Source organism: Synechococcus sp. W55.2, from assembly GCF_047461635.1.
Classification (GTDB): Bacteria; Cyanobacteriota; Cyanobacteriia; order Thermostichales; family Thermostichaceae; genus Thermostichus.
Map to the genome: position 1 here is coordinate 1 of NZ_JANSHM010000006.1, position 54254 is coordinate 54254.

Annotated in this window: 59 protein-coding genes, 1 tRNA gene and 3 pseudogenes (1 of these 63 running past the window's edge); 27 read left to right on the forward strand and 36 right to left on the reverse strand. The window is 58.6% G+C overall.

Going from position 1 to position 54254, the window contains the following annotated elements; genetic code table 11:
• Positions 1-88: pseudogene (locus NW828_RS02380) on the reverse strand (IS5/IS1182 family transposase); the annotation flags it as partial.
• 181 nt (positions 89-269) lie between these two features.
• Here NW828_RS02380 and NW828_RS02385 point away from each other — a divergent pair.
• Positions 270-1151 carry a putative CRISPR-associated protein gene (locus NW828_RS02385; RefSeq protein ID WP_414381165.1) on the forward strand — a complete coding sequence of 294 codons (882 nt, stop codon included), beginning with the start codon at positions 270-272 and terminating at the stop codon, positions 1149-1151.
• Positions 1152-1251: 100 nt separating this feature from the next.
• Here NW828_RS02385 and NW828_RS02390 read toward each other — a convergent pair whose 3' ends face one another.
• On the reverse strand, positions 1252-2646 hold the full coding sequence (locus NW828_RS02390; protein ID WP_414332124.1) for a malic enzyme-like NAD(P)-binding protein: 1395 nt from the start codon (positions 2644-2646) through the stop codon (positions 1252-1254).
• Positions 2647-2654: 8 nt separating this feature from the next.
• Between NW828_RS02390 and NW828_RS02395 the strand changes: the two genes are divergently transcribed.
• Complete coding sequence (locus NW828_RS02395) at positions 2655-3242, forward strand: chromophore lyase CpcT/CpeT (RefSeq protein WP_414381167.1); 588 nt, start codon at positions 2655-2657, stop codon at positions 3240-3242.
• Between the two features lie 4 nt (positions 3243-3246).
• Here the strand turns inward: NW828_RS02395 and NW828_RS02400 are convergent, their stop codons facing one another.
• The 8 genes from NW828_RS02400 to NW828_RS02435 all read right to left on the reverse strand — a co-directional run bounded on the left by NW828_RS02400 (position 3247) and on the right by NW828_RS02435 (position 9669).
• On the reverse strand, positions 3247-3561 hold the full coding sequence (locus tag NW828_RS02400; RefSeq protein ID WP_414381169.1) for a hypothetical protein: 315 nt from the start codon (positions 3559-3561) through the stop codon (positions 3247-3249).
• 185 nt (positions 3562-3746) lie between these two features.
• Entirely contained in the window at positions 3747-4358 is a 612-nt protein-coding gene (locus tag NW828_RS02405; RefSeq protein ID WP_414381170.1) for an ATP-dependent Clp protease proteolytic subunit, read from the reverse strand.
• Positions 4306-4683, reverse strand: coding sequence for a Uma2 family endonuclease (locus tag NW828_RS02410; RefSeq protein ID WP_414381172.1), 378 nt, complete (start codon positions 4681-4683; stop codon positions 4306-4308). The genes NW828_RS02405 and NW828_RS02410 overlap by 53 nt, the downstream gene beginning before the upstream one ends.
• A complete protein-coding gene (locus NW828_RS02415; RefSeq protein WP_414349572.1) occupies positions 4680-4949 on the reverse strand; it encodes a hypothetical protein in 270 nt (89 codons plus the stop codon). The genes NW828_RS02410 and NW828_RS02415 overlap by 4 nt, the downstream gene beginning before the upstream one ends.
• A gap of 17 nt (positions 4950-4966) precedes the next feature.
• Positions 4967-5602, reverse strand: a complete 636-nt coding sequence (locus tag NW828_RS02420; RefSeq protein ID WP_414381174.1) for an ATP-dependent Clp protease proteolytic subunit — start codon at positions 5600-5602, stop codon at positions 4967-4969.
• 127 nt (positions 5603-5729) lie between these two features.
• The gene (locus tag NW828_RS02425; protein ID WP_414381176.1) at positions 5730-8204 is read right to left on the reverse strand and encodes an ATP-dependent Clp protease ATP-binding subunit; all 2475 of its coding nucleotides are present in this window, start codon (positions 8202-8204) and stop codon (positions 5730-5732) included.
• Between the two features lie 118 nt (positions 8205-8322).
• Positions 8323-8396, reverse strand: a tRNA-Arg gene (locus tag NW828_RS02430).
• A 175-nt stretch (positions 8397-8571) separates the two neighbouring features.
• The gene (locus tag NW828_RS02435; protein WP_414381178.1) at positions 8572-9669 is read right to left on the reverse strand and encodes a tocopherol cyclase family protein; all 1098 of its coding nucleotides are present in this window, start codon (positions 9667-9669) and stop codon (positions 8572-8574) included.
• Positions 9670-9936: 267 nt separating this feature from the next.
• On the opposite strand from NW828_RS02435, the gene NW828_RS02440 reads away from it, so the two are divergent.
• The 4 genes and pseudogenes from NW828_RS02440 to NW828_RS02455 all read left to right on the forward strand — a co-directional run bounded on the left by NW828_RS02440 (position 9937) and on the right by NW828_RS02455 (position 13553).
• Entirely contained in the window at positions 9937-10491 is a 555-nt protein-coding gene (locus tag NW828_RS02440) for an ABC transporter substrate-binding protein (protein ID WP_414381180.1), read from the forward strand.
• A pseudogene (locus tag NW828_RS02445) lies at positions 10412-10722 on the forward strand (ABC transporter substrate-binding protein); the annotation flags it as partial. The gene NW828_RS02440 and the pseudogene NW828_RS02445, both read left to right, overlap by 80 nt.
• Before the next feature lie 87 nt (positions 10723-10809).
• Positions 10810-12594 (forward strand): annotated as a pseudogene (locus tag NW828_RS02450) (nitrate ABC transporter ATP-binding protein); the annotation flags it as partial.
• 71 nt (positions 12595-12665) lie between these two features.
• Entirely contained in the window at positions 12666-13553 is an 888-nt protein-coding gene (locus tag NW828_RS02455; RefSeq protein ID WP_414381182.1) for a nitrate ABC transporter ATP-binding protein, read from the forward strand.
• Positions 13554-13754: 201 nt separating this feature from the next.
• On the opposite strand, the gene crn3 is transcribed toward NW828_RS02455, so the two are convergent.
• A complete protein-coding gene (gene crn3 / locus NW828_RS02460; RefSeq protein ID WP_414381184.1) occupies positions 13755-14747 on the reverse strand; it encodes a CRISPR-associated ring nuclease Crn3/Csx3 in 993 nt (330 codons plus the stop codon).
• Positions 14748-14912: 165 nt separating this feature from the next.
• On the opposite strand from crn3, the gene NW828_RS02465 reads away from it, so the two are divergent.
• Positions 14913-16331 carry a TIGR03985 family CRISPR-associated protein gene (locus tag NW828_RS02465; protein ID WP_414381187.1) on the forward strand — a complete coding sequence of 473 codons (1419 nt, stop codon included), beginning with the start codon at positions 14913-14915 and terminating at the stop codon, positions 16329-16331.
• Between the two features lie 410 nt (positions 16332-16741).
• On the opposite strand, the gene NW828_RS02470 is transcribed toward NW828_RS02465, so the two are convergent.
• The 7 genes from NW828_RS02470 to NW828_RS02500 all read right to left on the reverse strand — a co-directional run bounded on the left by NW828_RS02470 (position 16742) and on the right by NW828_RS02500 (position 23241).
• Positions 16742-17428, reverse strand: a complete 687-nt coding sequence (locus tag NW828_RS02470) for a VanW family protein (protein WP_414381190.1) — start codon at positions 17426-17428, stop codon at positions 16742-16744.
• A gap of 1 nt (position 17429) precedes the next feature.
• Entirely contained in the window at positions 17430-18260 is an 831-nt protein-coding gene (locus tag NW828_RS02475) for an anti-sigma factor domain-containing protein (protein ID WP_414381193.1), read from the reverse strand.
• A gap of 66 nt (positions 18261-18326) precedes the next feature.
• Positions 18327-18992: a sigma-70 family RNA polymerase sigma factor gene (locus NW828_RS02480; RefSeq protein ID WP_414381195.1), complete on the reverse strand. Its 666-nt coding sequence runs from the start codon at positions 18990-18992 to the stop codon at positions 18327-18329.
• 83 nt (positions 18993-19075) lie between these two features.
• Positions 19076-19693, reverse strand: a complete 618-nt coding sequence (locus NW828_RS02485) for an ABC transporter permease (protein ID WP_414344038.1) — start codon at positions 19691-19693, stop codon at positions 19076-19078.
• Positions 19690-20658: an ABC transporter ATP-binding protein gene (locus tag NW828_RS02490; protein WP_414381198.1), complete on the reverse strand. Its 969-nt coding sequence runs from the start codon at positions 20656-20658 to the stop codon at positions 19690-19692. The genes NW828_RS02485 and NW828_RS02490 overlap by 4 nt, the downstream gene beginning before the upstream one ends.
• Before the next feature lie 25 nt (positions 20659-20683).
• Positions 20684-21583: a glycine betaine ABC transporter substrate-binding protein gene (locus tag NW828_RS02495; protein WP_414381281.1), complete on the reverse strand. Its 900-nt coding sequence runs from the start codon at positions 21581-21583 to the stop codon at positions 20684-20686.
• Between the two features lie 413 nt (positions 21584-21996).
• Complete coding sequence (locus NW828_RS02500; RefSeq protein WP_414381201.1) at positions 21997-23241, reverse strand: HhoA/HhoB/HtrA family serine endopeptidase; 1245 nt, start codon at positions 23239-23241, stop codon at positions 21997-21999.
• Between the two features lie 284 nt (positions 23242-23525).
• Between NW828_RS02500 and NW828_RS02505 the strand changes: the two genes are divergently transcribed.
• Positions 23526-24233 carry a hypothetical protein gene (locus NW828_RS02505; protein ID WP_011432227.1) on the forward strand — a complete coding sequence of 236 codons (708 nt, stop codon included), beginning with the start codon at positions 23526-23528 and terminating at the stop codon, positions 24231-24233.
• A gap of 37 nt (positions 24234-24270) precedes the next feature.
• Here NW828_RS02505 and NW828_RS02510 read toward each other — a convergent pair whose 3' ends face one another.
• The 6 genes from NW828_RS02510 to NW828_RS02535 all read right to left on the reverse strand — a co-directional run bounded on the left by NW828_RS02510 (position 24271) and on the right by NW828_RS02535 (position 27950).
• Positions 24271-24960, reverse strand: a complete 690-nt coding sequence (locus NW828_RS02510) for a V4R domain-containing protein (protein WP_414381204.1) — start codon at positions 24958-24960, stop codon at positions 24271-24273.
• Between the two features lie 118 nt (positions 24961-25078).
• Positions 25079-25549 (reverse strand): phycobilisome protein, encoded by a 471-nt coding sequence (locus NW828_RS02515; protein WP_414344046.1) that lies wholly within the window; start codon positions 25547-25549, stop codon positions 25079-25081.
• Between the two features lie 24 nt (positions 25550-25573).
• Entirely contained in the window at positions 25574-26167 is a 594-nt protein-coding gene (locus NW828_RS02520; RefSeq protein WP_414381207.1) for a hypothetical protein, read from the reverse strand.
• A 61-nt stretch (positions 26168-26228) separates the two neighbouring features.
• Entirely contained in the window at positions 26229-26504 is a 276-nt protein-coding gene (locus NW828_RS02525) for a hypothetical protein (protein ID WP_414381210.1), read from the reverse strand.
• A gap of 47 nt (positions 26505-26551) precedes the next feature.
• Entirely contained in the window at positions 26552-27232 is a 681-nt protein-coding gene (locus tag NW828_RS02530) for a V4R domain-containing protein (protein ID WP_414344053.1), read from the reverse strand.
• 232 nt (positions 27233-27464) lie between these two features.
• Positions 27465-27950 carry a 2Fe-2S iron-sulfur cluster-binding protein gene (locus NW828_RS02535; RefSeq protein WP_414381213.1) on the reverse strand — a complete coding sequence of 162 codons (486 nt, stop codon included), beginning with the start codon at positions 27948-27950 and terminating at the stop codon, positions 27465-27467.
• A gap of 571 nt (positions 27951-28521) precedes the next feature.
• Here NW828_RS02535 and NW828_RS02540 point away from each other — a divergent pair.
• The gene (locus tag NW828_RS02540) at positions 28522-29055 is read left to right on the forward strand and encodes a phycobilisome rod-core linker polypeptide (RefSeq protein WP_414381216.1); all 534 of its coding nucleotides are present in this window, start codon (positions 28522-28524) and stop codon (positions 29053-29055) included.
• On the opposite strand, the gene NW828_RS02545 is transcribed toward NW828_RS02540, so the two are convergent.
• Positions 29052-30062, reverse strand: a complete 1011-nt coding sequence (locus NW828_RS02545) for an ABC transporter substrate-binding protein (RefSeq protein WP_414381219.1) — start codon at positions 30060-30062, stop codon at positions 29052-29054. The two genes, NW828_RS02540 and NW828_RS02545, sit on opposite strands and share 4 nt — an antisense overlap.
• Positions 30063-30237: 175 nt before the next feature.
• On the opposite strand from NW828_RS02545, the gene cobA reads away from it, so the two are divergent.
• Together cobA and menB are read left to right on the forward strand one after the other, a co-directional pair.
• Positions 30238-31740, forward strand: coding sequence for a uroporphyrinogen-III C-methyltransferase (gene cobA / locus NW828_RS02550; protein WP_414381222.1), 1503 nt, complete (start codon positions 30238-30240; stop codon positions 31738-31740).
• Positions 31741-31857: 117 nt separating this feature from the next.
• Positions 31858-32682 carry a 1,4-dihydroxy-2-naphthoyl-CoA synthase gene (gene menB / locus NW828_RS02555; RefSeq protein ID WP_011432215.1) on the forward strand — a complete coding sequence of 275 codons (825 nt, stop codon included), beginning with the start codon at positions 31858-31860 and terminating at the stop codon, positions 32680-32682.
• Between the two features lie 14 nt (positions 32683-32696).
• Here the strand turns inward: menB and NW828_RS02560 are convergent, their stop codons facing one another.
• The gene (locus NW828_RS02560) at positions 32697-32963 is read right to left on the reverse strand and encodes a hypothetical protein (RefSeq protein ID WP_414331890.1); all 267 of its coding nucleotides are present in this window, start codon (positions 32961-32963) and stop codon (positions 32697-32699) included.
• Between the two features lie 65 nt (positions 32964-33028).
• Between NW828_RS02560 and NW828_RS02565 the strand changes: the two genes are divergently transcribed.
• Positions 33029-34231, forward strand: a complete 1203-nt coding sequence (locus tag NW828_RS02565) for an IS256 family transposase (RefSeq protein ID WP_414381224.1) — start codon at positions 33029-33031, stop codon at positions 34229-34231.
• 60 nt (positions 34232-34291) lie between these two features.
• Here the strand turns inward: NW828_RS02565 and NW828_RS02570 are convergent, their stop codons facing one another.
• The gene (locus tag NW828_RS02570) at positions 34292-34540 is read right to left on the reverse strand and encodes a CRISPR-associated endonuclease Cas1 (RefSeq protein ID WP_414381283.1); all 249 of its coding nucleotides are present in this window, start codon (positions 34538-34540) and stop codon (positions 34292-34294) included.
• Between NW828_RS02570 and NW828_RS02575 the strand changes: the two genes are divergently transcribed.
• Positions 34421-34708: a hypothetical protein gene (locus NW828_RS02575; RefSeq protein ID WP_041436213.1), complete on the forward strand. Its 288-nt coding sequence runs from the start codon at positions 34421-34423 to the stop codon at positions 34706-34708. The two genes, NW828_RS02570 and NW828_RS02575, sit on opposite strands and share 120 nt — an antisense overlap.
• A 223-nt stretch (positions 34709-34931) precedes the next feature.
• Here NW828_RS02575 and NW828_RS02580 read toward each other — a convergent pair whose 3' ends face one another.
• Together NW828_RS02580 and NW828_RS02585 are read right to left on the reverse strand one after the other, a co-directional pair.
• Positions 34932-35822, reverse strand: coding sequence for a SpoIID/LytB domain-containing protein (locus NW828_RS02580; RefSeq protein ID WP_414381226.1), 891 nt, complete (start codon positions 35820-35822; stop codon positions 34932-34934).
• Between the two features lie 93 nt (positions 35823-35915).
• Positions 35916-37232 (reverse strand): MFS transporter, encoded by a 1317-nt coding sequence (locus NW828_RS02585; protein WP_414381229.1) that lies wholly within the window; start codon positions 37230-37232, stop codon positions 35916-35918.
• Between the two features lie 231 nt (positions 37233-37463).
• Between NW828_RS02585 and yidD the strand changes: the two genes are divergently transcribed.
• Positions 37464-37733, forward strand: a complete 270-nt coding sequence (yidD, locus tag NW828_RS02590) for a membrane protein insertion efficiency factor YidD (RefSeq protein ID WP_414344078.1) — start codon at positions 37464-37466, stop codon at positions 37731-37733.
• A gap of 17 nt (positions 37734-37750) precedes the next feature.
• Here the strand turns inward: yidD and NW828_RS02595 are convergent, their stop codons facing one another.
• Positions 37751-38134 (reverse strand): RidA family protein, encoded by a 384-nt coding sequence (locus NW828_RS02595; protein WP_011432209.1) that lies wholly within the window; start codon positions 38132-38134, stop codon positions 37751-37753.
• 183 nt (positions 38135-38317) lie between these two features.
• Here NW828_RS02595 and NW828_RS02600 point away from each other — a divergent pair, with 183 nt between their 5' ends.
• A complete protein-coding gene (locus NW828_RS02600) occupies positions 38318-38668 on the forward strand; it encodes a phenylpyruvate tautomerase MIF-related protein (RefSeq protein ID WP_011432208.1) in 351 nt (116 codons plus the stop codon).
• Between the two features lie 80 nt (positions 38669-38748).
• A complete protein-coding gene (locus tag NW828_RS02605; RefSeq protein WP_414381232.1) occupies positions 38749-39495 on the forward strand; it encodes a TVP38/TMEM64 family protein in 747 nt (248 codons plus the stop codon).
• A 212-nt stretch (positions 39496-39707) separates the two neighbouring features.
• Here NW828_RS02605 and gshA read toward each other — a convergent pair whose 3' ends face one another.
• On the reverse strand, positions 39708-40844 hold the full coding sequence (gene gshA / locus NW828_RS02610; RefSeq protein ID WP_414381235.1) for a glutamate--cysteine ligase: 1137 nt from the start codon (positions 40842-40844) through the stop codon (positions 39708-39710).
• A 148-nt stretch (positions 40845-40992) separates the two neighbouring features.
• Here gshA and NW828_RS02615 point away from each other — a divergent pair, with 148 nt between their 5' ends.
• The 7 genes from NW828_RS02615 (at position 40993) to NW828_RS02645 (ending at position 48139) form a co-directional block, all read left to right on the forward strand.
• Entirely contained in the window at positions 40993-42432 is a 1440-nt protein-coding gene (locus NW828_RS02615; protein ID WP_414381238.1) for an NAD(P)/FAD-dependent oxidoreductase, read from the forward strand.
• Entirely contained in the window at positions 42429-43718 is a 1290-nt protein-coding gene (locus NW828_RS02620) for a mannosyltransferase family protein (RefSeq protein WP_414381240.1), read from the forward strand. Before NW828_RS02615 ends, NW828_RS02620 begins: the two co-directional genes overlap by 4 nt.
• A gap of 252 nt (positions 43719-43970) precedes the next feature.
• Positions 43971-45047 carry a hypothetical protein gene (locus tag NW828_RS02625; RefSeq protein WP_414381243.1) on the forward strand — a complete coding sequence of 359 codons (1077 nt, stop codon included), beginning with the start codon at positions 43971-43973 and terminating at the stop codon, positions 45045-45047.
• A gap of 57 nt (positions 45048-45104) precedes the next feature.
• A complete protein-coding gene (locus NW828_RS02630; RefSeq protein WP_414381246.1) occupies positions 45105-45557 on the forward strand; it encodes a hypothetical protein in 453 nt (150 codons plus the stop codon).
• A gap of 137 nt (positions 45558-45694) precedes the next feature.
• The gene (locus tag NW828_RS02635; protein ID WP_414381248.1) at positions 45695-46996 is read left to right on the forward strand and encodes a gamma-glutamyl phosphate reductase; all 1302 of its coding nucleotides are present in this window, start codon (positions 45695-45697) and stop codon (positions 46994-46996) included.
• A gap of 135 nt (positions 46997-47131) precedes the next feature.
• Positions 47132-47773: a hypothetical protein gene (locus NW828_RS02640; RefSeq protein ID WP_011432202.1), complete on the forward strand. Its 642-nt coding sequence runs from the start codon at positions 47132-47134 to the stop codon at positions 47771-47773.
• Positions 47774-47776: 3 nt separating this feature from the next.
• Positions 47777-48139 carry a DUF3493 domain-containing protein gene (locus NW828_RS02645; protein ID WP_414381250.1) on the forward strand — a complete coding sequence of 121 codons (363 nt, stop codon included), beginning with the start codon at positions 47777-47779 and terminating at the stop codon, positions 48137-48139.
• Between the two features lie 26 nt (positions 48140-48165).
• Here NW828_RS02645 and NW828_RS02650 read toward each other — a convergent pair whose 3' ends face one another.
• Entirely contained in the window at positions 48166-48558 is a 393-nt protein-coding gene (locus NW828_RS02650) for a hypothetical protein (protein ID WP_414381253.1), read from the reverse strand.
• Between the two features lie 200 nt (positions 48559-48758).
• On the opposite strand from NW828_RS02650, the gene psaC reads away from it, so the two are divergent.
• On the forward strand, positions 48759-49007 hold the full coding sequence (gene psaC / locus NW828_RS02655) for a photosystem I iron-sulfur center protein PsaC (protein ID WP_011432199.1): 249 nt from the start codon (positions 48759-48761) through the stop codon (positions 49005-49007).
• Positions 49008-49193: 186 nt separating this feature from the next.
• On the opposite strand, the gene nadD is transcribed toward psaC, so the two are convergent.
• Positions 49194-49802 (reverse strand): nicotinate-nucleotide adenylyltransferase, encoded by a 609-nt coding sequence (gene nadD, locus NW828_RS02660; protein WP_011432197.1) that lies wholly within the window; start codon positions 49800-49802, stop codon positions 49194-49196.
• The gene (gene ruvA / locus NW828_RS02665; RefSeq protein WP_414381256.1) at positions 49799-50413 is read right to left on the reverse strand and encodes a Holliday junction branch migration protein RuvA; all 615 of its coding nucleotides are present in this window, start codon (positions 50411-50413) and stop codon (positions 49799-49801) included. Before ruvA ends, nadD begins: the two co-directional genes overlap by 4 nt.
• Positions 50414-50579: 166 nt before the next feature.
• Between ruvA and NW828_RS02670 the strand changes: the two genes are divergently transcribed.
• The 3 genes from NW828_RS02670 to lspA all read left to right on the forward strand — a co-directional run bounded on the left by NW828_RS02670 (position 50580) and on the right by lspA (position 52549).
• On the forward strand, positions 50580-51383 hold the full coding sequence (locus NW828_RS02670) for an ABC transporter permease (protein WP_414332041.1): 804 nt from the start codon (positions 50580-50582) through the stop codon (positions 51381-51383).
• A 156-nt stretch (positions 51384-51539) separates the two neighbouring features.
• The gene (locus tag NW828_RS02675; protein ID WP_148202686.1) at positions 51540-51764 is read left to right on the forward strand and encodes a hypothetical protein; all 225 of its coding nucleotides are present in this window, start codon (positions 51540-51542) and stop codon (positions 51762-51764) included.
• A 260-nt stretch (positions 51765-52024) separates the two neighbouring features.
• The gene (lspA, locus tag NW828_RS02680; RefSeq protein ID WP_414332043.1) at positions 52025-52549 is read left to right on the forward strand and encodes a signal peptidase II; all 525 of its coding nucleotides are present in this window, start codon (positions 52025-52027) and stop codon (positions 52547-52549) included.
• A gap of 89 nt (positions 52550-52638) precedes the next feature.
• On the opposite strand, the gene NW828_RS02685 is transcribed toward lspA, so the two are convergent.
• Together NW828_RS02685 and cruF are read right to left on the reverse strand one after the other, a co-directional pair.
• Positions 52639-53679, reverse strand: coding sequence for a threonine aldolase family protein (locus tag NW828_RS02685; protein ID WP_414381259.1), 1041 nt, complete (start codon positions 53677-53679; stop codon positions 52639-52641).
• A 47-nt stretch (positions 53680-53726) separates the two neighbouring features.
• Positions 53727-54254: the end of a gamma-carotene 1'-hydroxylase CruF gene (gene cruF, locus NW828_RS02690; protein WP_414381261.1), read on the reverse strand. 543 nt of this gene lie beyond the right edge of the window; 528 of the gene's 1071 nt are visible here — the last part of the coding sequence; the start codon falls outside the window, past its right edge; the stop codon is at positions 53727-53729.

Here is a 54254-nt window from a genome sequence, read left to right on the forward strand (position 1 = left end):
CTTCTTTCCCAATGTTAACTCTCTCTTCTGTCTGTAAAAAAGCCAATATCTTCTGCCATTTGTTTTCATCTAAAAAAACCAACTTCATCCTCTTTCCTCTATAAATTATTCTCTCTATACTAACATAAGATCAACACGACCTGGGACTCCGTCCCGCTGGCGCGATCAGAGAAGATAGCAGAATCGGCAAAGTCCAGCTGCTCTGGGCGCAAAGCAAGACAGAGCTCTCGAAAAATTTGAGTTAACCGCCTATCATGCAGACCATCATCATGACTGTGGGCACCTCCTTGCTCACCAACCTTGACAAAGACCTGCAGCCGCAGCGCCCCTGGGTGGGACAAAAAACCATCGGGGATCCGGAGCAAGCGCTGGCCTGGATGAAAAGAACCGATCTGGAGCTGATCAGCGCCGAAACCAACACCTACTACCGCCTGGATCCCACCCCCGGCGATGCTTTGGTTCTGCTGCACTCCGCAACCCCCCATGGGCTGGAGTGTGCCCGGATTTTGAAGCTCTTCTTTGAAAGAGAACTGGGCCAACAACAGGTTTCTCTGGTGCCCCTTCCCGGCATCGACTACGAGCTAGAGGGATCCTCTCTGGAGCGGATGGCCGAGCTGTTGAAACAGTTGGCAGAGAGCGCCAAGGGGATCGTCACCTTTGCCGCCACCGGTGGGTTCAAAGCCCAAGCCATGATCATGGCTGTGGTGGGCAGCCAATTGGGGATCCCAGTTTGCTACATCCATGAGCAATACAAGTCTTTGGTCTACCTGCCCTACCTACAGCCGGAAGTTCAGCCCCGGATCCCTCGGGCAGGTCTTCCCGATTCAGGCCGACCTCGCTCCGAAGTCATCCAGCTGCAGGTCGACAGCAGCCACCACCGTCCTCGCAGCTGGGTCAAGGTGGAAAAACTCCTGCGAGACATTCCCTGGGTGGATCTGGTCCGCTACGACCCGCACGCTTACTCTGCCCCCAAAAACAGCGTCAAAGCTGCAAACCGCAAAACAGAGGACGGCCGCCACATCTTGTGGATCCATCTCCACCAGAGCCAGGACACCCACCTTGCTGTCAGGGTAGAGACCACCGGTTACACCCCTGAGCACCTGGAGCAGGCCGCCGCTGAGTTGCGGGAGCGCTTGGGTCGTCTGGTGTGAGTTCCCCCCAGGGAAGGAACAGGCCAAGATCCACCCCCGGCCTTTCGCGAGGTGAGCGCGGGGCATTTTGTGGCTTGTCACCTGGTGCCCTAGGTAGCCCTCAAGGGATCCCGGCCACGCCGGTTTGGCGGGCAGCCTGGATTACCGCAGCGGCCACCTGAGGAACCACCCGCCCGTCGAAGACCGAGGGGATGATCCACTGGGGATCCAACTCTTCGGCAGGGATCAAGGCAGCAATGGCTTGAGCGGCAGCCAGGCACATCTCGGTGTTGATCTGCTTGGCGCGGCAGTCGAGGGCGCCGCGAAACACGCCCGGAAAGGCCAGCACGTTGTTGATTTGGTTGGGGTAGTCGCTGCGGCCCGTGGCCATCACTGCCACCCGATTGCCCACCAGCTCCGGCTGGATCTCGGGCACCGGGTTGGCCAGGGCAAAGACGATGGGATCCGGTGCCATTTTTTCTACCATCTCCACTGTCAGGGCATTGGCCACGCTCACCCCAATAAACACATCCGCTCCCACCAAGGCTTCCGCCAGGGATCCCTTCTCCTCGACGGCAATGGCCGCCTTCTCGGGGGTGAGATCGGAACGGGAGCGGCTGAGGATCCCTTGGCGGTCGCAGACCAGGATGTGGGCTGCCCCGGCCCGCCGCAGCAGTTGCGTCACGGCAATGCCGGCTGCCCCGGCCCCGTTGAGGACAATGCGCACCTCGTCTAGGCTCTTTTTCACCACTTTCAGGGCATTCAGCAGCGCCGCCAGCACCACAATGGCGGTGCCGTGCTGATCGTCGTGAAACACCGGCAGGTTGAGGCGGGCCTTGAGCTGAGACTCAATGGCAAAGCAGCGAGGGGCGCTGATGTCTTCCAGGTTAAAGCCGCCAAATCCCGGCGCCAGGCGCACCACCGTCTCTACAATTTCCCCCACCTCCTGAGTGGCCAGGCACAGAGGGAAAGCATCGATATCGGCAAAGCGCTTGAACAGCGCCGCCTTCCCCTCCATCACCGGCAAAGCTGCCTCCGGGCCGACATTCCCCAAGCCCAGCACCGCACTGCCATCGGTTACAATGCCTACACTGTTGCCCTTGATGGTGTACTCATAGACCGCGGCGGGGTTGGCAGCAATTTCTAGGGAAACCCGCCCCACCCCCGGCGTGTAGGCCATGGCCAGATCGGCGGCGCTCTCCAGGGGGCTTTTGGCCACCACTTGCAGTTTTCCCCCTCGATGCAGCTCAAAGGTGCGATCTACCACCCGCTCCACTTTCACATTGGGTAGGGCAGCCACGGCGGCGCGAATTTGCTGGGCATGCTCGCTGCTGACGGCATCCACCGCGATCTCCCGTACCGTCTCCGCAGGGGATTGGTGGATGAGGTCGATCTGGCTGAGGCTGCCTCCCACTTCCGCAATGGCCTGGGTGACGCGGGCTAGGGCTCCCGGCTGGTTGAGCAGGCGAATGCGCAGGGCAATGCTATAGCTAGAGCTGGGGGTAAGTTTTGTCATAGCTCCCTATGGTAGACGAAAAATCCAATTCCGACTTGTACACCTTGGCCGATTGGCTGGAGGGTTACTACAGCAACCGCGCCCAGGCGATGGCGGAGCCGGTGTGGTTTGTGCCGGTCAGCCTTTGGTACGTGCGCCTTCCCCACCTGTTCTCGGAGGGGATCGGCTTTTTTACCGAGCAATTTAACCAGCACACGCCGGGCCAGTTTTATCGCAGCCGGGTGCTCCAGGTATTGGGGGATCCCTTGCGGATCGAGAACTACAAATTGCGGGATCAAGCAGCTTGGGCAGGTGCCTCTCAGGATCCGCAGCGCTTGGCGCAGCTCTCCTTGGCCGACCTGGAGCATTTGCCCGGTTGTCGCATTTTGGTGGAAAAGCGCCCAGACTGCTACCACGGCGAAATGCTGCCAGGTGGAGAATGTCGTCTGAACCCCGGGGATAGCACCTATATCCACATCGAGTTCGACCTCACCCCCAGCGAATTCATCACCTGGGATCGGGGCTTTGACGCCGCCACTGGCCAACAAACCTGGGGATCCCGCGCCGGACCCTACCGTTACCAAAAAGGGATCCCACCGGCTCCTCTTCAGGTCTGAACCTTCAAAACAGGAAGGGAAACAGATCTCGAAACCCTTTGCGCAGCCTGAGCAAAAAGATCAGCCGCTCCACCTCTGGAGAGACAGATCCGGTTTCGGGCCGAGCTGCCAAGGCTTCCTGGAGTTCTAGAGCTTCGTCGGCGGTGAGGGGCTGATGATCGACCGGAGAGCGAGCCCGCAAATCTGGCTGCGCCCGCAGCACCTCCTCAGGGATCTCAGAAGCGGGGGGCAGAGCCAAAGCCTGATCTGGGGGATACAGCAGGAACACCAGCAGACTGGCCCATCCACCGCTCCTTCTGGCCCAATGCTGTCGGTTCACCTGGTCGGATCTCCCGGCTAACTCCACCCTAATCCTAGCCACCCCAAAGACCTCAGCCCGTCTCTCGGCACCGCAGAACCGGCACGGTGAGATCATGAAAGGATCCCAGGTGTATTCCTCGCGGGTTCAATTCTTCAACATCCGACTCAGGAGCTTGCCCAGGCTATTTTTTGGATCCAGCCATCCTAGCTGGCGATTGCTTCTGAGCGCTCCTGGATCACCCGGTCTACTATGCCGTAAGCCTGAGCTTCCGTGGCCGAGAGGTAAAAGTCTCGCTCCACATCCCGCTCGATTTTCTCCAGCGGTTGGCCGGTGGTTTGCGCCAAGATCTCGTTCATGCGCCGTTTGACCCGCAGCGTTTCGCGGGCGCGAATTTCAATGTCGCTGGCTTGGCCTTGGATCGTGCCCAGCGAAGGCTGGTGCAGCATGATGCGGGAGTGGGGCAGGGCAAACCGCTTGCCCTTGGTGCCAGCAGCCAACAAAAAGGCTCCCATTGAAGCTGCTTGGCCCACGCAAACCGTAACGATATCTGGCTTGATGTGGTTCATGGTGTCGTAGATGGCCATGCCCGCCGTCACAGAGCCCCCGGGAGAATTGATGTACATCACAATGTCCTTTTGCGGATCCTGCGAGTTGAGGTAGAGCATCACCCCCACGATGGTATTGGCCAAGCTATCGTCAATGGGCTCGCCGATAAACAAAATCCGCTCTTGGTACAGGCGATCGTCAAGGCTAATCCACTGGCTATAGGGCTCGCCGGGCAAACGGTAGGGAACCCGAGGCACTCCAATCGGCATAAGTTTCTCCTGGCAAAGTATGAAACACAGAACGACGCGCTTGTAAGATATCTTCCGCGCTCAAATCCAGCTGGGGCAAAACCGAGGAAACAATGCGTCCAGATCCAGTTTTGACCTCGCCTTCGTATTCTCCGCCAACCCAGCGCACCGCGGAAACGGACTGCTTGGCTGGATCCACTGGGATCCCACGGGCAGCGTAATCTTTGCGCTTGTCTTGATCATCGCGTTTTTCATGGTCCACTCCGGGGCAAACCACCTCCTCCACCAGCAGCGGCGGGGGCATGGGCAGCCGAATGGTTCCGCGACCGTTTCCCAGCAAGCTCACATAGCGGGATGCAAAGCCATCACCTCTGGATTGCGCAACCGAGCCTTGGCTGCGGGCACTTCGACCTCAACTTGGCCCAAGCTCAGGCGTTGGATGGGCAAAAACTTGGGCAATTCCGCAACCAGAAACAGCTCAATGAGGGTGTTCATACGCTCCTCGGCTTCCCGAATGGACCCGTCTTCAGGTTCAACCCGTCCTTCATAAAGCCCGTCCGTGAGGCGTAGGTACTCCCCCACCGTCAAAGGCTGTACGGGAACTTGAACCATCGACGGATCCCTCTGCTTCAGTTTTTGGCTGCTGCCAACCTCGGCAAGACTTTGGAACTGGTCAGCACCTGATCGATGAGGCCGTAGGCTTTGGCTTCCTCTGGTGTCATGAAAAATAGCCGCTCCGTGTCCTTCTTGATGCGCTCCATAGGCTGGCCCGTGCTGCGGGACAGTTGCTCCAGCATCATGTTGCGCAAAGTCAGAATCTCGCGGGTGCGAATTTCAATGTCGCTGGCCTGTCCGCGGGTGCCACCGTAGGGTTGATGGAGCACGATGGTGGCATTGGGCAAACTGGCCCGAAATCCCTTGGCCCCTGCTGCCAATAACATGGCCGCCATCCCAATCGCATTGCCGATGCAGATAGTATGCACAGGCGGCTTGATGTAGTTCATGGTGTCCAGAATGGCAAAGGCCGCTGTGTCGTAGTTATAGGTGCCCGTCGAGTTGATGTACATCTTGATCGGCTTTTCCCGATCCTCGTACTGCAGATACAGCAGTTGCTCGATGATCAGCTTGGTGACGTTGGCATTCGACTCCTCTGCAAGGGGCAAGCCCAGGTAGACAATGCGCTCCTGCAGCAGCAGCGAAGCCAAATCTGGGGGTGGGGTACGAACCGGAGCGCCGCCATAGTAGTAGTAGGTCGATTGCACCATGCCAGAGATCTCCTACGCCTGGGTCTGTTCAACTGAAAAACACCAGAAAAACAACACTTGAGGACCACAAGGGATCCGCAGCATCCCAACGGATCCCTTGCAGTCTGAGGACCTCTCAAAGCCAGCTTTACTCCGCCCCTTGAGGCAAGAGAACCCGCTCCGGCTCCGTGACCAACACCTTGGGCTTGCGCTCCTCATCCACATCGATGAGCACCTCCGATCCCTCTCGGACGTGCCCGGTCAGGATCTCTTCCGCCAGGATGTCTTCCAGCAGGCGTTGGATGGCGCGGCGCAGCGGGCGTGCCCCATAGCTGGGGTTATACCCCTCCTCCACCACCAAGTCTTTGAAGCGGTCGCTGACCGTAAGGCGGATTTTCTTCTCCGTCATGCGGTCAAACACTTCCTTGAGCAGGATGTCGGCAATCTGCTTCACCTCATCCTTGGTCAGTTGCCGGAAGACGATGATCTCGTCCACGCGGTTGAGGAACTCCGGACGGAAGTACTGCTTCAGCTCCTCGTTCACCAGGTTGCGGATGCGGTTGTAGTTGGCATCCTCGTCGTTGGTGTTGAACTCGAAGCCGAGGCTGCCGCCGCCCTTCTCGATGACCTTCGAGCCGATGTTAGAGGTCATCACGATCAGGGTGTTCTTGAAGTCCACCGTGCGGCCTTTGGCATCGGTCAGGCGGCCATCCTCCAGGATTTGCAGCAATAGGTTAAACACATCCGGGTGCGCCTTCTCGATCTCATCGAAAAGCACCACCGTGTAGGGGCGACGCCGCACCGCTTCTGTGAGCTGACCCCCCTCGTTGTAGCCCACATAGCCCGGCGGGGATCCGATCAGCTTGCTGACCGTGTGCCGCTCCATGTATTCCGACATGTCGAGGCGGATCATGGCCGACTCGGAGCCGAAGAAGTAGGCTGCCAAAGCCTTGGTCAGCTCGGTTTTGCCCACCCCTGTTGGGCCGGAGAAGATGAAGCTGGCGATGGGGCGGTTGGGATTTTTCAGCCCCACCCGAGCGCGGCGGATGGCCCGGGAGATAGCCCGCACCGCTTCGTCTTGGCCGATGATGCGCTGGTGCAGGGTTTCTTCCATGTTCAGCAGCTTCACTGACTCGCTCTCGGTCAGCTTGGCCACCGGCACCCCCGTCCAGGCACTGACCACTTGGGCCACGTCCTCTTCGGTTACTTCGGGCATCTCGCTGCGGCTGCTTTCTTCCGCCTTCTTAGCAGCGGCAATGGCGCGGATCTGCTGCTTGATCTCCATCTCCCGATCCCGCAGCTCACCAGCCTTGTCGAAGTTCTGGGCCCGCACCGCAGCGTCTTTCTCCCTGAGCACTCGCCGCAGCTCTTGATCCAGCTCCCGCGCCGCCGGGGGCAGTTGAGAGTTGATCAGGCGCACCCGCGAAGCAGCCTCGTCGATCAAATCGATGGCCTTATCCGGCAGGAAGCGGTCGGAGATGTACTGGTCGGCCAGCTTGGCTGCCGCATCCAAGGCGGCATCGGAGATCTTCAGCTTGTGGTGCTGCTCGTAGCGCTCCCGCAGGCCAAACAGGATCTCGATCGTCTCGGAGACTGTCGGCTCGCCTACCATGATGGGCTGGAAGCGACGCTCCAGGGCGGCATCCCGTTCGATGTGCTTGCGGTACTCATCCAGGGTGGTGGCGCCGATGCACTGCAACTCGCCACGGGCCAAGGCAGGCTTGAGGATGTTGGCGGCATCAATCGCCCCTTCCGCAGCCCCGGCTCCGATCAGGGTATGCACCTCGTCGATGACCAGGATGATGTTGCCGGCATTGCGGATCTCATCCATGATTTTCTTGAGGCGCTCTTCAAACTCGCCGCGGTACTTGGTGCCGGCCACCAGCAAGCCAATATCCAGGCTGATCACCCGCTTGTCGGCCAAAATATCCGGCACATCCCCCTGCACAATGCGCTGGGCCAAACCCTCGGCAATGGCAGTTTTGCCCACCCCTGGCTCGCCAATGAGGACGGGGTTGTTCTTGGTGCGGCGGCCCAGGATCTGGATCACCCGCTCGATCTCCCGAGTCCGACCGACCACCGGATCCAGCTTGCCCTCCTGGGCCAGTTGGGTGAGGTTGGAGCCGAATTCGTCCAGGGTGGGCGTTTTGGTGCGGCTGGAGGATCCCCCCCCTGCCGTCACTTCGGCGGTCTCGCCCAACATGCGGATCACCTGGGTGCGCACCTTGGACAGATCCACCCCCAGGTTTTCCAAGACGCGGGCCGCTACTCCCTCCCCTTCTCGGATTAGGCCCAGGAGCAGGTGCTCAGTGCCAATGTAGTTGTGGCCGAGCTGGCGGGCCTCTTCTAGGGAGAGTTCCAGCACTCGCTTGGCGCGGGGAGTGAAAGGGATCTCGACGGCCACAAAACCGGATCCCCGACCGATAATTTTCTCGACTTCAATGCGGGCGTCCTTCAAGTTCACTCCCATGGACTTGAGAACTTTGGCGGCGACCCCAGTGCCCTCGCCGATTAACCCCAACAAAATTTGCTCGGTGCCAACGAAATTGTGACCTAACCGTCTGGCTTCTTCTTGGGCCAGCATGATCACCTTGATGGCTTTTTCTGTAAAGCGTTCAAACATGATCCTCGGGCTCCCTACGCCTGCATCAAGGCGGACTTGATAGGGGTAATCCTAGCACAAGTTCTGGCGAAACCAAGGGACGGTAAATACCCCAGACGGAAGCTGTCTGGGGCCAAAACGCGCCTGGAGAGATTTGAACTCCCGACACCGTGGTCCGTAGCCACGTGCTCTAGTCCACTGAGCTACAGGCGCAAAAGGGGCGGGCCAACCACGGTTGACTGTCTGTCCATACTATCTGTCCATAGTTACTCAGATACTATCCAGTACTATCCAGAGACAGAGATGGACATCTATCAATGTGGCTTAGGCATTCTAGCACAAGAGCGTTCTTTGGAAAGTCCAGCGGGGGTGTAGATATCCGCCAGCGTTAACATTGCCCTTGCCAAGGTTGCCGGACTTCTCCCCCCACTTCCAGGCCGGCTTGGGGGCTGGTGGTCTTGATCACCGGCGTCCAGACTTGGCCGTTGCGCTGCCAAAGCTGCAGGTGCAGATGTCCTGCCAGGGTATCCCGACAGTTGCGCTGCATCCCTTCTGGGCCAGGAGTGAATACAGTTTGGCCAGGCCGTCCCGTGTGCCCTTCCAGCCGAATACACCAGAGGGCGCTCTCTCCCCGGATTCGCCAAGATCCCCAGGGATCCACTTGCCAAGTCAGATGAGCTTGCCCAGGCCGCCATTCCAAAAAGGGCTGGGATCCCCATCCATGCAAGCTGATCAGGGCCACTTCTTCGGGGCGGGTGAGCACCTGCCGCTCAGCTCCGGCACAGGTGAGGCTGAGACCGGGATGCTGGGGAAAGGCGTTGCACTGGATCCAAAACCAGCGGCGAGGAAAGCTTTGGCCCCAATTTTTTTCGGCGTAGGCGGGAGCCTGCTGAAATGCATAGCGCCTGCCTCTCCACTCCACCCAGCCGGTGGCTAAGCCATGGCTCATGAGGATCTGCCAGCCCGGCTCAAAGATGGGCAGATAAGACCAGGCTCCCATGGTGGCTCGGGGTGGGATCCCATAGGCAAAACGAGGCTGAATGCGGTAAAGCCAGCGAATGGGCTCAGAGACCAAGGGATCCGGCAAAATCCCCTGGTTGAGGTGGGCGGTGTATTGGTAGCCGCTGGCGGTGCGCTGGAAGAAGGTGAAGGGATCCTGAAGGCCGCGACAGCCAGGGTCTGGGATCCCTGAGTGCCCCAAGGCCAGATGGGTTGAGCTGGCCCAAAAGCGGCGGGGATTGGGGAAGGTGCGCCAATGCAACTCCTCCTCCGGCCCCAACACCTGCGCCATGCCCCCGCGCTTGGGATCGATGGCGTACATGAAGGCAAAGCTGATGGGCGGATCCCCGGGCAAGGTGACGCGGCTATACCAACCCTCAAAAAACCGCTCTGTGCAGCCATCCCAGTGATAGCCGGCATGGGGCAGGGATCCCCAATCTGTTGAGTTGTTTTGCTCAGAGCAAGCCGCCGTTGGAGGAAACGCCATTGAGACCTAAGCCATCGCAACAATGATAGACGGAAGTCTATGCTTACCAAAATAATAATTGTATTGTTTCTATATTTATTTGCCCTTAGGATATCAACCAAGCTGAGATTTAAGGATTTCTTGAGATTTCACGAAGGAAATCCATGGGTCAGGCGACTTGAACTGGAAAGCTTCCATCTTGCCTTCACATATCCTTTCGATGAGGTGAGCATGACATCACGTCGTAACTTTTTGCTGTCTGCGGGTGCGGCCACCGTGGGTGGACTCGTGAGTGGCAGCTTAGCACGGGCCAGCACAGGCTACTGGGTTGCCCAGGCCAGCGGCCCAGAAACCCCCAATCTCAGGTTAGGCTTTATACCGATTGTGGAGTCTGCCCCCCTGATCATCGCCAAGGAAAAGGGCTTTTTCGACAAGCATGGCATGACCGGTGTAGAGGTGTTGAAGCAGGCCAGTTGGCCGGCAGCCCGTGACAATGTGGTTATTGGCTCGGCAGGTGGAGGCATTGACGGCGGCATGTGGCAGATGCCGATGCCTCACATGATCCACATCGGCGCCATCACCAACAATCAGCCGGTGCGTATGGCAGTTCTGTGTCAGTTGATCACCCAGGGGAACGGAATTGCCATTGCCGGAATGCACGTTGGCAAGGGCTTGGGGCTGGATATCTCCGGAGCCGCGGATTACATCAAAAATTTCAGCGCCAGCAACGGGCGCAAGTTCAAAGCTGCCTACACGTTTCCCAATGCCAATCAATGCCAATCAAGATTTTTGGATCCGCTACTGGCTTGCCGCCGGGGGAGTGGATCCGGATCAAGACATTGACCTCCTGACGGTGCCCTCTGCCGAGACGGTGCAGGGGATGCGCAATGGCACCATGGAGCTTTCAGCACTGGGGATCCCTGGCCCTACCGAATTGTGGCAGATGGGATCGGGTTTATAGCGGCTCTTACTCAACAGATTTGGCCCTTTCACCCCGAAGAATACTTGGCCATTCGCGCCGACTGGGTAGAACAAAACCCCAGGGCCACACAAGCCACTTTGATGGCGGTGATGGAAGCGCAGCAATGGTGTGACGATCCAGCCAACCGCGAAGAATTGGCCCGCATTCTCTCGGGCCGTGCCTACCTGAATGTGCCGGTTGAAATTCTCATGCCTCCTTTTCAGGGCAAGGTGGTGTTTCAGCATTACTCGCTTTTGCCTTGGCTAACGGTTCGGCAAAACATTGCGCTGGCGGTGAATGCCGTTCTTAAAAACCATTCTCCGGCGGAGCGTCAGCAGATCGTAGAAGAGCACATCGATCTGGTGGGTTTGCGCCATGCCGCAGATAAGCCCCCAGCCCAATTGTCCGGGGGGATGAAGCAGCGGGTGGCCATTGCCCGTGCCCTGGCTTTGCGGCCCAAAGTGTTGCTGCTGGATGAGCCGTTTGGCGCTTTGGACGCGCTCACGCGGGGGAACTTACAAGAGCAGTTGATGCGCATCTGCGAAGAACATCAGATGACCACCCTCATGGTCACCCACGATGTGGACGAAGCGGTTCTTCTGTCAGATCGTGTGGTCATGCTCACCAATGGGCCGGGATCCCGAATTGGGAACATTTTAACCATTGACATTCCTCGGCCCCGCCGTCGGCTGGATGTGGTCAACCATCCCAGCTACTACAGCTACCGCAGCGAGATCATCTACTTTTTGAACCAACAAAAACGGATTAAGCAATGGCGTGCTCGCCGCAGCACTGTGGTGGCCAGGCATGGCTTGGAAAAGATCAACCTGGAGATTGGCTTTGTGCCCCTCACTGCCTGTGCTCCCTTGGCTGTAGCTAAAGAAAAAGGGTTTTTTGCCAAACACGGCTTGGAAGAAGTGAACTTGGTGCGGGAAACCAGTTGGCGAGGGATCCAAGACGGCATTCAGGGAGGTTATCTGGATGCGGCCCAAATGCCCGCCGGTATGCCGGTGTGGATGTCCTTGGGTGGAGGGGATAACCCGCCTCAGCCGGTGGTTACGGCCCTCACCTTGACCCGCAACGGCAATGCTATCACCTTGCACAAGCGGTTCTACGAGCAAGGGATCCACACCCTCAGCCAGTTGAAGGCTTACATTCTGGATAGTCCCAGCCGTCGGCTTACCTTTGGGGTGGTGCATCCCAGCTCTATGCACAATTTGCTGTTGCGCTACTGGCTGGCAGCCGGCGGGATCCACCCGGATCACGATGTGGTACTGAAAACGCTGCCTCCGGCCAAGATGGTGGCCAACCTGACAGCCGGCAACATCGATGGGTACTGTGTGGGAGAGCCCTGGAATTTGCGGGCAGCCTTAGAGGGCAGTGGCTTTACGGTGGCTACAGATCTGGAGATTTGGCTGGGCCATCCCGGCAAAGTGTTGGGGGTGCGAGAAGATTGGGCCAGAGCCTACCCCAACACCCACATTGCCTTGGTCAAAGCGCTGTTGGAAGCCTGCCGCTACTGTGAAGACCCGGCCCATCACGACGAGATTCGCGAGCTGCTCAGCCGCCGCGCCTACCTGAGCACCGACCCATCCTACATTCATCTGGGGGATCCCCAGCGTCTGATCTGTGACTTGGACAGGCCGATGCGGGAATATGCCCACCACCGCTTCTTTCTGGGCGCCGGCAACCGTCCCAGCCGCACCGAGCATCTGTGGATGATGAGCCAAATGGCCCGCTGGGGGGAGCTGCCCTTCCCTCGCAACTGGGTGGAGATTGTAGAGCGGGTGTGTCAGGTGGGGGTATTCAGTACGGCAGCCCGCGAGCTGGGACTGGATGTCTCCTACCAAAGGCAGCCCATTCAGTTGTTCGATGGGATCGCCTTTAATGGTGAGGATCCCCTGGCCTACCTCAACAGTTTGGCGATTAAGCACGATATTTATGTAGCCGAGGTTGCCTTAGATCGTCGTCCTGTGTTGCTCTAGATACCCACTTGGGCGCCCTTGCAAAAGCACATTCCCCGTTGTGAGAAAATCATGAGTTGGAGCACCCTACGATGACTGCCCTCTTGACAACCTCTACCCCAGCGAACGTAGCCGCAGAACCCTACCTAAGCCTTGAGAATGTCAGCAAGACCTACTCAACTCCCAAGGGGGATTATCCCGTCTTGCGAGATATCAACCTCAGTGTGAACGAGGGAGAGTTTGTCTGCTTGGTTGGGCATTCCGGCTGTGGCAAAACCACCCTGCTGAATATGGTTTCCGGATTTGCCCAGCCCACCAGTGGCTCGGTGAAGCTGAAAGGGCAGCCGATTACAGCTCCTGGCCCGGAGCGCATGGTAGTGTTTCAAGGGTATGCCCTGTTGCCTTGGCTCACGGTTTATGAAAATGTTTATTTGGCCGTTTGGTCGGTATTTCCCCAAAAGAGCCAGTCGGAAAAGCATCGAATTGTGGAAGAACATTTGGATTTGGTGGGGCTGGGGGAAGCCGCTCAGAAATATCCCTCGCAAATTTCGGGAGGGATGAAACAGCGGGTAGCCATTGCTCGTGCGTTGGCCATCCGTCCAGAAGTGCTGATTTTGGATGAACCCTTCGGGGCCTTGGATGCCATTACCAAAGAGGAGCTTCAAGAGGAGCTGTTGCGCATTTGGGATGAACATCGCTGCACGGTTTTGATGATTACCCACGACATTGATGAGGCGCTGTTTTTGGCCGACCGCCTGGTGCTGATCGCGCCAGCGGGACGGAGTCCTTTCGCGCCAGCGGGACGGAGTCCTTTGACCAATGGCCCTGCAGCCACCATCGGGCAGATCGTGACCATCCCCTTCCCGCGCCCTCGGGATCGCGAGCGGATTCTTGAAGATCCGCAGTACTACCGCCTGCGCAACTCGGTTCTCAGCTATCTCTACGGCCATGAAGCCAACCCAGAGGCGGCTTACCGGTAAATCCAACCTGGAGCAGTTGACGGAGCGAGAGGGTGACCGGGCAGCCGGAACCCCTTGGCCGTCAGGGGCAGCGCTTGGGCAGGCGATCCGCAAACCTCTCTTGGAACTCGCCCACAACATTGCGCAACCGCTCGTCCAAAACGGCCAGCGTCCGGGATGCGATATATGCTGACCCGCCCCTCCAATTCTGAACCTGCACCTCTAGTGAATGAGGCGGCGCACCGCCCGCAGCAGTAAGGACTCCGTCCCGCTGGCGCGATCGGTGGGGGGAGGAGAGTTGGGATCCCAGCGAATTTCCAACTCAGGTGAGTCTTTGAGCACTTGAGGAGGGCCGGGCGAGGTGTGCAGGATGGCCACACAGCGCAAATTGCCCCGGTCTCGACAAAACTCGTGCCAGAGAGGGATAGCCTCGGGATCCCGGCTGACCACCAGGTAGTGGGAGCAGGCTTCCAGGATCGGCTGCTTTTGCGGATCCACCTTGCCGCCCACATCCACAATCACCAAACTCTTTTGCCGGCGCAAAGCCAGAATGGCCTGGGCATGGAAGCTGAAAAATTCGGGGGTAAAAGAGCCCCGGTACTGGTGCTTGAGGATCTTCGCCTCTTCTGGTGGCAAGTCTAAAGTCCAATTGCCTTCCCCATCCCAATGGGCCCGTTGCAGATAAATATCGGGATGCTCTGGCAGCAGAGCTTCGAAGAGGGCGCGGGCAAGACGGCTTTTGCCACTGTCGGGGGGGCCCACCACCATCACCGCCGCTGCCAATTCTGTTCGCGTCAGCGGGCCGTAGGCCTTGCCCGGCCTTCCCTGCACCCAGGGGATGACCTGGCCCACCCGCACTTCGGGGGTATGGCTGGAGACCACCACCGCGCCCAAGCGTGGGTCATAACAGGCCACCCAACGGGTGAAGTGGCACTCATGCACCAGCCAGCCATACAGCCAAATGGGGGCCCGCCCCGTCAGAACCACCCCCAGCTGGGCATTGATCCCGGCAGGCAGCTGAAGCTGAGCCAAATCCTCTGGAAAAACCAGGCGATCCGGTCGGGTCAGCTCAATTTCGATGACCTGAAAAGACAGTTCCGAAGAATGGGATCTTCGAGGGTCCAAGGACTCCGTCCCGCTGGCGCGAAAGGACTCCGTCCCGCTGGCGCGAGCGGCCAGACAGCCGGAAAGCAAATGCAGTGCCACAGCAGCCATGGGCAGATTTGACGAGACAGGTTGACTTCAGTATGGAAGAGATTGGAAGTGGAAGGTTCCAACTCATGTCAGAGTGGTCAGGCTCTCACTTGCGCCTTGCTCCAAGAAAACCCCTGGCCTGAAGTGCCATCAACTGGTCAACCCAAAAACCGAGGGAACTGTCGGATGAGCCGATTTGAGCTGCCTTTGACGGTAGAGGTGTTGCGCTGGCTGGCCGGCGGGCAGTTGGCGGAGCGCCTGGAGCGGGCCGTGCGCCTGTGGGTGTTGCTCGATTGCTTGTATGGCGAGGAGGGATGGCGGGATCTGCCGGAAACGTTTGGCTATACCCACATTCGGGATCGCTTGCTCTCGCCGTGGCATCCCAAGCAGGATCTGGCAAAAGGGATCCCTTCACCCTGTCCTGATGTTGACTGCATTTGCTGGAAACCCTTGAGGTTTTGGCTGAAGGATCCCAACCTATTGGCCGCCTTAAAAGCAGAAGTTCCGGATCTGGAAGCGCTGCTATCTGCTCAACCCTTTCACAAGACCCATCGCACACTGCGCAAAGAGCTGGATTACCTGGCTGCCCGGGGTTGGCTGCAACAAATTCAGGCCAACTCTAGGCGGAGAGATAATTTTCGCTGCCGTGCGCCGGGGGATCGTCCCCAACTGCCCGTATCTTCATCGGCTTTGACCTTATCGGGCCATCAACTGGAACAGATCTATCACATCCTCAGCGATGTGGCCTTTGTACATCCAGATGTGCAGGTTTTGCTGGATGAAATCTGGGAAAATCAAAGGACTCCGTCCCGCTGGCGCGATCAGCACTCCCAGCGGCGGCTGTTTGTGTGGTTTGAGTACATCCTCTCAGACGAACAGCAAGAACGGGTGGATGAATATCAAAGCCAGCTAGAAGCCCTTTGGGCCAACCCAGAAGCAGGGGTGATCGGTTTTGACTACGCCACCCGCCAACATGGGATCCGGCGTATTCTCACCTATCCGGTCTGCCTGTTTTATGCCCGCCGCGCCAAGTATCTGGCAGCCTTTGGCCAGCTCCCCACCCCCGAGGGATCCCTGGGCTGGCACAATTTCCGCTTAGATCGGATCCAGTCTGAGCGCCTGGCGGTGATTCCCTGGGACGCTCCTTCCATTCCGCCAGAGCTGGCAACCCGCAAACGGCAGAGGAAGCTGCCCAGCCCAGAGGAAGTCCAAGCAGCATGGGAAGAGGCCTGGGGATCCGATTTTTACTTGCCCAAGGCTTTGTTGATTCTCCGGTTTTCCCCGGAGTTTGCCCGTCGCTATGTGGAAAGCACAGTGCGACATCCCACCTTCCAGCCCATTGCCTACGAGCGGATCCCGGCTTTGGTGCAGCAGGCAGTGGCGGATGCGCGGGAGCGCGAACAGATTTTGAACATTGTCCGGCAAAGACCAGCCAGCGACCGGTACTTCCGCGCCTGGGTACGGGTGGGAGATACCAATTTCACCATGCGCCTGCGGGATTGGCGGCCCAACGGCGAGGTCATCGCTCCCCTGGCCTACCGGGAACAGATGGCTCGAGAAGCTCAGGCGGAGCTGCAGCTTTATGTTTCGTCTGTTTCCGTTTAGTTGTTTTTGTTTCCATTGTTTCCATTAATTCCACTTCCCCGAAGGGAAGCGACTCCGCCCCATTATAACCCTTACCCAGAGCGGGATCCAGGGGCCTAGATCGACAGGGTCTCGTTTAAGGACTCCGTCCCGCTGGCGCGAACGGCTGCAATTTCCCCTTATTTTTCTCCGCCGAGGGGCCTGAAACCCTTGCCCAGAGCGGGATCGACCGGGTCAACGGAAGAATCAGGGTTTGAGGCTTGTCGCCGACCCTGTCGCTAACCATGTTGGTGTAGAAATTAACATGGATCCCTGTGTGGAGGTTGCTGGGGAGCTGCTCCTGAGACGCTGAAGTAGGGGGCCAATGGAGCGAAAAAAGGACTCCGTCCCGCTGGCGCGAAAGGCCTCCGTCCCGCTGGCGCGATGAGAGGCTAGGGAGCAACGACATAGCGATCTTGGGAGAGGCGCTCGTTACCCCGATACACGCTCACCTGCAAATGCTGGGGATCCAGCCGGTGCCCCTCTACACGGATGGGTGGGATCCTCAGGGCGTGGCGGGATCCCCGTCCCAGCACGGACACAATCAGGTTTTGGCCGCGGATCTGAACTCGTAGGCGCACCGGCCAGGGGAAAGGGTTGCGCAGCTTGAGGTCGGCCAAGCCGTACCAAACGGTGGCATCTAAGCCAGGGGGCACCGACTCTACCTGCCGGTAATGGGGGTGCCTCTCCACCACCTCCAGCCCTGCCAACAGAGCGGCATTGTAAAGGCTAGAGGACACCTGACAGATTCCTCCCCCAACCGAATCCAGGGTTTCGGCCACCATAAACACCGGCGCGGGCACATAGCCTCGTTCCAGGCTGCGCGGCCCCACCACTTGGTTGAAGGAAAAAATCACTTCTGCCTGTTCCTGTGAGCGTGTCGCAGGCATGATGTAAACTCCATCCAGGCTTTGGGCGGCTCGGCGAATGTTGTGGAGTTGAGAAGGAGTGCGCTCCCGCAAAGAAGTCACGTATTGGCTTAGGGTTGTTGGCGTGGGATCCGTCCACCACAAGGCCAGAAGGGCCAGTAGCGCCCCCACCAACACAGCTAACCTTTGCAGGCCAACCTTTCCTCTCACCTCACACTTTGCCCGTCAGAAGGGGTTTCAAGGACTCCGTCCGAGTAGCGCGAGCGGGCAGTTGGCGGGAACCGGTCGCAATCACCAGCTCTTGGGCGCGGGTACCTGCCGGCAACGTGCGGGATGGGCGTAGGGCCACCAGAGCAGAGCCTTGAGCATCCACCTGAAAGTCACCACAGTGGAGGAACTCGCCATTATCCAGCTTGAGCCAGAGGGAGTAGCGCTCCCCCGCCACCGGTTGGGGCAGATCCCGTGCGGCCAAGATAACCTCCTGCCAGTCTCCTGGGCGAAACAGCACATTGGCCGTCCCCACCTCCCCCTGCAAATGCACCAGACGGGATCCCGGCTGTTGCAGGAGATGAGACAATGCCCGCACCGGCTCTAACTGGGCCAGTTGCAGAGCTTGCCGCAGTCGCCAGTTGTCCAAGCTGAGCAGAACCAAAATTGCCGCCACCAAGCCTCCCAACCAGCGCCACCCCACCCCAAAAGCAGGCAGTGGAGAGTGAAGGGGGACTGCCATCTCCTGCTCGCGTAAGCCGATAGCCCCCACCTCTGCCATCACCTGGTCGCGCAAGCTGGCGGGCGGGAGCACTCCTGGCAATCCGTAGGGCAACAATTCCAAGGTTTCTTGCAAGGCTTGCAGTTCGGCCACCAGCCGAGGGTCTTGGGTTAGGCGTGCCTCTAGAGCACTCGCCTGCTCGGGAGACAAGTCCCCCAGCAGATAGCCGGCCAGTTCTTCCCGTTCCTCTGTTAAAGGGGGCGAGGTGGATAAGGACTCCGTCCCGCTAACGCGATAGGACTCCGTCCCGCTGACGCGATCAGACATGGCCATCCCAACACCAGAACTCAACTCCAAACCTAGGACTCCGTCCCGCTAACGCGAAAGGACGCGGTCCCGCTAACGCGAGCAGAAACCCAGAAGGGCGCGCAGGGATCCCCGCAATTTGCAGAGAGCTTGGCGAGAGCGGGTCTTAACCGTCCCCAACGGGATCCCCAATTGGCGAGCAATGTCCGCCTGGCTCAACCCTTGGTAATAGAGCAACTCCAGGATCTGCCGTTGGTTTTCGGGCAATTGGCTGAGGGCCGCTTGCACCGCTTGCCGCCGCTCCTCGATGGAAACCTGCTCAAAAGGGAACCGAGTCTTGCTAAAGGACTCCGTCCCGCTAACGCGAACGGCGCTGAGAATGGTCTGCCAGCGTTTCAAAAGAAGTTGGTGGCTGCCCTGAGAACGCAGACGGTCAATGGCCCGCGAGCGGGTCAGGATGCACAAAAAACTGCTCAGGGATCCCCGCCGCTCGCGCGACTCGGACGGAGTCCTTGGATCACAGCCAACCTTGCGCCACAGCTCGACAAACACCTCCTGAGTCAGGTCTTCTGCCTCGGCCACGTGGCCCAGGATCTTGAAGGCCAGCCCATAGACCAAGCCGGCATAGCGATCGTAGAGCGCAGCCAGAGCAGCAGGTTGCCCCGCCTTGAGCGCTTCCATCAGCTCCCAATCGGCGTGGGATGACCAATCTCTCACCCGCTCACGCCAGCGGGACGGAGTCCCTGGTTGCTCACCCATGCTACACCCAGTTTCGCCCCACACAACTAGAGGATAAACCTGCCCGATCGCGCCAGCGGGACGGAGTCCTTAAGTCTACCCCCTCAGCCACGACGGGCCGCCCATTCCAGGCTGAGCAAGGCTGTGTTCACCAGCAAGGCCAGGGATCCCACCGCCAGGGATCCGGCCCAGATCTTGTCGTAGCGACCGGCCTGGGCAATGCCATCGAACAGCAGGGTTCCCAGTCCCCCTGCCCCAAACTTGGCGCCCACGGTGGCAATGGCAATGGCCACAATTGCCGCCAGCCGCAGCCCTGCCAAAACAATGGGCAGCATGAGCGGCACCTGCACCTGCCACCACCGTTGCCAGAGGTTCATCCCCATGCCCTTGGCAGCTTCCAGGATGGCAGGCTCGACCGAGCGCAGGCCCACGCAAAAATGGCGCACCAAGATCACCTGCGTGTAGATCACCATCGCCACCACCACCGAGCGGGCATTGAGGCCAAGCCAGGGCACCAACAAAATGATCAAAGCCAGGCTGGGCACTGTGTACAGGATGCTGAGGATCCCCATGACCGGCAGGGCCAACCAGCGCACGTGGTGAACCAGCAGAGCCAGCGGCACCGCCAGCACCACCGCCATGCCCAAGGTCATCCCCACCATCGCCAGATGCTCTTGGGTGAGCTGCCACATCAGGCCGGGGTGGTTGAGGAGATAGCTCACGCGGATCCCCCCTCCAGCATGGCCAAGCTGCGAATGTGATCCAAGGTCAAAACGCCGATGGCCCGCCCGTCCTCCCACACCGTCAGGGCTGCCGCCCCTGTGCGCAACAGCAGGGACAAGGCTTGCCGCAAAGTGGCCTGGGGCCTCACCATCGCTCCCTCTTGGATTTTGTGGTTGTGCGGGATCCCGGCCATCGCCGTTTCCACCCGCAGCACACTCAGTTGCCGCACCATGTCATCTGCCCCCAGCAGTTCCTTAACAAAGGGAGTAGCCGGTTGGGTGAGCAGCCGAAAGGGAGTGTCGAACTGCACCACCCGCCCCTTCTGCATCACCAAAATGCGATCCGCCAGGCGCAGCGCCTCTTCCACATCGTGGGAGACGAACAGGATGGTTTTTTTCAATTGCCGTTGCAGGCGCAGGATCTCCTCTTGCAGCTTGCTGCGGGTAATGGCGTCGATGGCCCCAAAGGGCTCGTCCATCAGCAGCAGCCCTGGATCCCCGGCCAGCGCCCGCGCCAGCCCCACCCGCTGCTGTTGTCCACCCGACAGTTGGGCAGGGTAGCGGTGGCGGTACTCGTGGGGGGGCAAATTAACCAAGCTGAGCAGCTCGTCCACCCGCTCGCGGATGCGCTCCTTCGCCCATCCCAAAAGTCGCGGCACCACCGCCACATTCTGGGCCACCGTCATGTGGGGAAACAGCCCCGATTGCTGGATAACATAGCCGATCCGCTGCCGCAGAGCCGTGACGGGAAACTGGCGGATATCCCGCCCGTCCAAGCGAATCTGCCCCTGGGTGGGATCCAGTAGGCGATTCACCATTTTCAGAAGGGTGGTTTTGCCGCAGCCAGAAGGCCCCAAAATGACCACCAACTGGCCCGACTCCACGGAAAAACTGCACTCGTCCACAGCCGGCTGGGAACTGTGGGGAAAGCGCAGCGACACCCGCTCGAACTCAACGGTGCTCACCTCAGGGCCTCGTGCAGGGGCAAGATTATTTCTTCAGGATGCCGGCTTCCACCAAGAAAGTTCTGGCCACCTCCGCCGGCTCCTTGCGGTTGCCGCTCACCTCGTAGTTCAACCGCTGCATCACCTCATCCGTCAGCAGAGGGGAGAGGGCATTCAAAGCAGCGGCAATGCCGGGGTTGGCCTCCAGGGTATCCTTGCGCACCACCGGCGCCACCTGGTAGGGGGGGAAAAGCTGCTTGTCATCCTCCAGCAGCACCAGGTCAAAGGCGGCAATTTCCCCATCGGTGCCGAAGGCCACCGCCACATCCGCTTCCCCATTGACCAAGCCCTGGTAGCGCAGGCCGGGATCCACTGCTTTGTAGGCCTTGAGCCGGAAATTACCGTAGACGGCTTGGATCCCAGGTAGGCCATCCTCGCGGGCTTGAAACTCCGGCGGCCCGATCATCACCAGCTCGCCCGCTTTGGCCACCATGTCCGAGATGGTGGCGATGCCCAGCTCAGCCGCTCTAGTTCGGGTCATGGCCAGGGCCTGAGTGTTGTTCATGGGGGCGGGATCCAGCCAAATCAATCGGAACCGGCTCTCGTACTCGCGGGCCACCGTCGCGTACACCTCTGCCGGGTCGCCGCTGGTGGGCAGTTTAAGCACCGTCAGCAGGCCGGTGCCGGTGTACTCGGGGTAGAGATCGATCTCGCCGCTCAACAAGCCCGCATGGGCTACCGGTGTTCCGCCCAGGTTGAGCTTGCGCTCCACCGTGAACCCTGCCGCCTCCAGGGCTAAGGCGTACATTTCCCCCAAAATAAACTGCTCGGTAAAGTCCTTGGAGCCGACGGTAATGGGCTTGGCGAGGCCCCCTTGGGGAGTGAGAACAAGAACCGCCAGCCCCGACAGGGCCAGCAAAGCCAAGCGACGAGTGGTTTTCAGCATAGGCAAGGGGAGAAGGGATCCCAGGCTAATGACAAGAGGCCCTGCCGAGAGCGTTCCGGCCTGGGCCAGGAAGTTTCGACTGTTAAGTCACCATTAAACCATTATTTTCCCTGAGCCGTAACTGCAAGAACCAACCGTAGAGATCGCCAGTACGGTCACTGCAAGTTGGTTTGAAATAGCCCAAGTGTAAGGACTCCGTCTCGCTGGCGCGATAGGACTCCGTCCCGCTGGCGCGATCAGCACCGACCCAGCCCCTCTCCCAGGGGAAGAGGGAAGTTCACCCCCATTGAGAACAACCCTGCTGTGTCGCTGGGGTCAAGGACTCCGTCCCGCTGGCGCGAAAGGACTCCGTCCCGCTGGCGCGAAAGGACTCCGTCCCGCTGGCGCGAAAGGACTCCGTCCCGCTGGCGCGATCAGCCTCCGCTGGGGGCCGGGAAAGAGCCTGTTACCGCGCGGATCTTCTGTCGCCGCCCGGCTCGCTCGATCTCCAGCTCCAGGGTGCTGCCCACCTCAGTGCGCTCCACCTCCTGTTGCACCTGATCGGCTGTGGTTACGGCACGATCATTGATGGAGAGAATGACATCCCCAGACCGCAGCCCTGCCCGTTCCGCTGGGGATCCCTGGATGACTTCGCCAATCAGTACACCCTGATCCACCGTTATCAAAATGCGGCTATTGGGATCCTGGTTGAGGCGCTCCTTCAGCTCTGGAGTCAGCGTCAGCATGCGGATGCCCAGGTAGGGGTGATCCACCTTGCCGCGAGTGATCAACTGATTGGCCACCCGCTGGGCCGTCTCAATGGGGATGGCGAAGCCCAACCCTTGCGCTCCCTGGATGATGGCGGTGTTCACCCCTATCACCTCCCCTTGAGCGTTGAGCAGCGGGCCGCCGGAGTTGCCGGGGTTAATGGCCGCATCCGTTTGGATAAAAGATACCCGCTTGTCAGGCACCCGAATCTCCCCGCTGGAACGGCCCAAAGCGCTGATGATCCCAGCCGTAACGGTGTTATCCAAACCCAGGGGGTTGCCGATGGCAATGGCCCACTGGCCCGGCTCCAGGGTTTCCGAGCGCCCCAGCTTCACGGTCGGCAGGTTCTGGGCGTTGATCTTCACCACGGCGATGTCCGTAACCGGATCCGAACCGATTACCTGCCCATCAAAGCTGCGGGTATCCTTGAGCGTCACCGTTACCTTGTCGGATCCCTCGACCACATGGGCATTGGTGATGATCTGGCCGTCTGGGCTGATGATGAACCCAGAGCCGGTTCCCTGCTGTCGCCGCTGCCGAGGGATGGAAGGGATCGCTTGGCCAAAGAAATCCCGGAAAAAGGGATCGCTGAAAAACTCCTCCGGAAAAGGGGCAGGGGCGCGCACCGTCCGCTCAGCATCGATGCGAACCACCGCCGGCCCCACCTTTTGCGCCACATCGGCGATGAAATTCAGGTTCAGTTGGGGCGGGGTTGCCGTCGTCTGGGCAGATACCCCCTTGCCCCCCACCAGAGCCGCTCCCAGCCCAATGCCCAGCAGCACCAGCAGCACTGACGAGAGAAGAGACTTCCAAGTGGAGATGGCAAAAGGCTGGAAAGAGGATTGGGCAGGTTGGGCGGAAGCTTCTGACCCGGGAGAGGGCTGGCCCGGCATGGATGTGCTGCGCTTCATAGCTACAAGAAGAGGGTTGGGATGCTGCAAGACTTCGGCCCCACGCAGGGGGAGAAACCTAGGGCCTAATCTAACATGGACAGCAGGGATCCCAGAGTGGGCAACCCTAGCGTTTTTCCGTACTTCTATCTGGAGCGAAGAGCAGCGGAATCTGCTCACCTGAGGTAGCCCATTTCCATTCAGTTGGCTTTGATCAAGATAGGTAAAAGATAGGTAAGGCCCGAAAGGCTCCCGGTTTTGTCCGGTTTGCAGCTAGCGTAGGAATGATGAATGGGGGTAAGACCATGACCAACCCAGCCAGCCGCCTGTTGGCTCCTCTGCTTGGTGGATTGCTCTCAGCGCAGATGGCCGCCCCAGTTTTGGCCCAAATGGGGCCCTTGCCACCACCGCCTGCCGGTGAGGGATGGCGTCCTGTGAATCCTCGCCCCCTTCCCCCTGGCCCTCAACCCCTGCAACCTGGCCAGCCCTTTCAACTGCAAACCACGTTGCTATTGCGCTCTGGGGATCTGATCCAGGCGGTGCATCGCTCCCCAGAAACCCTCTTGATTGCCCCTGGGGAAACCCGCGCCGTCAGCCTTAGCTTGGATACCCCTCTGCGGGACATCTACGGCAACATGGTCGTCCCGGCGGGGGCTGTTTTGGAAGGCCAATTTCAGCCGGTGAGCGGCGGCACCCAGTTTGTTTCGCGGGCTTTGATTTTCAACGGCCAATCCTACCCCCTCTATGCCCAGAGCCAGGTTATCCCGCTGCGTAAGGATCCCCGCCACACTTCCGGGGAAGCGATTGTGCAGGATGCCTTGATCGGGGCAGCCGCAGGAGCGATTTTGGGGGGCCTCTTCGGCGACCGGGTGATCTCGACGGAGAAAGTGCTGGGCGGAGCGGCGGCAGGGGCTGTCATCGGCAATGTAACGGCGCCGGAAGTGGCGGTGATCGACGCCAATGCCAACTTGACGCTGACGGTCACCCAAGATTTTCAGCCCTACCTGCCCTAGCGAGCTTCTGAAAACAGCTCTGGCCAGGGATCCCTTTCTAGGGACTGGCCGTGAGCCGATCCAAAATCTCGTCGTGGGAGAGGCCCTTGCGCACCCACTCCTCGCAGTGGTGCAGCCGCTGAGCCGTGCCGATGAGGAAGCGGTTGAGATCGGCCCCCAGGGATTCGCAGGTGGTCTGCACGCAGATGAGATCCCGCCCCGAAAGCAAGGAGAAGAGGCTGGCCAGCATTCCCGCCTCCAAATATCCGGCAGGCTCTCGCCGTGCAGAAGGTTCCTCCGGGTTGAAGCTGGCGCGAGCGGCCAGGGCAAACCCGGAATGGCGGATCCCGGCCTGAACCAAGCCGTGGTCGGCGGCGGAAAAATCCAGCTCCAGGCGTCCCCAGCCGTGGGTAGCCCAGAGATCGCTGAGGGCATCCAGGAAGATCCCCATCGGCAATTCCTGCAGCGGCTGCTGGTAGTAGCCGGAAAGCTCGTCTTCAACACGGCGGAAAAATGCCTCTCCCCAATCGCGGCCACAGTTGTAGAGAATGACGCGGGTGGCTTGGCCGGTTTCGTAGCGCAGGCCGGAGTAGAGAGCTTCCAGCAGGGGCATGGGAAAGGCCGCCAAGCGGTATCCTCCGCGGCTGTAGAGCAGTCCGGTGTGGATGTCAGGGCGGATGTAGTAGGCAGGGCTAAAGCAGTGCCCAGGCAAGATCTGGTCTTGCAGAATCTCTTGCAGGGTAGTCATGGCTATCTCACAGGGGGATGGACGGATTTGAGGGCGGCTGGAACTTGGCCTTTTGGAGTGAAGGGATGAATGTCCGGTGGATTGGCAAAACTAGGGAATCCATTGAGGGCGAATGGACCTAGTTAACCAGCATGGATTTGGCCAAAAGCAGATAAGGACGGATCATCTCGCTCTCTTCTGCCCCAAAGATGTAGGTCAGGGAGTCGAGCATTAACTTGTAGGCAGGCTGGCATTGGTCGCGCATCTTGAACGATTTCAGGATCGTCTCCAGCCAGTAGAGCAATTTATCCCTCAGGTAGTCTTCGTCGTTGAGCAGCATGGCCATGCAGCAGTAGCGCCACACCATGCTCAGATCCCGGCGGCAGCGCTCCCAGGCCAGGTGACCATGCTGGCGGATTAAATTCGGCATCATCGGCTGAAACTTCTCCATCACCCGATCCAGCAACTCTTGTTCTTTGGCCTGCAGAACCTGGTAAAGGCGGACCCGCTTCGGGATCCCTTCCACGTAGGCGTGTAGAGTTTTCAACTCGTCCGGGCGCAGATAGCGGCCTTCGCTTTGTTGCATCAGCTCGGCAACCCTTGAATTCATAGATAGAGCCTCCTTCAGTGGGCTTCACACAAACATTTCCGCCAAGGTGAGAGCCCTCTCCGGCGGAACTGTGGGCAGGTCAACCTCGGCCTCAGACCTAGAAGAAGAGGGGGAAGGGAACTGGGCCTGAGAAGTGGCGCAGACAGCTTGTAGCTCTTGCCAGTAGGGGGCAAGCAAACCCTGCTGATCCGCTGGCAGGGATCCCTGAACCACTGCCCGTAGCTGAGCGAGCGCTTGCGGCAACCCTAGGTACTGTTCCATCGCACCAAGAGTTACCTGCTGCACAGGGGTGGGATCCCCTATCAACAGGCTCAGGCCCAGGGAGCGCAAGCAAAAGGCCAATTGACGAGCCAAGAGGCGCTGAGCCGGGGTTAGAGAAGGTTCTGCCCCCTCTCTGGCGGGATTGCTGCTGGGCAACGCTGTCGCGACGGGGGTTGGCCCCTGCTGTTGCAAGACCCTTTGGATCCAGGTCAGCTCCTGCTGTTGTAAGACCTGGTAAAGCTCCAGCCGTTCTTGAAAAGAGAGAGAGTAGCGAATCAGGTCTTGCAGATCGTCGGGTGTTAAGTAATCCCCTTCTCGCTCGGCAATGCGTTCTGGCCAAGAGTGAAGGTCATCCATGGGTGAAGTCTCCTTAAAAACAGAGGGCAAAACAAAACCGAGATCCCTGAACAAACCAGAGCTAGAGCAAAGCTCCGCCAAACAAGGCGGCAAAATCCTCAAGGGTAAAGGGATCCTCCGCTGGCAATTCCGGCAGCGGCTCTGAGCGTGGGCGGATGCCCGACCAATTGAAGCCGGCAAAAAACTGTCCCACCGATTGGGCAAAGAGCATGGGGGACTGCGGCGGCAGTTCTTGAGCGGAGGAAGCCTTGGCTGGGGGTCGATTATCCCAGTTCAACCCCTGCAAGAAGAGCATCAGGGGCTGGGTTAGATCTCGAGCAGGATCTAGGGTGAGCATGTCAGCTTCTCCAAAGCGCTGAGGAACGACAGAACCACAAGCAAGCCTTACATTTGCTGTAAACGCTGCTCGATCTCGCGGGCGCTGGCCCCTTCGGTGATCCAAAAATTGGCGGCATCAATGCGTTCTTGCCCGCCCAACAGGAACTTGCAGTAGGTTTCCCCCATGGCGTAGCACTGGATCTCGATGCAGGCCAGCTCGCGGGAAGTCATAGCGGTGAAAAACCCGGCAAATAGCCCGGCATAGAGATGACAAACCGGCTTGCCCACATCCCCAAGGGTGCGAGCCACCATCGAGTCAAACAAGTTGATAAACAGGAAGCCTTTTTGTTTGGATTCGGTTTCCACCTCCCACTTGCCCCAGCCCTGAGCCGTAAAAGGCCACCACCAAGTCTCCAGCAAAAACAAAAGGTTGGACTGTTTTACGCCAATCCCATACTCCCGCTCGTACCACTCGGAGAAGTGCTTGGCATCGCGGATGCCCCAATCTCTGCCAATGGTGTACATCACCGCCGCCGAAGCATCCCCCACCTCCCGTTCCAAGCCTGTTTGCAGGCCCACAATAAAGTCTTCGCTCAACAGCAGATTTTGGGTGTTGTTCCAATCGATAATCGTGCCCTGATCTCGGTTGAAGCGAAAGAAATCGCGGTAACTGTAGTGAGCATGCTTGTCACGGCCCACAGGCAGGGTGACTGCAGGACGGGGATCCGGTCGAGATGTAGTGGCCATGGCGCTCTCCTGATAAAAAATGGATAATTCTAGATTGCAAAGCAACAGGATTTGGTGGGATTTGTAGGGATCAACTGGGCCAGACAATGCCAATGAGTCAACAAAATGAATGGCTAAGCATTCGATAAACTTGGTCAGCTATCTGAGGGATCCAACATTGTTCAACTCTTGTTTGATTGTTTATAAAACAACACCTGCCGAGCTCAAGGGATCCCTGAATATCGACAATCCATCAAACTTCCCGAGTTTGGGCCAGCGTATTGCCAATGATGCGGAAGTCCTCATTTTCTAGCTGCTTAACAGTAGAGCGAGTGATGATCTTGCCCTGCTCCACCAAAACCTTCCCCGTCCGTGGGTGCAGCAGGTCTTGTTCGGCCCGCCGACCGATGAGCACTTCGATATCCCTCAGCGAGTTCACGTACATTCCCGGCGGCAGCTCCACCACCACGCCATCGGAAACCACCCTGGCCTGGCAGGCCAGACGAGAATTGCTGCGGGCGCTGGTGATCACTTCCAGAGTTTTTGCTTCGCGGGGGGTGATGGGAGTGAGGCTTTCCATTCCCTCTTTGACGTAAACATGACAGGTGGCGCAGAGGCCGCGACCGTTACATTCCCGCGAAACCTGCAGCTCCTCCGACAAAATGGCCGACAGCAGATTGCTGTAGGTATCGACCTCCGAGACACGAGATAAAGGCTCTAGCCGGATTTGTTTAACCATAGACGGGATCCAAACGCTAAGGGCAGGCAAGAAACCCCGGCGGGCAAGATCTACTGCAAAAGCAACGCAAACAAATCACAACAATTAACTCCCCTCCCTGCAGTCCTTCTGCAGGTCTACGGCAACACCTGATTTCCCAGTCGATTAAAGTTAAATGTAGGTCACCTCAGATGATGAGTCCCGCACAAGCAACTCTGGGGAAGGCTATATTCTTTACTTTATTTTGGATTTGGATGAGGTCATCTTGGATGAAAATGTCATAATCCTTAACTACGGATAAACACGGAATCTTTTTATCGCCCAGAAAGCCACAAAGTGAAATCACGTAAATCAGAGCCAACGACAATCCTTTTGTAAATATTTATCGCGGATCTACGTCGGTTGTTCTATCGTCAAGGTAAATCTCAAGTAGGCTCTTCATAGTCTTTTGTTGGCAGTTTTGTTACAGAAGGATGTGCCGAAGTTTGCCGTAAAAGCGTATTGAGCCATTCGCTACTCTCTTGGCCATTTCTTTAAAGTAGCCCCTCGTTTTGTCTGTTTTTGTCAGTTCTGTCGATTGGGAGCTATTGCCATGGAACCACGCCAGCGCCGGCAGGATCCGCAAACGTTGCAAAACCTGTTGCGGGCCGCCTATCAGCAGCTTTTGGAACGCCAGCCCTACCAGCACGAGAAAGCGGGAGAGCTGGAGAAAATCGAGCAGGACTTCTTGCGGGGGCGGATCGGGATTAAGCGCTTGGTTCGCCAGATTGGGGGATCCCGTCTTTATCAGCGGCTGTTTTTCAGTGCCGGCTGCAACACCCGCTGTGTGGAGCAGGGTTTCAAGCACTTTTTGGGGCGGGCCCCGGCCAGCAAAGCTGAGGTGGCCACCTACCACGACATTTTGGTGCACCAGGGCTTGCAGGCCATGGTCAATGCCTTTATCGACTCGGAGGAGTACCGCCACCAGTTCGGCAACGACCATCTGCCCCACCCCCGCCAACGGCTGAGCGGCCACCCACCTTTGGCCTACTTGCTGACAAACCAAATGCACCGGCGCCATGAGCTGGGGATGCAGGGATCCCCGCTTTTGCACAGTTTGGCGGCGATGGAAGTGGGGATCCCTTAGGCAGTGGGGCCGGGGAGGAAGTCGAGGGTATAGGCTTGGCGAACCTCCAGACCCGCTGCGCCGATCCCCAGGGCCACCATCTCCTGAAAGTAGGTTTGCCAGCGCTGGTGGGTCATGGCGCCGATTCCCAGCGTGGCGGCATCTCCACTGGTGAGAAGGCCGTAGTCTTTTAGGGCTTGGTGGGCGTAGGCCAGGAGGGCCTCGCTCATGTTGGGGTTGTCTTGGCGGATGAGGCGATTGCCGGGGCGGGGATCCTCTAGGTAGCTCTGCCAGCCCTGGATGGAGGCAGCTACAAATTTTCGCACCTGCTCCGGGTGCTGTTCGGCAAAGGGGCGGGTGGTCTCCAGGGTGGTGGCGTAGGGGGAATAGCCGTAGTCGGCCAGCAGAAAAACGACGGGATCAAAGCCCCCCTCCTGGCGCACGCGGAAGGGCTCGGAGGTCACATAGCCCTGCTGGGCAGAAGACTTGTCCAGCAAGAAGGGCGTGAGGCTGAGGTTGTAGGGGCGCTTCTGCTCGTCGGTAAAGCCAAATTTGGCCCGCAAAAAAGGCCAGTAGGTGAGGTTGGCCCCCGGTGACACCCAGATGGGCTTGCCCCGCAGGTCTTCCAGGCGCTCGATGCCCACCCCTGGATGGGCCAAGAGACACTGGGGATCCTTCTGGAAAAAGGCGGCCACGGTGAGAACAGGGATCCCAGCTTGCAGAGCCGCCAGAGCGTCGGGGCTGCCGCCGAGCACAAAATCTGCCGCTCCCCCGGCTAGCAGTTGCAGCACGTTAACCGCCGTTCCCCCCATGCGGATTTCCACCTGCAGACCGTAGTCGGCGTAGATGCCGGTGGCCAGGGCTTGGTAAAAGCCGCCGTGTTCGGCCTGGGCGTACCAGTTGGTGACCAGTCGTAAGGGCCGGGATCTGGCCGAAGAGGGGCGGGAGCCCGTTCCTACTGCTAGCAGAGCAGCTCCACTGGCCAAAAAACGCCGCCGCGGCCAAGGCTCTGGAGTTACACCGGACATAGGCAGGGATCCTCAGGCGGCCACGCTTTCAGTATCTCGCAAGTAGACCAGTTTTTCCCCAGGCTGGCCACCCCTTGGAAGAGGAGCTGTTGGGAGGCGTCTTCGATTTATATTTGCAAAGCAAGCGGGATCCCCTTCTTACAAGGGGCAAGATCGACATTCCAAGGGGTAGGGCATGGGCAAGGTGTATCTAGTGGGGGCAGGGCTGGGCGGGCGGGCGGGCCTGACGCAGGGAGCACTGGAGATCCTACGGCAGGCTGAGGCTATCTGGATCGACGAGCTGGTGGATGAGCGTTTGCTGGCGGAGTTACCCTCTCAGGCGCAGGTGTGGCGGCGCTCAGGAGAAGCGAGCTTACAGCAGGGCATCCTCTGGTTAATTCAGCGCTGTCGGGAAGGCAAACAGGTGGTTCACCTTAAGTCGGGGGATCCCTTGATCTTTGGCCGCGCTCGCGAGGAGATCCAAGCCCTTAGGGAGGCGGGCTGTCCCTTTGAGATTTGGCCGGGGTTGTCGTCGGCCCTGGCTGGCCCCCTCTGGGCAGGGATCCCCCTGACCGATAAGCACTTAAGCCGCGTTTTTGCCGTGCTGACTGCCCACGATCTAGAGGCCTTGCCCTGGAGCGCCCTGGCCCAGTTGGATACTTTGGTGATTTTGATGGGATCCCGGCAGCGACAGCACATTGGCGCACGGCTGGTGGAGTCTGGGATCCCGGCAGACCGACCGGTGGCTGTGATCTGGGGAGCGGGGCAGGCAGAGCAACAGGTGTGGGTAGGCACCTTGGCCGAGCTGCAGCAGGGGGAGAGTCAGGCAAAGTTGCCGGGCCTACTGGTGGTTGGGGAGGTGGTGCGGCTGCGGCAGGACTTTTTGCCGGGGATCCCTCCTTTGCCTCCGCCGGCTCCCCTGGCAGGCAAGACGGTGCTGGTTACCCGTTCTGAGGGGCAATCGCCAGCTTTTTGTGAGTTGCTGCAGGCCCAGGGGGCGCGGGTGCTGGAGATGCCGACCCTGGTGATCCAGCCGCCCACGAGCTGGGATCCCTTGGATACAGCCATTGCCAACCTGGAACAATTCGACTGGCTGCTGCTGACCTCTGCCAATGGAGTGCAGGCTTTCTTTGAGCGGCTGCAGCGGCAAGGTCGGGACAGTCGGGCTCTCCACCCCGTACAAGTGGCGGTGGTGGGATCCAAAACCGCTTCCGTGCTGGCCCAGTACGGCATTCGCCCGGATCTAATGCCCTCCGAGTTTGTGGCCGAAGCCCTGCTACCCATTTGGCCGCAGCCAGTGCAGGGGCAGCGCATCCTCTTTCCCCGCGTTGAGTCAGGAGGGCGGGAGGAGCTGGTACAGGGGTTGCGGCAGCGAGGAGCAGAGGTGGTGGAGGTGGCCGCCTATCAGTCCGCCTGTCCAGCAGCAGCGGATCCCCAGGTCCTGGAAGCTCTTAAAGCCCACCAGGTGGACATCCTCACCTTTGCCAGCTCCAAGACAGTACAGCATTTTGCCCACTTGATCCAGCAGGCAGGGCTGGGCCCTGAGATCTGGGATCCACCCGTGCAGATTGCCGCCATTGGCCCCAAGACGGCCGCAACCTGCAAGGCTGCATTTGGTCGAGTGGACATCGCAGCCCAGGAGTATACTTTGGAAGGATTGGTGGAAGCCCTCATCCAAGCGACCAACCGTTCTACCTAGCCTTTTCAGGCCGTTCGCGGTAGCGGTGCAGAGTACCCAGGTGCTCCTCATAGTGAGCCCCCATCAGCCAAACGGAACTCTCCTGGCCCGGCATCCCAATAGATACACCCAGACACCATGTGGCAGACGGCCAAGCTCTACGAAGACATTCTTTACGAAAAAACGGATGGCATTGCCAAGATCACCATCAACCGTCCCCACAAGCGCAACGCCTTCCGCCCCAAGACCATTGCCGAGCTGATTGATGCGTTTGCCGATGTGCGAGAGGATCCCAGGATTGGAGTAGTGCTCTTAACAGGCGCCGGGCCCCATACCGATGGGAAGTATGCCTTCTGCGCCGGCGGGGATCAAAGCGTACGGGGCGAGGCCGGTTACCTGGATGAGGCCGGGATCCCTCGTCTCAATGTGCTGGATCTGCAGCGCATCATCCGCTCTTTGCCCAAGGTGGTGATTGCCCTAGTGGCAGGCTACGCCATCGGGGGTGGCCATGTTTTGCACCTCATCTGCGACCTGACCATTGCCGCCGACAACGCCATCTTTGGGCAAACCGGCCCCAGAGTAGGCAGCTTCGACGGAGGCTTTGGGGCCGCCTACCTAGCGCGGGTGGTGGGGCAAAAAAAAGCCCGCGAGATTTGGTTCCTCTGCCGCCAATACACCGCAGCCCAAGCCCTGGAGATGGGTCTGGTCAATGCCGTGGTGCCGGTGGAAGAGCTAGAAGCTGAAGGGATCCGCTGGGCGCAAGAAATTCTCCAGCACAGCCCCTTAGCCATCCGCTGCCTCAAAGCCGCCTTCAACGCCGACTGCGATGGGCAGGTGGGGCTGCAGGAGCTGGCCGGAGATGCGACGTTGCTGTTCTACATGACCGAGGAAGCTGCTGAGGGCAAACGCGCCTTTTTGGAAAAGCGCCCACCTAACTTTCGCCAGTTTCCCTGGCTGCCATAGTTTGTTTGTTTTCATTAATTCCACTTCCCCGAAGGGAAGCGACCTGTAGGGCTGGGCTTTACCTCAAACTCAAGCAGCAGCACCACCTGACGGAAATACCGCTGTCGATATTCCGCCAGGAAATATGCAGCCCGAGGTCTGTCAAAATCAGCGGGTAGCTCCAGCGCTGCTATATCCAACGGTTGCCCCACCAGAGCGTACCCCAGAGATGCAAAGAGACCAGCCACCTCAGCAACCGATCGGATCCCTCGAATGTCTTCCACATCCAGTTGAGTAGCCATTGCCGCACTCCGGTGATCTGTGGCGGTAGTGTCGCGTATTTTGTGGGTTAAGCATGGAGGGCGGAATGGACGGAGAGGAGCTTAAGAGGTTGACCAAGGAGGAGATCAGCCGGCGCATCCGGGAAGGGGTCAAGGCCGTCATAGTGCTCCGCACCGCTTACGCGAACGAGCAGGTGTTGGAAGAAGAGATGGCCGAGCACCTGGCTGCGGGTTACCGTGAGCGCACCGAAAGCCGCCGCGGGGAGCGGAACGGCTACTACACCCGGGACCTCATCACGCCGGCGGGCAGGATCGCCCAGCTCCGGGTACCCCGGGACCGGGAGGGGACTTTCCTGACCGAGGTCTTTGAGCGGTACAAGCGGATGACCGGAGAGGTAGAAGAGGCGGTGCTGGAGATGTACCTCCAAGGGGTCTCCACCCGCAAGGTAGCGGCCATCACGGAGGGCCTGTCCCGGGTGCGCATCGGTAAGGACGCGGTCTCCAGGGTAGCCCAGCGCCTGGAGGAGGAGCTCTCCGCCTGGCGGGGCCGGCCTTTGGAGCTGGCCTACCCCTACCTCTACCTGGACGCGGCCTACTTCAAGGTGAACTGGGGCGGGCGGGTGGTGGACCTGGCCCTTCTGGTGGCGGTGGGGGTGAACGAAGAAGGCTACCGGGAAGTGCTGACGGTGGAGCCGGCGGGCGGGGAGAGGAAGGAGGCCTGGAGGAACCTGCTGAAGGGCCTGGTGGAGCGGGGGCTTCATGGGGTGAGGCTGGTCATTTCCGACGACCACCCTTCCATCCGCCAAGCGGTGATGGCGGAGCTTCCTGGGGCCAGCTGGCAGCGGTGCGTGGTGCACTTTATGCGGAACGTTTTAGCTCATGTGCCGCAGTCGGAGCGGGGTGTGGTGGCCGAGGAGCTCCAGGAGGTGTTTGTGGCGCGGCGGCGGGGCACGGCGGAATCTCTGGCCCAGGAGTTCGTTGAGCGTTACCGGGACCGGTTTAAGCGGGCGGTGGAGGTGTTTGCCCAGGGTCTGGGGGAGGCCCTGACCTACCTGGACTTTCCCGGGGTCCACCAGCGGCACATCAAGAGCACGAATGTGCTGGAGCGGCTTATCCGTGAGGTGAAGCGGCGGACCAGGGTGGTTGGGGTCTTCCCCGGCGAGGGGAGCCTGGTGAATCTGGCCACGGTGGTGATGCTGAGGGCCACGGAGGACTGGGCTTTCCGGCGTTACCTGGACATGGGCCCGCTTTGGGCCGTGGAAGAGAAACCCACAAAAATCGCGACTTGACCATGCATGTGGGATCCCCTCAGCGGATGAGGAACGGCAAGTAAACAGGGATCTGATCATTTACAAACTGCTTGTAGGTCTGCACCTGCCGGTTGATGACGGCCCAGCACAGTACCCCATGTGGGAAAGATAGGCGATGGGGATGTTGCGCTCTAGGCAACTCTGGATCAGTTGGGTTGTGACTTGGGCATGGCCAAAGATCAAAATCTGATCCAAGTGGGGCAATTGAGCCTGTTGAAGAACAGCTCCAGCCCGTTTGACAACCAGGCGTTCCTGGTCGAGGCTGAGGTAGCAATCCTGTTGGGACACATAGAGTGTTCTACCCATGAGGCCACTCCCAGAAGCCTAAAATTGAAGCTGAGGTGGGAACAAAACGGGGTCTTCTTCAAGTTAAAAGTCAGGCCCAAAAATGCTGTAAGGGAAGATGCGAATGGCGAAAAAGCAGAGCAGGGTTTCTGGTGTGGGATCCGTTCGTGACGGTGCGCTCCTGATGAAAGATCTGCAAACCCTGAGACACTACGGCATCCTTGGGGATCTGGTGTATCGTTGGGGCTACTATCTCGGCTCTAGCACCATGACCGAAGTGGAGTTCAACACCGCCCTCAGCGAGGGGATCCCAAAGCCCAAGAGGTCTTTCAGGCCCAAAAGCCGCGGTTCGGTTGACGCAGACGAGACAGAGCAAATCAGGGCACTGAAGGTCTCACTCTGGCAAACGAGCAAAGCTGACCCCTCGGTAGTAGTAGGCCAAAATTTGGCGGTAAGTCCAGCCTCGGCGGGCCAATTCTTGGGCGCCCCACTGGCTCATGCCAATGCCATGCCCAAACTTGGGATAGGGGCTGACATCCGGTAAGCTCATCAAATAAGGGATCCCACTCACCCCGACGGTTTGGCCGCCGCTGCTGGCGCTGTACATGGCATTGACAAACTGACCCCCATACACCATGACCACACCACGGGTGGCTTGTGTTGCTTCCAGGGCGGCTGCCGACCGCTGGGAAAGCCCTCGGTACACCTGGGAGCGAGTATCGCTAAACACATCAAACCAACCGCGGGAATTGCGATGGTAAAGAACGTAGCTGCGGGCTGCCACCGCTTGCGCCTTCAGGGCTTCTGGGAAGAACCGGGATCCCATTTCTGCATCCACCACACTGGCCACATAGTCTTCTAGATCCACGTAGTTGATGGCCATCACCATGTTGTAGCCAGTCAAGAGCACCTTGCCGGAGTACCAGCGGCCATTCACTGCCACCAGGCCACCCTCCTGAGGTTCGATGAACAACGCCGGGTCAACCACCCCATGCAGACGCACCCCTTGAGGGCTGGGCTGAGCCAAAAACCCTTGCATAGGGGGCAGATCTGCCAGCACCTCTCCCCGACCGTTGATCAGTTGGGCAGGGAGAGAAACGCCTACCACCAGAGGGGCAGTGGTATCGGCCAATTGCACTCGCACCGTCACCCCCCAGACGGCTTCCACCCATCCCCAGAAGGTACTGACCACCAGGGATCCCATCAGGGCCAGCCAATGCCGCGCTTCCATAGCCCGTGCCCAGAGTTGCTTTTTGTACACCAACTCCAGCTTAGGATAAGGCAAGTTTCCAGAAATGGGCCGGTTGGTTGGCAGCAACTGCAGAGGGCTTGAGCCTCAGTTCTTGACGGAGTGTGGGGGATCTGAGTATGGAACTATCTATGAACGGGATCCCGTTTCCAGCGGAGCGGGCCGATCCGGCGGCTCCAGAGGGTCGGGTTCTTGCGACCCAAGCCGATTGCGGCCGCCCTCTAGATGGACCGAAGAGCTATCCGGCCCCAGGCCCAAGGCAAAGCGCAGCGAGTCCCCCGGTCGCCCATTGGAGAAGAAGAGAAAAGAACCCAAGGAAGCCAAGGAAAGAAGAGCCGCATAGCCAAACATGGCTCGATAGCCGGATCCCGCTGCTAAGGTGCCCAAAAGGGGCCCCGCCAGGCCAATGCCCAAATCAAACCCGCACATCACCAAGCTAAACAGGCGACCCCGCTCCGCCGGCTCCGAGCGATCGGCCACGAGGGCAGAGATGAGAGGGATCAAAGTACCAAAACCGCAACCCACCACGATCCCAGCAGCCAGAAAAGCGCCGGTGCTGTTGGCAACAATCAGGATCCCCATTGCCAAGGCATAGGTGGCCAAGCTGAGGGAGATAAATGGCCCCCGCCCATAGCGATCGGAAGCGCGACCGGTGAGCAGGCGCACTCCAAAGCTGGCAAAGGCCACTGCCGTATAAAAAAGACCTGGATTCAGGGGAGCTCCGGCTTCTTGGATTAACAAGGCCACAAAGGTGGTCTGGGTGCCGAAGGCCAACCCCACCAAAAACATCACCCAAGCGAGGGAGCGCACCTTCGGGCTGCCCAGAAAGCTCCAGAAGGCCCCATCCATCGGCAGGGATCCCCAATGCTCACGCCGCTGTTCTCGAACCAGTTGGGTACAAAGAAAGCCCACCAACCCCAGCAGAGCAGAGAAGAGAAACGAAGGGCCATAGCCGGCAAACTCCTGCAAAAAGCCGCCCAAAGCAGGGCCAATGGCTGCGCCGATCGGATTGACCAAACTCATGTAGCCCAGGATCTCACCCCGTTTTTCTTCTGGGGCAAAATCCACCACCAAAGTCACATAGGCCGTGGCAAAAGCGGCGATGCTAACCCCATGAAAGGCTCGCACCAGCGCTACCCATGGGATCCAATCGGAGAGCCAGTATCCTATGGGGGCCATCCCCACCACCCCCATGCCGATAAGCAGCACGATCTGCCGGCTGTGGCCATCCGCCAGGCGACCCAACGCAGGGCGAAAGGCCAGCAACCCAATCGAAAAGGCCCCCATTACCCAGCCCACTTGCTGGCTGGTGCCACCGGCATCTCTGACGTAGAGAGGCAACGTGGGCAGCAGCGAGGATAAACTGGCCCAAAAGAGCAGCCCAGCCACAAACAAAATGCCCAAGTTGCGCCGCTGTGCCGGCTGCAGCTGCCCGAATACCCTCACGCCAACTCCTTATGCAAAATGGAACTCAAAGCGTTCTCCCAGAACCGCGCCCTAGGATAAGCCCACCTTCGCCGGATCCCTCAGCCCGAAATATTTAGGTGCTAACCTTTCTGATTGTAACCGTATGGTCTGGGGCTGGGAACCGGCCCTGCTCGCCTTTGCAGGCGCCTCCAGTCTGGGATAACAGCTAACCTCAAGTTACCTAGAGATGCGCTTTTTGGACTCCGACCCATGCCTGAACGATCGGATCCCCTCACTCGCAGCTTGATTGCCCTGATCCGGGGTTACCAGGTGGGTATTTCTCCTTGGCTGCCGCCTGCTTGTCGCTACTACCCCACCTGCTCCCAGTACACCTTGGAAGCGGTGCGGCGCTACGGTGCCCTACGTGGGGGCTGGCTGGGGCTCCGTCGCCTCTGTCGCTGTCATCCCTGGCACCCAGGGGGCTACGATCCAGTTCCCGATTTGCCGGGATCCGCGCCGACCCAGAAACCATTCCGCTAGCCGGACTCAGGAGACATTTAGGTCGATTGTGGGTAGCAGGCCACAACCTCGATTTCTACTCGGGCATTGAGGGGCAGGCGAGCCACCTGCACGCAAGAGCGGGCCGGAGCCGGATCGGTGGCAAAAAACTCTCGATAAACCTCGTTCATGGCCGCAAAGTCCTCCATATCGGCCAGGAAAACCGTTGTCTTCACCACATTGGCGAGAGTGGTGCCCCCCGCTTCCAGCACTGCCTGCACGTTCAGCAACGCCTGCCGAGTTTGAGAAACAATGTCCTCCCCCACCAGTTTGCCGGTTTTGGGATCCAGGCCCACCTGTCCGGCGGTGAACAGAAACGGCCCCAGAGCAGTAACGCCCTGGCTGTAAGGGCCGACAGGAGCGGGGGCAGCCTCAGTTTGCACAGCACAAGGGCCTGGCCCGATTTGGCCCTGCTGGTGGCCGATCTCTGGCTTGGCCGGCTTCGTCTGCTCCATAGAGGTTTGCCCAACTCTGTCGCTACGCTACCACAGGTGGATTGCCGAAGAGCGGGGCTGAGAATGCCAAGATGAATTTCAAGATGAATTTGTTGATAGGGAGAGGGATCCATGCCGTTGATCAAGCTGCAAACGTCTGTGCAACCAGAAATCGCCGCAGTAGAGGAACTGCTCAAGGTGCTGTCTGCTGCTCTATCGGAACAGTTGGGCAAGTCGGAAGCCTACGTGATGACTGCCTTTGAAGGTGGGATCCCGATGACCTTTGCCGGCAGTGGGGATCCCTGTTGTTACCTAGAAATCAAGAGTATCGGGCAATTTTCCGCCCAACAAACCCGAGCCATGAGCGAGTTTTTTTGCGGCACCATCGAGGCCCGATTGGGGATCCCCAAGAAGAGGATTTACATTGAGTTCAGCGATGCCAAAGGCTATCTTTGGGGATGGAACGGCACGACTTTCGGGTAAAGATACTTCCCCCACTCCAAGAGCTGTCTACTCTGGCTTGCCCTAGCTCGCCTCACAAGAACTTTGTAGGAGTTTAGCCAATGGAAGAGCTACCTCAACTCAACACAAATCCCCAAAAGCAGCGGATTTTGCTTAAGCTTGCTACCGGCTTGGGCTTGGCCATTTTTATCTTTTGGTCAGCCCATCGATTGGGATTTTTTGGAGTTATTCAAGACTGGCTCGCCGAAGCTCTGGCTTGGATTGAAAGCTTGGGGTTGCTGGGGCCAATCCTCTTCATTGCCATTTACATTGTAGCGACGGTGCTGCTTCTACCAGCCTCGGTGCTGACCTTGGGGGCAGGGGCCGTGTTCGGGTTGCTGGCCGGAACTGTGTACGTGCTGATCGGGGCAACCATTGGAGCCAACTTGGCTTTTTTAATCGGGCGCTACTTGGCGCGGGAACAGGTGGCGAAATGGATTGAGGGAAACGCCAAGTTTGCGGCCATCGATCGAGCGTTGGGACGTGAGGGATGGAAAATAGTCGGCCTGATTCGGCTGTCGCCTGCGTTTCCCTTCAATGTGCTCAACTACGCCCTGGGGCTGACCCAAATTTCTTTTCTGGATAACTTGCTGGGCACCGCTGGAATCGTGCCGGGCACTTTTATGTATGTGTACATCGGCTCGTTGGCGGGATCCCTGGCCGACATGGAAGGCGCGGAGTTGGATCCTCAGGCTCAAACCGCCCAATGGGTCGTTCGCCTCGTGGGGCTCATCGCCACCATAGCCGCTACCGTCTACGTCACTCGCATTGCCCGCAAAGCCCTACAAGAAGCGGTGGAGCCTGCCTAGGGAATTGCATTTTAAACAAGAATGAAATCTGTTGCATTGCTTCCCAACTCCTCTCTCTCTGGGAAAAGGACTGGAGGTGGTCGCGGAAGCGGCGCGGAGCGTTTGGGCAGCAGTAGGAGTGTCTCAATCCAGTTTGAAATGACTATAAGTTGGCTCGGCGAGCTAGTGTGTAGAAAGCACCGGGTTGAGAACGCTCACCGTTGGGCAGAGGCTTAGCCAACAACTTGGCAGAGGGTTTCCTGCCTCTCTCGGTCTTGTTCGGCCAGCTCCTGGATGGCCTGTTGGTACACCTGGGCAGGTGTGGATCCCTGGTTGACTTGCTTCAGCCAGCGTTGGGCCTCATTGCCCTGGTGGAGCAGAGTTTGCAAGGGAGCTAGAAAACAGCCCAAGCCTTGAGGTTGGCCAATACGCCAAGCTTCGGTCAGCAGCTCTTCGATCCACTCTTGGGCCGCCCGTTCCCGGCCTGTCCGCCAATCGACCAAATGAGATTGCAGCGATTCTCGAGCAGCAGCCTGCTCGTTGGCCTCGCAAAGGCTCTCCAGCTCTGTTGGGGTAAAGGGCCCCCGCAAGGGATCCAGCGCTTCCGGCTGGGCCAGCAACTGCCAGAGACGGGCTTCCACCAAGGCGGTAATCGCCAGAACCATTACCGGATCCCCCACCAGATCGCAAATGCGCAGCTCCACGCGGTTGAGGTGGTAGGGCCGCTCCGGGCCGTTGGGTCGCACCGAGGCCCACAGGTGGCGCACATTCTGCATGGTGCCCAAGGCTAGCTGCTCCTGGATCCAGGCAATGTAGTGGGCGTGATCCCGGAAGAAGGGCACCTGAGCCGGCGTTTTGGGGAACACCTGCCAACGGCTGGAGTGGGATCCCGTCACCCGTCCGTCCAGAAAAGGAGAGGAAGCGCTCAGAGCTAGGTAGAGAGATGCTTCCACCCGCAACAGTCGGCAAGCCCGGAAGATAGCCTCGGTATCCGGCAGGCCGACATTGATGTGAATGCTGGCGGTTACCACCCGCGTGCCGTAGGTGCGTTCGATGTAGTCGTGGTAGGGGTTGCCGGGATCCGACCGCTCGAAGTGATCGCTGCCGCCCAAAGCCAGCGTACTCCCCGGCAGAAGGGTGTAAGGGCCAAGACGGCGCAAAAATTGCCGCAACTGTAGGCGAGGCCGCAACAAGGCACAGAGCAGGTCTTCGTAGCGGCGAAGGGGAGGGGTGATATACTCCACGTTGCGCCGATCCGGCTCCCGCACAAACCCTGGCAAAGCCTGGCAAATGCGATCCGACAAGCCCACCACTTCCCCGGCGGCGGTGCCGGTGTACATTTCCACCTCAAAGCCCTTGGTTAACAGCACAGGCCAGCCTCCAGCCGCAGCCTCACCAGTCTAACCTTTCTCTTCTCCCCTCATTGTCCTGGGGTTTGGCAGGGAATTGGCCGATGGTAGGGAAGTTTCTCGACCTGTTTTAGAATGTCCCTGTAAAGCAGTTTCGGGAAGAGACAGAGTGGGGAATCCCATCTACATCCTGGGAGCGGGGCCGGCAGGCATGGCGGCTGCCTATCGCTTGAACCAACTGGGTTTTTCCGTAGTGGTGGTAGAACGAGAGGAGAAGGTCGGGGGTTTGGCCAAAAGTATTCAGTATCAGGGGTTTATCTTGGACTATGGCCCGCACCGTTTTTTCACTAAAATCCTGCCGGTGCGAGAGTTGTGGAATCAGGTTTTGGAATCCGAGCAAGTAACCGTCCGACGGCTCACCCGCATCTATTACCGCAAGCAGTATTTTCAGTACCCCATTCAGGCCTGGGAAGTCCTGCGCAAAGTGGGTTGGTGGGAAAGCCTGCACATTGTCCTTTCCTATCTCTGGGCACAATTAATTCCGCGACCAGCTCCCCAGAACTTTGCCGACTGGGTCAAAGGCAAGTTCGGCACCCGACTCTTTCAAATGTTCTTTGAAGGATATACGGAAAAGCTTTGGGGGATCCCTTGTACCGAGATCAGTGCTGATTGGGCTGCCCAGCGCATCAAAGGTCTCAGCCTTGGGCAAGCCATCCAAAAGGCCTTGGGGTGGAATCGAAGCTTGGCCAAGTCTCTGATCGACCAGTTTCAGTTTCCTCGTCTGGGATCCGGGCAGCTCTATGAAAAAATGCAGGAGTATTTGCTTGCCGAGGGACAAAAAGTCCTGCTCAACACAGAAGTAGTCACCCTCAGACATCGGGGATCCCAAGTTGTCGAGCTGCAACTGCGCAATCTTCAGGATGGAAGTGAAACTTGGGTCTCCCCCTCCCACGTCATTTCCTCGATCCCTCTGACGGTGTTGGTGCAGAGCCTGCGGAAATTGCCTCCCCCCCAAGTGCTGCAGGCAGCCCGCAATCTCAGATTTCGCAATACTGTCTTGGTTTACTTGATTGTGCAGGGATCCCAGCTCTTCCCCGATAACTGGCTGTATATCAACGATCCAACGGTGGGGGTGGGACGGGTGACCAACTTCGCCAATTGGTCTCCGGCCATGTTGCCCAACCAAGAGCAAACCCCCTTGTGCTGTGAGTATTGGTGCAACTTTGGGGATCCCTTGTGGCAAGCTCCTGAGGAGGAATTGCTGGCTTTGGCCGAGAAGGAGCTGCGTCAAATTGGCCTGCTTCACGATCAAAAGATCTACAGTGGCTTTGTGGTGCGCCTGCCCCGCACTTATCCCATCTATACCGGTAGCTATAAAGAAGATTTAGCCATTTTGCAGGAGTATCTCAGCCAGTTTGAAAATCTACAAGTGGTGGGCCGCTACGGCTCATTTAAATACAACAACCAAGATCACAGTTTACTGATGGGCTTGCTGGCGGCTGAGAACATTCTCCGACCCGGTAGTCACAATCTCTGGCAGGTGAACTCCGACGACGATTACCAAGAAGAAATCAAAGTGCCATCTTCACCCTTAACGATTCAGCGATGAGCTTTCCTCTCAGTCATCTGTTGCAGCGAGGTCGGCAGTACCTTGCCCCTTTCTTAGGGCAAATCTTGTTGCCCAGCTTGGCCTTGACAGTGCTGCAGATCTTTATGATCTCCCTCTGGAGTGAGGAGAGCGATTATGTTTCCATCTTCAAGGGCCTAACTCAGTGGGATAGCCATTGGTATCTCGGCATCACGCGGCGAGGGTACCAGTTTGTGGGCTTTGACAAGATTGCCTATGAGCAGAGCAACGTGGCTTTTTTCCCCGGCTATCCCCTGGCGGTGGCCGGAATCAGCCGCCTTTTGAGAGTTGACCCTGAACTGGGGCTTTACCTAACTGCTCAGCTCTTTTGCTGGCTGATGTGGGTTTACCTTTTCCTGCTTTACCGCAGGTGGCAAATTCCCCCGCTCTGGCAAATTTTGGCGAGCTTGATTATTTTCATCTATCCCACCAGCTTCTATCTGTGCGTAGGCTACAGCGAATCTTTGTTTATGGCCAGCCTGTTGGGCTTTTTCTACTGGTCAGTTTATTTGGACTCCCCTCGGCGAATGCTCTTAGCTGGGATCCACGGCTTGGCAATGAGCGCCACCCGCATTGTGGGTTTGCCGGTAGCCTTGATTCCACTTCTCAATCTCTGGTCAGGATCCCGACGTTGGCTTTGGACAGTGGCGACAGTGAGCCTGGCTTTGCTGGGGGGGCTGGGCTTTTTTCTCTACTGTCAGCTTCGCTTTGGACGCTGGGATCTCTACATGGAAATGCAGTCCTACTTTGGCCCCAGCTCTGTCAATTACCTGGCCATTGTTCAAGCGCACACCTATACTCCTCTCTTTTCTATTGGTCATTGGCGATCCCTGTTTTCCTTTTCTGAAGCTTTGGAAGCTGGGATATGGGCAATTTCCCTCAGTCAAGTGTTTGTTCCTCTCACCTTGGGATCCCTACTGGTGACCGGTTTGATAGATGGGATCAGCTCCACAGCCGGCAAAAGTCGGCGCTGGCAGGAGCGGCTGGGGTTTCATTTGGCTGCTTGGGTGATGTTTTACATTGCCTTAGCAGGAATGAGTGTGGTGGGCCAGCGAAGTATGGTTCGCTATTGCCTGCCGGTTTACATCGTGCAGGTGCTGGCCTGGCTGCATTGGGCCAAACACACCGATTTCAGCTTCATCCCCCAACGGGCTTGGCGATATCTTGGCAGTGCCCTGAAGCTGGGGTATTGTCTTTTGGCTTTCATCTTTTTTGCCCTCAACCAAATCCTCACCTGGCGCTACGTCCAACATCTTTGGGTGGCTTGACGGAGCCGTCTTGACGAGAGAAAGAGCAATGTGCCGATGAGTCTTCGCCTCAGCCATCTGTTGCAGCAGATCCGCAAACTTTTAGGTTGCTTCTCTGTTCGGATTGCTTTGCTAGGCTTAGCGCTTACTATCCTGCAAGTGCTAACGATATACCTCTGGACAAAACGCGGTGACTATGCTTCTGCTTTCGCGGCTCTGAGTCAGCGGGATAGCTATTGGTATCTCAGCATTGTGCGGCGAGGGTACCAGTTTGTGAGCTTTGATAAGATTGCCTATGAGCAGAGCAACGTGGCTTTTTTCCCCGGTTACCCCCTGGCGGTGGCTGGAATCAGTCACCTTTTGAGCGTTGACCCTGAACTGGGGCTTTACTTAACTGCTCAGCTCTTTTGCTGGCTGATGTGGGTTTACCTTTTCCTGTTCTACCGCAGGTGGCAAATTCCCCCACTCTGGCAAATTTTGGCGAGCTTGATTATTTTCATCTATCCCACCAGCTTCTACCTGTGCGTGGGCTACAGCGAGTCTCTGTTTATGGCCAGCTTGCTGGGTTTTCTCTACTGGTTCATTTATTGGGATCGTCCCCTGCTGATGCTCCTGGCCGGGATCCACGGCCTGGCCATGAGTGCTACCCGGATTGTGGGTTTGCCGGTGGCGTTGATTCCTCTCCTCAATCTTTGGCAGGGATCCCGAGGCCGTCGCCGGCTTTGGACAATGGTGACGGTGGGCCTGGCTTTGCTGGGAGGGCTGGGCTTTTTCTTCTATTGTCAGCTTCGCTTTGGACGCTGGGATCTCTACATGGAAATGCAGAGCTACTTTACCGGTGTGAAAGCCAATTACCAAGCCCTTTTCCAAGCTCATACCTATGTTCTTTCCGCAGATCGTTGGCAGAGCTTGCTCTCGATCTCTGCCCCTGTGAAAGATCCTGGATTGTGGGCAGATGCCCTCAGTCAGTTGTTTGTGTCTACCACACTGGGATCCCTGCTTGTTACAAGCTTGGTGGATGGGGCTAGTGTCATGGTCGGTAAAAGCCGGTGCTGGCGAGAGCGGCTGGGGTTTCACCTGGCTGCTTGGGCCATGTTTTACATCGCTGCGGCTGCCATGAGTTCCCTGGGCCAGCGAAGCATGAGCCGCTATTGCCTGCCGGTTCACATCGTGCAGGTGCTGGCGTTGGTGCATTGGGCCAAACACACCGATTTCAGCTTCATCCCCCAGCGAATGCGGCCCTATCTTGGTGTCGCCTTGAAGCTGGGATATGGGCTGCTGGCTTTCATTTTTTTTGCCCTAAACCAAATCCTCACTTGGCGCTACGTCCACCATCTCTGGGTGGCTTGACTCCGCTTTCCTGAAGATAGGATGTGAGGGATCCCAACTTCTCACCGGCTGAGAGCTGTGGCGTTCTCTTCTCCCCGCAAGTCTCCCCGTCAAAAATCAGCCTCGCGTGTCGCTCAGACCCTTGAGCCCGCCAAAATTTACCCCTGCCCGTGCTGCCATCAAGGTCAGTTGCGCCTGATCACCCTAACCGAAGCCTTTGGGTGTAGCCGTTGCCAGCATATTTTTGCCATTACCCCCGACCGCCTGTACATCGAGCAACTGGCCGTTTCTTATCCCTATCGCAAAATGTGGTTCTGGAACGGCTACCAATGGGTGTTGCGGCGGGAAAACACCCTACAGGGATCCGCGCTCTTGGGCCTCACCCTCAGCTTGGGCATTGTCTTGGCGGTTGGGTTCATCGGCGCAGTGCTCTTCCCAAACCAAACCCAGTTGCTCAGTTGGTTCATGATTCTCGGCTTGTTGTTGACGCTGTTGATGGTAACGGCGATCCTGATGCTGCGGCGGCCCTGAGACTTACGAGATCTGATCCGGCAACCGGTTTCTAGAGTCGGCAGCCCTGACACTTGTGGATCCAACCATTTCTTGTTAGCAGTGGTCTGGAGAACGCAGCGGGTCTGTCTCTAATGGGCTAGGCGGGAGAAGTTCAAGTGACAGATTTCGGTTCAGACTTTGACTTAGGTACCACTCTGCGACAGGTACGCCGCTTACTACCGCAGATGCAGCGGTTGAGCAGCCAAACCAAGCGCCAGGCCCTGCTGGCTCTCTCGCGGTGTTTGTTGGAGCGCTCCGATCTGCTCCTGGAAGCCAATACCCTCGACCTGGAAAGTTGCCGCGAGCAAACCGTACCGGAGTGGATCCTCAACGGCCTGAAGCTCACCCCCGAGCGCCTACAGCGATCCGCCCAGTTGCTGACTCTCCTGGCCCAGCAGCCGGATCCCATTGGCAAGCTGGAGAAAGGGCACCGCCAGGAGAATGGCCTGTTTATTGGCCGCTACCGCGTCCCGTTGGGGTTGATTGCTCTGGTCTACGAAATCTACCCCGAGTTTGCCTTAAATGGCATTGGCATGTGCCTAAAAACAGGAAATGGCGTGATTTTGGCCAGCAGCGGTCCCATCCAGAAAACTCACCAGGCTATGGTCAACCTGTTGGCAGAGACGGCTTATGAGCACGGGATCCCGGAAGGGGCCATTCAAACCTTGCCCGCCCAAGACCGAACCGCAGATCCCCAAGTAGATTCCCCACTATTGCCGTTGTTACAGCAAACCCGCTACCTAGACCTGGTGATTCCCTGCGGTCGCCCCGGCTGGGTGGAGTTCCTGTTGCAGGCCAGCAAAGTGCCGACTCTGGCTACCCATTTGGGCTACGGCCACATCTATCTGGATCGCACCGCCCCTTGGCCTTTGGTCAAGTCGGTTTTGTTGGATCCCCTCGCCCAGTATGGCTCAGAAGGGATCCCCATCTATCAGCCTCTCACCCTCTGGCTGCTGATCCACACCGATTGGGCCACCAACCATCTGACCGCCTTGATTGAGGACTTGCTGGGTCACGGGATCGATATCCAGGCAGCCGCCTCCATTCTGGAACAGTTCCCGCAGCTCCAGCCGCTTGGGCAAGGCTTTGACTCGACGGAACGACCTCATCTGCGCCTGCAGCCCATTGCCGACCTGACGGAGGCGATCGCCTGGATTAACAAAAATGGTTGCCGTCAATCGGAGACGATCCTCACCGATAGCCAATCGGCGGCCCAGCGCTTTCTCCAGGAAGTAGATGCCGCCCTGATCCACATCAACACTTCCCCCCTCTCGGCAGGCCGGGGAGCTGGGATCCCCACGTTGGGAGCGTTTCGCGACCTGTCTTTGGGCATTTCTACCCAGCGGCTGCACGTGCGCGGGCCCATCGACGTGGAAGCCCTGACAACGGTGAAGGTGGTGGCTCAGGGCGATCTGTAGAGCCGGGCAGCAACCCAACTGATGCGCCAAGGTTGGCCGGTCTGCCCAAGATCCAAGAGCTGGGATGAGGCTGGAGAATGAGAATGTAGATCGCCATCAGCTCAACATCCAACTGAGCCCAAAGGGAGGACTTTTTTGGGGATCGACCTTCGCAGTTACGTGTTTTTGGATCGGCTGCAACCCCAGTATGCTGCTTATCTGGGCACAGTAGCCTACGGCTTTTTGCCCCTGCCTGGGGACACTTCTTTGTGGGTCGAGATTTCCCCCGGCATCGAGATCAACCGCGTTATGGATATTGCCCTGAAGGCCACCTCGGTGAGGCCGGGGCTGCAGGTGGTGGAACGCCTCTACGGCCTTCTGGAAGTGCACTCCAGCAACCAAGGGGATACCCGCACCGCCGGACGGGCGATTCTGGCTGCCTTAGGGGTGAGTGAACAGGAGCGCCTCAAGCCCCGCATCATCTCCAGCCAGATCATCCGCAACATCGATCCCCACCAAACCCAGTTGATTAACCGTTCCCGCCGTGGCCAAATGCTCCTGGCTGGCCAAACCCTCTACATCCTGGAGGTGCAACCGGCAGGCTATGCCCCCCTGGCTGCCAACGAGGCAGAAAAATCTGCCCAGATCAACATCCTAGAAGTGATGCCTTTCGGTAGCTTTGGCCGCGTGTACTTGGGAGGGGAAGAGCGAGATATTCTGGCCGCCTGCCGCGCTGCCGAAGCCGTTTTGGCGGGGGTTTCCGGTCGGGAGCCCCTCTTGTTGCCTGAGGAGGTGTAGCCAATGGCAGACTCCGATCCCAAGCCAAGATCGCCCCTGTCGCAGCGGCGGGATCCCTCTTCAGCAGAGCAGGTGAGGCTGTTGACGGAGCTGGCCGCTCCCTACCGCAGCTTGCGGCGCTTCATCTACTTGGCGGTGGGGTTCTCGGCTACCATCGGGGCGTTTGTGTTTTTCTTTCAGGCCCTGGCGGGACGAGACTTAAGCACCACCTTGCCCAGCTTGGCCTTACAGTTGGGGATCCTGGCCGGCGCCATCGGCCTAAACAGGCTGGAAAACCGCTCTCACCAGAAGGTGATCAGACAGGTCAAACAACGCTTGGGCATGCAGCAAGACTCCCAGGAGCCCCAACGGTCGGCGGACAGTTAGCCCGCCCATTCCCCGCAGCCCCTTTCTCAATCCAGATCAAAGTCATCATCATCCGCGTCAGCACTGCGCAGATAGCGGCGCTGAGTTTGGCGAGCGGGATCCCCTTGTGACCACTTTTGGACAATTTGGACACCCAGAAAGGTCAGAAAGGCCCCCAAAGCCACAAACGTGAGAAGTGGGATCGCCAGGATCACCACTGCGCCGAGGACATAGATGGCCACCTTGGGCAGAGACGGATCCACCCCCCAGCGGCGGCTGCGCACCCAATCGGTGAGCTGCTGATCCCATTGGCGCAGGCGAGGCCTGTTCTCCTCGAAGATCTCCAGCAAAATTGGCCCCAGACGACGCAGATTGCCCTGAGTTTGCCTTCGCCAATCTTGCACCGAGCGCCCCATGTTCGGGATCCCTTGTCCTGTCATCTTCAGGCCGATCCTAGCCCAACCCCAGCAACCTTCCCATTGGCCCACCGGATGTAAATTTGTTTGAACATTTGGATCGGAGATTTTGGAGGCTTCCCAGGACTACTGTACACTAAGGGCACTTGCGCAGCGATGCTGCTGCCCTGCGGATTCGGTAAACCTCTTTTTAACGTTTCAACCTGCTCGACTGGAGAACGCTAATGGCTCACTCGGTCAAGATCTACGACACCTGCATCGGCTGCACTCAGTGTGTGCGGGCTTGTCCCACCGACGTGTTGGAGATGGTGCCCTGGAAGGGGAACAACAAGGCTGGCATGATCGCTGCCGCTCCCCGCACCGAAGACTGCGTTGGCTGCAAACGCTGTGAAACCGCTTGTCCCACCGATTTTCTGAGCATCCGAGTCTACCTTGGCCCCGAAACCACCCGCAGCATGGGCTTAGCCTACTGATGGGGGCACCTGGCCGCAACCCCACTCTCAACTGCCCACAGAGCACAAGTATTCCAGAGTACCAGAAAAGCAGTTTACTTCCCAACACAGTTCCAGCCTTTCCCTCTTCCGGGGAGAGGCTGTGGCGTATGGCAGGTCTTAAGCTGTTTGGTGACTCTAGAGGGGGGATCCGCCCCCTTTTTTCCTTTAGGGCTGCAGATAGAGGCGGTGCTGACGGATATAGTGCTCCACAGCAGGGGGCACCAGGTAGCGGATAGACCCTCCCTTTTGGATTTGCTGTCGCAGGTAGGTGGAAGAGAGCGTCAGGGTAGGGGCTTCCAGGATTTGGGCTTGGATGGGCAGCTTTGCGGCCACCGCCTGCAGCACCTGGGCGGCATCGCCGGCATCCACCCGTGGGGCAACAATCCAATGGCAGAGGCGGGCCAGTTCTTCCGCTTGATACCACTGGGGCAGGTCCCGCAGAGCATCCACGCCGATGATCCAGTACCACTGGGTATTGGGTTGCTCCTGGATGAGGGTGCGCAGTGTCTCGATGGTGTAGGAGCGCCCCGAACGGCGGATCTCCAGCTCTGAGCAGGCGAAGCGCTCGTGGTCGGCAATGGCCAACTTGACCATGGCCAGGCGGTCGGCTTTGCTGGCGCCAGGGGCCAGAGGCTTGTGGGGGGGATCCCCGGCGGGCATCCACAGCACCTGATCCAGGTCAAACTGCCAAAGAGCTTGTTCTGCCATGATCAAGTGGCCATGGTGCACAGGGTTGAAGGTTCCGCCCAGAATGGCAATGCGGCGGTGCTTCATGGCTGCTGGCTCAGGTAGGTGATGGCATCCCGCAGCCAATCTTCTGTTGGGCGGGGGTGGGTGGGCAGAGCTTGCAGGGCAGCTTGAATTTCCTGAGTGCTGTAGCCCAGGGCCAGCAGGGCCATTTCCACCTCTTCCCGGATAGGCATGGGCGGCCCCCCGGCCAAGGGTTGATCCGCAACCCCCATCCCCTGTCGCCAGTGGGCCAGCTTGGTTTTCAGCTCCAAGGCCAGCCGCTGGGCCGTTTTATGACCTACCCCCGGCGTGAGGGAGAGCAGGCGCACGTTTTCGGTCACCACCGCCTGCACCAGCTCCGGCAGGCTGAAGGTATTCAGCAGGGCCAAGCCCAAAGCCGGCCCCACCCCCGAGACTTTGATGAGTTCCACAAACAAGTCCCGCTCGGCTGGCGAGCCAAACCCGTACAACACCAGCTCGGTCTCTCGCACCACCAAATGGGTGAACACCCGGACGGGCTCCCCCACTGCAGGCAGTTGCTTGAGAAAACGTCCTGGGGCCTTGACGCGATAGCCGATCCCCTGCACCTCAACAGTGAGGCTACTGCGCTCTCCCCATTCGATGGCCACAAGGTGGCCGCTTAAAAACGCGATCATGCTGCGAGTTTAATCTGGGTTTGGGATGCTCTGCTCGACTGGAGCTCCAAAGTCGGCCAAGCAATCTAAAGTCCTTGCCAAAGGCTGCTTCCCTACAAGGCTATTTCACAGACCATTTCTCTACCTGTAGACTGTTCCCCATCCAGCTCTGTATTCTCCCTCATCCATGCCGATTCGCCCTTTTCCCATCGGCCAATGGCTTTGGATCCTGTTCTCGCTGGGGGTGCTGCTCTTTCTCCATCTTCCTCTGCTGGTGATCGTCCTTTATGCCTTCAGCCCCGATGAGGCGACCTTGCGCTTCCCTTTGCCGGGGCTGACCTGGCATTGGTTTGCCGTGGCCTGGGGGCGGGCCGATATTTGGCGGGCCTTGTTTTTGTCTTTGCGGGTGGCTGTGCTGGCTACCGGAGTGGCGGTGGTGCTGGGATCCCTGGCGGCAGCAGCAGTCTATCGCAGCCGATTTTTTGGCCGCGAGACGATCTCGTTTTTGGTGTTGCTGCCCATCGCCTTGCCGGGCATTGTCTCCGGGATTGCCTTGCGCTCGGCGATCCATTTGCTGCATATCCCTTTCAGCTTTTGGACAATTGTTATCGGCCATGCCACCTTTTGTCTGGTGGTGGTGTACAACAACGTGCTGGCCCGGTTTCGCCGCATGGGACGCTCTCAACTGGAGGCTTCTGCCGACTTGGGGGCCAACCCCCTGCAAACTTTTCGCTACATCCTTCTGCCCGAACTGGCCTCGGCCCTATTGGCGGGATCCCTGCTCGCGTTCGCGCTGTCTTTCGATGAGATTATCGTCACCACCTTCACCGCCGGCCAGCAGCAAACCCTGCCGATCTGGGTGTTCAGCCAGCTCACCAAGCCTCGGCAGCGCCCGGTGATCAGCGTGGTGGCCCTGGGGGTGATCGGCCTGACGGTGCTCCCCATTTGGCTGACCCATCATTGGACTCAAGAGAAAACCTCAACTCGCTGATGGCTCTTTCCAACCTCAGGCAAGGTTTGCACTTGGAGGGATCCCTAAGTATTGGCCGGAGTCGCTGTAACAGCAAGGAAACGCTGGCCCTGGTTGATCGCAGAGCCCTTGTGAGAAAATGTAACAAGCATTTCATTTGTGAAAATTGAGGTATCTATGGCTGTCACTCGTGCCGGACGCGCCCCTCTCGTGCGGGGCAGCAGCGAGGGAAATCCTGCCAAGTTCATGGAAATGGCCAGCGCTTTGCTCAACACCCGCACCCGCCAAGGCAGCGGCAAAAAGGTTCAGGATCGCTCTTCCTACGGCAAGGCGGGCAATCCGCAAGAGTTTATGCAGATGGCCAGTGAATTGCGCCGCTCCCTGGAGCAGCAGGGTCGGTAGCCAATCCTGTCCACCCCCAGGGGATCCCCGTCCAGTTGCCTAAGCTGGACGGTTTTCTTGCTGCTCCTCTCAAGCCAGAGGCGGCCAATCGCTTCTGAGGCCACTCACCGGTGTTGGATCCCGTTACAGGCCCAACTTCGAGTCCAGAGCTCCGCCCTTGAGCTTCTGTGCAATGAGCCGGCAGAAGAGCAGCATGTCAGGATGGGAAAAGTGCTCATCGGGGCGCTCTTGCCGGTGGACGTGATTGAGGCCAAGACGACATGAAAAACAAAGGCTTTTGGCTGGCCGGGATCCTGGGGGTAATCTTGGATCAGGCGACCAAGCACTGGGCAGTGGAACGGCTGCTGCCGGGGCCAGAGATTGAGCTGTGGCCAGGGGTGTTTCACCTCACCTACGTGGAGAATACCGGCGCTGCTTGGAGCCTGTTTGAAGATTCGGCAGAGCTCTTGAAGTGGATCTCGCTGGGGGTGGCGCTGGCGTTGGCGCTGCTGGCCATTCGCGGCGGGATCCTGGGCCGATGGGAACAGGCCGGCTATGGCTTGGTGTGGGCAGGAGCCGTGGGGAACGGCATCGACCGCTTCGTCAACGGCTATGTGGTGGACTTTTTCAATTTGATCTGGATTCGCTTTCCGGTATTCAACGTGGCGGATGTGGCCATCAACCTTGGGGTGGCCTGTCTGCTGATTGGTCTGCTACAGGACAACTCGAAGAAAACGGGATCGACTTCCGCCTCGCCCTGCCTGGAGAAAAAGCCCGGTCGCGACAGCACCCACTTTAAGGATTGACGAGCGGATGAACAGCCTTCAGGGATCCCTTGGGATGCTCAGGCCTTTGGCCAGGGGGATCCCCGGTCAGCTGCAAGGACTCCGTCCGCCTATTGCAAACGGCTGGCTTGCTGAGCCACCTGGCAGAAGCGCTCGACATCTGCGGGCAAAGTGTTAAAAGCTGTCACCAGGCGGATTAAGTGGTGACCTTCCCCCAGCCAGCGGTAAAACCGAAACCCCGCTCCCTCTAGGGCCTGGAGAACCGGCTCCGGCAGCTCGATAAAAACCTCATTGGCCTCGGTGGGATATACCAACCTGGCTCCCGGCAGGGATCCCAGTCCCTGCGCCAACCGTTGGGCCATCGCGTTGGCATGGCGAGCATTGCGCAGCCACACCCCATCCTGGAGATAAGCCTGCAATTGGGCAGACAAAAAGCGCATCTTCGAAACCAGATGGCCACTGCGCTTGCGACGAAACTCAAAATCGCCCACCTGATCTGGATGAAAAAACACCACCGCTTCCGCAGCCCAGGCTCCATTTTTGGTGGCCCCAAAGGACAGCACATCCACCCCCGCTTTCCAGGTCATCTCGGCAGGGGTGCAACCCAAACTAACCAGGGCATTGGCAAAGCGGGCCCCATCCATATGCACCTTGAGGCCAAAGTGATGGGCCAAATCCGCCAGGGATCTGAGCTGCTCCAAGGAGTAGAGGGTGCCAGCCTCGGTGGCTTGGGTCAGGCTGAGGCAGGTAGGCTGCACGTGATGAACCACCCCAAACCCCGCCCGCTCCAGGGCCGTTTTTAAGTTGCCCCAGTCGATACGGCCTTGTTCCCCTGGGATCCCCACCAACTTGGCCCCACCTGTAAACAGCTCTGGCGCTCCACATTCGTCCAGATTGATGTGGGCCTCGGGATGGCAATAAATCGCCCCGTAGGGCGGGGTGAGCACCGAAAGGGCCAGGGCATTGGCAGCAGATCCTGTTGCCACCGGAAACACTGCCACTTCATGCTCAAAGATCTCGGCGAAGAGCCTCTGCACCTGCGCTGTGCATTCGTCTCCTCCATAGGGCATGGCGGATCCCCGGTTGAGGGCCAACAGGGCTTCCATCACCTCAGGACAAGCGCCTGTAACATTGTCGCTGCAAAAGTTCATGGCATGGACAACCCAAGGGATCTCGCCGAGGAAGGGTTAGGGCCAGCTTACTTCGCGCCAACCCAACCGGGATCCTCCAAAGTATCCCAGTCCCGACCTGCCTCTCCCTCAACCGTTTGCAATAGCGGGACAGAGTCCTTTTGGGGATGGGAAGGCGGCTCAGGCTGGTCGCGATAGCGGGACGGAGTCCTTTCGCAATAGCGGGATGGGGTCTTTGCACTCCACCACAACCCCAAAGCGGGCCCCAACCCCAACAACAGGCCCAGCCCCGCCGGCGCAACAATGCCGGAGCCCAGGCTCATCAACAGGGCAAAAGCAAAATTAGCTACATAGAGCACCAGCGGCCCCACCAACTGGCGGCGGTCAAGGATGGGTTGATCCTCGCCCCATAGCAGATTGGCCACCGTCATGAAGGCAGCCCCAGTCAGCATCCAACCCCCGAAGTTTTGCAGCGGCATACCGAAGAAGGGCCCCGGCTGAAACCACGTCCAAAACGGGATCAAGCCGCGGGTCATGGCCGGATCCAGCACGAAGTCCCAAGCGGTGAGCAGCAACGCCCCCAACATAATGGCCTC

Excerpts from the sequence above, each read along its gene's own strand:
- NW828_RS02385 (WP_414381165.1), top strand. The coding sequence starts at position 270 with ATGACTGTGGGCACCTCCTTGCTCACCAACCTTGACAAAGACCTGCAG.
- NW828_RS02390 (WP_414332124.1), bottom strand. The coding sequence starts at position 2,646 with ATGACAAAACTTACCCCCAGCTCTAGCTATAGCATTGCCCTGCGCATT.
- NW828_RS02395 (WP_414381167.1), top strand. The coding sequence starts at position 2,655 with ATGGTAGACGAAAAATCCAATTCCGACTTGTACACCTTGGCCGATTGG.
- NW828_RS02405 (WP_414381170.1), bottom strand. The coding sequence starts at position 4,358 with ATGCCGATTGGAGTGCCTCGGGTTCCCTACCGTTTGCCCGGCGAGCCC.
- NW828_RS02415 (WP_414349572.1), bottom strand. The coding sequence starts at position 4,949 with ATGGTTCAAGTTCCCGTACAGCCTTTGACGGTGGGGGAGTACCTACGC.
- NW828_RS02420 (WP_414381174.1), bottom strand. The coding sequence starts at position 5,602 with ATGGTGCAATCGACCTACTACTACTATGGCGGCGCTCCGGTTCGTACC.
- NW828_RS02425 (WP_414381176.1), bottom strand. The coding sequence starts at position 8,204 with ATGTTTGAACGCTTTACAGAAAAAGCCATCAAGGTGATCATGCTGGCC.
- NW828_RS02435 (WP_414381178.1), bottom strand. The coding sequence starts at position 9,669 with ATGGCGTTTCCTCCAACGGCGGCTTGCTCTGAGCAAAACAACTCAACA.
- NW828_RS02455 (WP_414381182.1), top strand. The coding sequence starts at position 12,666 with ATGACTGCCCTCTTGACAACCTCTACCCCAGCGAACGTAGCCGCAGAA.
- crn3 (WP_414381184.1), bottom strand. The coding sequence starts at position 14,747 with ATGGCTGCTGTGGCACTGCATTTGCTTTCCGGCTGTCTGGCCGCTCGC.
- NW828_RS02465 (WP_414381187.1), top strand. The coding sequence starts at position 14,913 with ATGAGCCGATTTGAGCTGCCTTTGACGGTAGAGGTGTTGCGCTGGCTG.
- NW828_RS02475 (WP_414381193.1), bottom strand. The coding sequence starts at position 18,260 with ATGGCCATGTCTGATCGCGTCAGCGGGACGGAGTCCTATCGCGTTAGC.
- NW828_RS02480 (WP_414381195.1), bottom strand. The coding sequence starts at position 18,992 with ATGGGTGAGCAACCAGGGACTCCGTCCCGCTGGCGTGAGCGGGTGAGA.
- NW828_RS02495 (WP_414381281.1), bottom strand. The coding sequence starts at position 21,583 with ATGCTGAAAACCACTCGTCGCTTGGCTTTGCTGGCCCTGTCGGGGCTG.
- NW828_RS02500 (WP_414381201.1), bottom strand. The coding sequence starts at position 23,241 with ATGAAGCGCAGCACATCCATGCCGGGCCAGCCCTCTCCCGGGTCAGAA.
- NW828_RS02505 (WP_011432227.1), top strand. The coding sequence starts at position 23,526 with ATGACCAACCCAGCCAGCCGCCTGTTGGCTCCTCTGCTTGGTGGATTG.
- NW828_RS02510 (WP_414381204.1), bottom strand. The coding sequence starts at position 24,960 with ATGACTACCCTGCAAGAGATTCTGCAAGACCAGATCTTGCCTGGGCAC.
- NW828_RS02515 (WP_414344046.1), bottom strand. The coding sequence starts at position 25,549 with ATGAATTCAAGGGTTGCCGAGCTGATGCAACAAAGCGAAGGCCGCTAT.
- NW828_RS02520 (WP_414381207.1), bottom strand. The coding sequence starts at position 26,167 with ATGGATGACCTTCACTCTTGGCCAGAACGCATTGCCGAGCGAGAAGGG.
- NW828_RS02525 (WP_414381210.1), bottom strand. The coding sequence starts at position 26,504 with ATGCTCACCCTAGATCCTGCTCGAGATCTAACCCAGCCCCTGATGCTC.
- NW828_RS02530 (WP_414344053.1), bottom strand. The coding sequence starts at position 27,232 with ATGGCCACTACATCTCGACCGGATCCCCGTCCTGCAGTCACCCTGCCT.
- NW828_RS02535 (WP_414381213.1), bottom strand. The coding sequence starts at position 27,950 with ATGGTTAAACAAATCCGGCTAGAGCCTTTATCTCGTGTCTCGGAGGTC.
- NW828_RS02540 (WP_414381216.1), top strand. The coding sequence starts at position 28,522 with ATGGAACCACGCCAGCGCCGGCAGGATCCGCAAACGTTGCAAAACCTG.
- NW828_RS02545 (WP_414381219.1), bottom strand. The coding sequence starts at position 30,062 with ATGTCCGGTGTAACTCCAGAGCCTTGGCCGCGGCGGCGTTTTTTGGCC.
- cobA (WP_414381222.1), top strand. The coding sequence starts at position 30,238 with ATGGGCAAGGTGTATCTAGTGGGGGCAGGGCTGGGCGGGCGGGCGGGC.
- menB (WP_011432215.1), top strand. The coding sequence starts at position 31,858 with ATGTGGCAGACGGCCAAGCTCTACGAAGACATTCTTTACGAAAAAACG.
- NW828_RS02560 (WP_414331890.1), bottom strand. The coding sequence starts at position 32,963 with ATGGCTACTCAACTGGATGTGGAAGACATTCGAGGGATCCGATCGGTT.
- NW828_RS02565 (WP_414381224.1), top strand. The coding sequence starts at position 33,029 with ATGGACGGAGAGGAGCTTAAGAGGTTGACCAAGGAGGAGATCAGCCGG.
- NW828_RS02575 (WP_041436213.1), top strand. The coding sequence starts at position 34,421 with ATGGCCAAAGATCAAAATCTGATCCAAGTGGGGCAATTGAGCCTGTTG.
- yidD (WP_414344078.1), top strand. The coding sequence starts at position 37,464 with ATGCCTGAACGATCGGATCCCCTCACTCGCAGCTTGATTGCCCTGATC.
- NW828_RS02600 (WP_011432208.1), top strand. The coding sequence starts at position 38,318 with ATGCCGTTGATCAAGCTGCAAACGTCTGTGCAACCAGAAATCGCCGCA.
- NW828_RS02605 (WP_414381232.1), top strand. The coding sequence starts at position 38,749 with ATGGAAGAGCTACCTCAACTCAACACAAATCCCCAAAAGCAGCGGATT.
- NW828_RS02620 (WP_414381240.1), top strand. The coding sequence starts at position 42,429 with ATGAGCTTTCCTCTCAGTCATCTGTTGCAGCGAGGTCGGCAGTACCTT.
- NW828_RS02645 (WP_414381250.1), top strand. The coding sequence starts at position 47,777 with ATGGCAGACTCCGATCCCAAGCCAAGATCGCCCCTGTCGCAGCGGCGG.
- NW828_RS02650 (WP_414381253.1), bottom strand. The coding sequence starts at position 48,558 with ATGACAGGACAAGGGATCCCGAACATGGGGCGCTCGGTGCAAGATTGG.
- psaC (WP_011432199.1), top strand. The coding sequence starts at position 48,759 with ATGGCTCACTCGGTCAAGATCTACGACACCTGCATCGGCTGCACTCAG.
- nadD (WP_011432197.1), bottom strand. The coding sequence starts at position 49,802 with ATGAAGCACCGCCGCATTGCCATTCTGGGCGGAACCTTCAACCCTGTG.
- ruvA (WP_414381256.1), bottom strand. The coding sequence starts at position 50,413 with ATGATCGCGTTTTTAAGCGGCCACCTTGTGGCCATCGAATGGGGAGAG.
- NW828_RS02670 (WP_414332041.1), top strand. The coding sequence starts at position 50,580 with ATGCCGATTCGCCCTTTTCCCATCGGCCAATGGCTTTGGATCCTGTTC.
- NW828_RS02675 (WP_148202686.1), top strand. The coding sequence starts at position 51,540 with ATGGCTGTCACTCGTGCCGGACGCGCCCCTCTCGTGCGGGGCAGCAGC.
- lspA (WP_414332043.1), top strand. The coding sequence starts at position 52,025 with ATGAAAAACAAAGGCTTTTGGCTGGCCGGGATCCTGGGGGTAATCTTG.
- NW828_RS02685 (WP_414381259.1), bottom strand. The coding sequence starts at position 53,679 with ATGAACTTTTGCAGCGACAATGTTACAGGCGCTTGTCCTGAGGTGATG.